The organism is Streptomyces sp. NPDC057302 (assembly GCF_042667685.1).
GTDB lineage: Bacteria > Actinomycetota > Actinomycetes > Streptomycetales > Streptomycetaceae > Streptomyces.
Window position 1 is genome coordinate 222,571 of record NZ_JBHUZJ010000003.1, and the last position, 56,042, is coordinate 278,612.

Sequence of the window (56,042 nt, forward strand, 5' to 3'; positions counted from 1 at the left end):
GGGCCGCGACCAGATGCGCGGCGCCGCGACGGCACGTAACACCTCCCTGCGTCCGTCACATCTGATGTACCGTCAGATTTATGCCAACTCCCCTCCCCCCAAGCCCCCCTGCGGCATCGGCCGGTACGGGCGCGGCGGTGACCCGTCCGCGCAAAGTGGCCGTCGTCGGCATATCCCTCTCCGACTGCGGCCGCGTCGACGAAGCCACCCCCTACGCCCTGCACGCCCAGGCCGCCCGCCGCGCCCTCGCCGACTCGGGCCTTCGCCGCGAGGTCATCGACGGCGTCGCGTCCGCAGGCCTGGGCACGCTCGCCCCGGTGGAGGTCGCCGAGTATCTGGGCCTGAAGCCGCGCTGGGTCGACTCCACCTCCGTCGGCGGCTCCACCTGGGAGGTCATGGCCGCCCACGCGGCGGACGCGATCGCCGCGGGCCGCGCCAACGCCGTACTCCTCGTCTACGGCTCGACGGCGAGGGCGGACATCAAGGCGAAACGACGCACGTCGAACCTGTCGTTCGGCGCGCGCGGCCCCCTCCAGTTCGAGGTCCCCTACGGGCACTCCCTGATCTCCAAGTACGCGATGGCGGCCCGCCGCCACATGCACGAGTACGGCACGACCCTCGAACAGCTCGCCTCGGTCGCGGTCCAGGCACGGGCGAACGCCGCGACCAACCCCGACGCGATGTACCGCACCCCGATCACGGTCGACGAGGTCCTCGAAGGACCGATGATCGCGGACCCCTTCACCAAACTGCACTGCTGCATACGGTCCGACGGCGGATGCGCGGTGCTCCTGGCGGCGGAGGAGTACGTGGCCGACTGCGCGTCGACCCCGGTCTGGGTGCTCGGCGCCGGCGAGCACGTCTCGCACACGACGATGTCCCAGTGGGAGGACTTCACGGTCTCCCCGGCCGCGGTGAGCGGCCGCCTGGCGTTCGAACGGGCGGGAGTGCGCCCCGAGGACGTCGACGTGGCGGAGATCTACGACGCCTTCACCTACATGACCCTGGTGACCCTTGAGGACCTCGGGTTCTGTGCGAAGGGCGAGGGCGGCGCGTTCGTGGAGAAGGGCCGCCTGCTGCGGGACGGCGAACTCCCGACGAACACGGACGGCGGCGGCCTCTCCGCCCAACACCCCGGAATGCGCGGCCTGTTCCTCCTCGTGGAGGCGGTACGGCAGCTGCGCGGCGAGGCGGGCGAGGGCCGCCAGGTACGGAAGGCGGGCGGAAGGCTCCCGGAGGTGGCGGTGGCGTCGGGGACGGGCGGATGGTTCTGCTCGTCGGGGACGGTGGTGCTGGGGCGAGGCTGAGCAGCCCCGCCCGCAGCCGATCAGGAGACGTACAGCTTGTAATAGCCGGTGCCGCCGGGGTTCGCGTCACACCTGTACTTGTTGAAGCCCTCGCGGACGTACTGCTGACCCGCGTCGATGCAGTAGCTGCGGCTGGCGTACGTGGCGATGTACTGCCAGGCCTCACCCTGAGCCTGCGCGCTGACGGTACCCAGACCGAGCAGCGAGACGGTCGCGGCCCCTGTCGTCAGAAGTGCTGCGATTTTGCGCATGTTGTTCTTCCTTCCCGTGCGGCCGAGGTGCGGAAGGGACGCAGGGGGATCATGTTGAAGTATTCACGAGTGCGCAACATCTTTGTCGAATTCGCGTACGAACATCCAAGTGGCTTGACCTGAACGGGAGTTACCCGCGGGGTCTCACCTGGCGGCGCACCGCTGAGCCGCACGCGAAGGCCGCTCCCGTAGATTCGCCGGATGGACGAATCCGACAGCCGGCCCGACGACACCACCCACGGCCGCGCCCTCCTGCGCTCACTCCGTGTCTGGGACACCGAACTGCCCCCCTTCGACCCGGCGGCCGCCCCCGCCGAACCGCTCCCCCTGTTCTGGCAGTGGTTCGTGGACGTGGCCGAGGCGGGCCAGGTGGAACCGCACACCATGAGCCTGGCCACGGCGGACGACTCGGGACGCCCCGACGTACGGACGCTGATGCTGCACGACGCGGACGCCGCGGGCTGGCACTTCGGCTCCCACGCGGGCAGCGCGAAGGGCCGCCAGCTCGCGGCGCGCCCCGAAGCCGCGCTCGGCTTCTACTGGCCGGTGCAGGGCCGCCAGGTCCGGGTGCGGGGCCAGGTCACCACGGCGAGCGCCGCCGAGAGCCGCGCCGATCTCGGACGCCGGTCGCCCGGGGCACTGGCTTCGGCGCTGGTCGGCAGGCAGAGCGAGGTGCTGCCGTCGTACGGGGACCTGGTGGCCGCCAGCCAGGCCGCCTGGGAGCACGCGCAGGCGGAGCCGGACGCCCCGGCGCCGAGCTGGACCCTGTACGTGCTCGACCCGACGGAGGTCGAGTTCTTCCAGGGCGACGCGCGCCGCAGGCACGTGCGGCTGCGGTACGTGCGGGGGACGGACGGCAGCTGGTCCAAGGAGCTGCTGTGGCCGTGAGGGTCTGAGAACAGGGGATCCAGCGGGACGGGGGATCCAGCGGGACGGAGGATCCAGCGGGACGGAGGATCCAGCGTGCCGGGGGATCCAGTGGGACGGGGGTCAGTCCGTGAAGCCGTACTGCGTGAAGTCCCGCACCGGGCGGAAACCGATCCGCTGGTAGAGCGCGTTGCTCGTGGGGTTGCCGACGTCGGTGAAGAGCAGCACCTCGTCCGCGCCCGCCGCCAGCGCGGCGCGGCTCACCGCGACGGTCGCCGCGCCCCCGTAGCCCCGACCGCGCAGGCCGGCGGGGGTGTAGACGGGGGCGACCCGGACCTGGCCCGCGACCTGGCGGGTGTTGCCCGCAAGGGCGACCGGGGTGCCGTCGGGCGTCTCCCAGAGGGTGGCGCCTCCATAGGCGATACGGGCGTCGGCCCACTCTCCGGCACCCGTCCCACCCCTCTCCCCGATGGCCTCGAGGTACTCCCCGTGCCAGCGCACGAGCAGCGCCCGGTCGGCGGCGGTGGCGACGCGCGCGCCGCCGGCCGGTGCGGGCTCGGGCGGGGTGAGGGTGCCCAGGCGGTACAGGCGCTGGGGGAAGCTGACGGTGGGGGTGGTGTTCGTCCGCCGCTGCCAGGCGGCGGAGAACGCGGCGGCGGTGGCGCTCTCGGCTCCGACCCCGGGCAGCTTCAGGCCCGCGTCGGCGAGGACTGCGGCGAGGTCGTCGGCGGCAGCGGTGTCGATGCCGTTGTCGGTGTCGATGTCGGTGCCGACGAGCGGGCTCAGCGCGAGGAAGTGCGGCGGGGTCCACAGAAAGGCGCCGCTCACCGGGCCTGCGCCGTGGGTGCCGTGGGTGCCGTGGGTGCCGTGAGTGCCGTGAGTGCCGTGGGCGCCATGACCGTCGTGATCCGGGTGGTCAACGCCTTCGGTGCGGATCCCGAAGAGGGGGTCTTCGTCCCCGTACACATGGAGCCCTCGCGTACGCAGCGTGTCGGTGACGCTGAGGAGCGCGGTGTGCAGGGCGGGGGCCGACCGCAGGAGGGCCGCCGCGCGGGAGTGGAACTCGTCGAGGTCGGAGGTCAACTGCCAGGCGGGACGCGGAGAGGAAGCCATGGCCGATGGTCCCCCGTGGCGCACCCTCAGCAGAAACGGTTTACGAAGCCGCCCGGAACACCGGCACCGCTACACCCTCGCCTTCCCCCGCCTCTCGGAACGCCACCTCCAGCGCCATCCCGATCCGCAGCACACCCGGCGCGTCCTCCTCGCAGTCGACGACCTCCGTCATCATGCGCGGCCCCTCGGCGAGGTCGACCACCGCGGCGACGTACGGGACGCGGGAGCCGAACGGCGGCAGGTCGTTCCGGTGGACCACCGACCAGGTGTAGAGCGTGGCCCGCCCACTCGCCCGCTCCCAACTGCCCTCCTCGCTCCAGCAGTACGGGCAGAACTCGCGCGGGTAGTGGTGCGCCTTGCCGCAGCTCCCGCAGCGGCGGATCAGGAGGTGGCCATCGGCCGCCGCGTCCCAGTAGGGGCGGGTGAAGGCGTCCGGCTCGGGGAGGTCGAAGCGCGGGCTCGCGGGGGTCGAAGTGCTCACAGGAACAGTCCCATCGTGTCGTCCACGGGCCACGCCTGCCTGGACATGGCGAGCAGGGGAGGCAGGGAAAGCGGGGGAAGCAGAGGAAGCGGGGGAAGCAGGGAAAGCCGGGGGAAGCAGGGCGAGTCAGATCGCGTCGCGTCCATGCCTGACGGTACGTCAGTTCAACGCATGCCCGACGCGTGCGCAAGAGGCGTACGCAAGAGGCCGTACGCCGCGTGGGCCCGGCGACGTGGCGCGAAGCCCACGGACGGAGGGTCCGGCGCGTACACCCGTGATCAATTCGCAACCGGTTTGGGGCTTGACCGTCCCCCATCAAGTGACCACGTGATTACTCTCAGATTCATGGCCGACACCACTCCCCCACATATGCCACACCAAGAACGCCCCGTGTACGTCGTCGGCGGCGGACCCGGCGGGCTTTCCGTGGCGGCAGCCCTGCGTGCGCGCGGCGTTCGCGCGGTCGTGCTCGAGAAGTCCGACCGGGTCGGCGCCTCCTGGCGCACGCACTACGACCGCCTGCGCCTGCATACGACGCGACGCCTCTCCGCCCTGCCCGGCCTCGCGATACCGCGCAGCTTCGGACGCTGGGTGTCACGTGACAACGTCCTGCGCTACCTGGAGAAGTACGCCGAGTTCCACCAGCTGGAGATCGTCACCGGCGTCGAGGTCTCCCGCATCGAGCGCACCGCCGACGGCGCGGGCTGGCTGCTGCACGCCAGCGGCGGCCGGGAGCTGACCGGCAGCGCGGTCGTGATCGCCACCGGGTACAACCACACGCCCCACCTGCCGAACTGGCCCGGCCGCGACACGTACACGGGCGAGCTCCTGCACGCGGGCTCCTACCGCGACCCGCGCCCCTACGAGGGCAAGGACGTCCTGGTCGTGGGCGTCGGCAACACCGGAGCCGAGATCGCCGTGGACCTCGTCGAGGGCGGCGCGGCCCGTGTCCGCCTCGCGGTGCGCACCGCGCCGCACATCGTCCGCCGCTCCACTGCGGGGTGGCCCGCGCAGCGCACCGGCATCCTCTGCCGCAGGCTGCCCGTCGCGCTCGTGGACCGGCTCGCGGGGCCGATCGCCAAGGTGAGCGTGCCCGACCTGTCCGCGCGGGGGCTGCCGCGCCCCACCAGCGGCCTGTACTCCCGGGTCAAGGAGGGCGCGATCCCGGTGCAGGACGTGGGCCTGATCGACGCGGTGCGCAAGGGCCGGGTCGAGCCGGTCGCGGCCGTCGACTCCTTCGAGGACGGCAAGGTCGTCCTCGCCGACGGCACGCTGATCGCCCCCGACACGGTCATCGCGGCCACGGGCTACCGCCGCGCCCTGGAGCCGCTCCTCGGCGACCTCGGCGTACTCGACCGGAAGGGCAGCCCGCTCGTCCGTGGCGCCCGCACCTCCAAGTCGGCCCCCGGTCTCTACTTCACCGGGTTCACCAACCCCATCAGCGGAATGCTCCGTGAGATGGCACTGGACGCCGAGAAGATCGCGAAGGCGGTGGCAGCCCGCCGGGCCCGCCCCTGAGAACCGCAGGCCCACGAATCGCCCCGTAAGGGGCGCGGGGAACCGCGCCACCAGCCAAGACGGCGCCGCAGTCGACCGACGCCCCTGCACGGAGAACCCCTGTGGCCGGTACTGCTCCCTCCCGGCGCCCGAGATCGCCGGAGAGGAGTAGCACCCCCAGAGCCATGGGTACTGCTGAAGGGCCGCCCCAATCTTTGTGCAGCACTGTTCCTGACACAGCGTCAGTTCAGTAATCTGACTATGCGTCAGTTGCATTGCTGTCACACAGGAGCGGGGCGGACCGATGCTTGGATCGACTTACGGCACCTTCACCACCGACCCCCGCCGCGCGCGTGTTGTGGCCTGCGGCGAAGCCCCGGCACCCGCCGTCCACGGACGGGCCGCCACGGCGGACGACCTGGACGTCAGCGGCCGCCCTCTGTACGCCGAAGTGCCGGATCTGGACCGGTTCTTCCGTCCCGAGTCCGTCGCCGTCATCGGCGCTTCGGACGCCGAGGGGCGGCCGAACACCGGCATCACGCGTCAGCTCATGGACTGGGCCGGGCGCTGCGGCGCCCGGCTGCATCCCGTGCACCCCACCCGCCAGTCCGTCTTCGGCACACCCTGCTTCCCCTCCGTCGCCGACCTGCCGGAACAGGTCGATCTGGCCGTACTCCTGGTCAGTGACCCCCTTCCCGTGATCGAGGAACTGGCCGAGTCCAAGGTCAAGTTCGCCGTTGCCTTCGCATCCGGCTTCGCCGAGACCGGCGAGGAGGGCGCGGCGGCCCAGGCCCGTCTCGCCGCCGCCGTGGAGCGCTCGGGCCTGCGTCTGCTCGGGCCCAACACCAACCTCAACGCCTTCGAGAAGTTCCGCGACGACCTCGAAGGACCGGCGATCGCGCTGATCACCCAGTCCGGCCACCAGGGCCGCCCCGTCTTCACGATGCAGGAGATCGGCGTACGCCTCTCGCACTGGGCGCCCACCGGCAACGAAGCCGACCTGGAGACCTCCGACTTCATCTCCTACTTCGCCGAGCGCCCCGAGGTCGGCGCCATCGCCTGCTACGTCGAGGGCCTCAAGGACGGCCGCTCCTTCCTGCTCGCCGCCGACCGCGCCGCCCAGCGCGGTGTGCCCGTCGTCGCGGTCAAGGTCGGCCGCACCGAGACCGGCGCCCGCATGGCCGCCTCACATACCGGCAAGCTCACCGGTGCCGACACGGTCGTCGACGCGGCGATGCGGCAGTTCGGCGTGATCCGCGTGGACGGTCTCGACGAACTCCAGGACACCTCCGCCCTGTTGGCGCGCGCCCGGCCTCCGCGGGCCGAGGGCGTCGTCGTGTATTCGATCTCGGGCGGCACGGGCGCGCACTTCTCGGACCTGGCGACCGAGGCGGGGCTGCGGCTGCCCACCCTCTCGGACGCCAAGCAGACGGAGCTGCACCAGTGGATACCGGACTATCTGAACGTCGCCAACCCCGTCGACAACGGCGGGCACCCGGTGGGCGACTGGCGCGGCCGGAAGATCATCGACGCGATCCTGGACGATCCGGAGGTGGGGGTGCTGATCTGTCCGATCACCGGTCCCTTCCCGCCGATGAGCGACAAGCTGGCGCAGGACCTGGTGGACGCGGCGGAACAGACGGACAAGCTGGTGTGCGTGGTGTGGGGCTCGCCCGTCGGCACGGAGGAGGCCTACCGCACGACGCTGCTCGGCTCCTCGCGCGTGGCCACCTTCCGTACGTTCTCCAACTGCATCACGGCGGTGCGCGCCTATCTGGACCACCACCGGTTCACGACCCGCTACCGCTCCCCCTTCGCCGAGGCCCCGCGCACCGCCTCGCCCTCCTTCCGCAAGGCGCAGGCCCTGATGCGGTCCGGTCAGCAGCTGAGCGAGCACGCGGCGAAGCAGCTGCTGCGCGCGTACGGGATTCGCGTACCGCGCGAGCAGTTGGTGACCAGTGCGGCGGCAGCCGTGCGGGCGGCGGGGCTCGTCGGCTACCCGGTGGTGATGAAGGCGTCCGGGGCGCGGCTCGCCCACAAGAGTGAACTGGGCCTGGTGAAGGTGGGGTTGACCTCGGCCAGTCAGGTCCGCGACGCCTATCGGGAGCTGACCGACATCGCCCGCTACGAGGGGATCGCGCTGGACGGCGTACTGGTCTGCCAGATGGTGGAGCGGGGCGTCGAGATGGTGGTGGGCGTGACGCAGGACGAGCTGTTCGGGCCGACGGTGACCGTCGGGCTCGGGGGTGTCCTGGTCGAGGTCCTGCGGGACGTGGCCGTACGGGTGCCGCCCTTCGGGGAGGGCCAGGCTCTCGCGATGCTCTCCGAACTGCGCGGGAGGCCGCTGCTGGACGGGGTCCGTGGTGCGCCGCCCGCGGACATCGACGCGCTCGTCGAGGTCGTGCTGCGGGTGCAGCGGATGGCTCTTGAGCTCGGCGATGAGCTGGCTGAGCTGGATATCAACCCCCTGATGGTGTTGCCGCGGGGACAGGGAGCGGTCGCGCTCGACGCCCTGGCCGTCTGCCGGTGAGCCGGACTGCGGATCACCGCTTCGCGGCGCGCTCTGCCCGCCCGCCCACCTGAACACCCCGCAGCGAAATGGAGTCCGTACCCCCATGTCACCCTCCCCCGCAGCCGGAACTGATCCCCTCGACTCATTGGTACTCCACGCCACTGACAACGCCGTCTCGTGGATCACCCTCAACCGGCCCGAAGCCATGAACGCCGTCACCTGGGACCAGCGCGAACGCGTCATCTCGCTGCTCGCCGAGGCCTCCGCCGACCCCGGCGTGCGGGCCGTCGTGATCACGGCGACCGGCAAGGGCTTCTGCGCGGGGGCCGACCTGCGCGGCGCCCCGAGCGTCGCCGAGCGCGTGCCCGGCGACGTGGCCCGCACGATCAGGCTCGGCGCCCAGCGCCTGATCGCCGCCGTCCTGGACTGCGAGAAGCCGGTGATCGCCGCCGTGAACGGAACCGCGGCCGGGATCGGCGCGCACCTCGCGTTCGCCTGTGACCTGGTGATCGCCGCCGAACAGGCCAAGTTCATCGAGGTGTTCGTACGCCGCGGCCTGGTGCCGGACGGCGGCGGGGCCTATCTGCTGCCCCGCCTGATCGGCCCGCAGCGGGCCAAGGAGCTGCTTTTCTTCGGGGATTCCGTGCCGGCGGCGGAGGCCGAACGGCTCGGTCTCGTCAACCGCGTCGTCCCCGCCGACGAACTGGAGAAGACGGCCCGCAGCTGGGCGGAACGCCTCGCAACAGGCCCGACCCGCGCCCTCGCCATGACCAAGCAACTGGTCAACGCGGCCCTCGATTCGGACCGCGCCACGGCTTTCGCGGCGGAGGCCGCGGCGCAGGAGATCAACATGACGACGCGGGACGCGAACGAGGGCGTGGCCAGCTTCGTGGAACGCCGCTCGCCTTCGTACGAGGGGCGATGACGCTCCGGAACGGCCCCGCCCCGGCCCTTCCAATCTGACGAACCGTCAGCTTCAATGGGCGATGTGATGGGACATGCAGGGATGGCGGCCACCGCCGTCCGATACCTCAGGTCGGTCGGTGCGCCGACTGCCACCGGGCGGGTCGAAGCACTCCCCCGCCCGAAGTTGCGGGCGGTCGGCGAGGACGAGCGGGCGCCGCTCGACGCGGGGGAGTTCCGGCGGGTCCTTGGGAACTTCGCGACCGGCGTGACCGTTGTCACCGCACCGGCATCCGAAGGTGAACCGGGCCCCGCCGGGTTCGCCTGTCAGTCCTTCTCCTCGCTCTCCCTCGACCCGCCCCTCGTCTCGTTCATGGTCGCGCGTACGTCGACGACCTGGCCGCGCATCGCGCGCGCCGGCGTCTTCTGCGTCAACGTCCTGGGCGCCGACCAGGGCGCACTGTGCCGCGGCTTCGCGGTGAGCGGCGCCGACAAGTTCGCAGGCGTCGTGTACGACCCCGCGCCCGTCACCGGCTCCCCCCGCCTGGCGGGCGTACCGGCCTGGATCGACTGCACGATCCAGGCCGTGCACACCGGCGGCGACCACCTGATCGTGGTCGGCCGGGTGGACGCCCTGGGCGCCACCGCCGACGGCGAACCGCTCCTGTTCCACCGGGGCACGTTCGGCACGCTCGCTACGTGACGGCGGGCCGCACCGCCTTCTCGTCCCCGACGCGCCGGATGACCAGGGCCATCAGCGCAGCCGCCGCGCACAGCGCCCCCGAGGCGATCCACATCACGTCGTACGACCCGAAGGTGTCCCGTACGACACCGCCGATGACGGCCACGAGCGCGGCGCCCACCTGGTGCGAGGCGAGCACCCAGCCGAAGACGATGGCACTGTCCTCGCCGTACTGCTCGCGGCAGAGGGCCAGGGTCGGCGGCACGGTCGCCACCCAGTCGAGGCCGTAGAAGACGATGAAGAAGATCATCGGCGGGTGCACGGTCGCGTGCAGCAGCAGCGGCAGGAAGAGCAGCGAGATGCCTCGCAGGGCGTAGTACACGGCGAGCAGCCGCCGCGCGTCGAAGCGGTCCGTGAACCAGCCGGAAGCGATCGTGCCCACGACGTCGAAGACGCCGATGACGGCGAGGAGCGACGCGGCCACCCTGACCGGCATGTGTTCGTCGTGCGCGGCGGGCACGAAGTGCGTCTGGATGAGCCCGTTCGTCGAGGCGCCGCAGATGGCGAAGGACCCGGCGAGCAGCCAGAACGGCCCGGTGCGGGCCGCCTTGAGCAGCACGGTGACCGCACGCCGTGCGGCCCCCGTGGCGGGCGGCGGCTTCGCCACGAACTCCTCGGAGCCGTACGGCTTCACGCCCACGTCCGCCGGATGGTCGCGCAGCAGCAGCCACACGAACGGCACGACGGCGAGCGCGGCCAGGGCGACGGTCACCGCGGCGGGACGCCACTCGTACGTGTCCACCATCCAGGAGAGCACCGGCAGGAAGATCAGCTGGCCGGAGGCGGAGGCCGCCGTCAGGATGCCGGTGACAAGTCCGCGCCGCGTGGTGAACCAGCGGTTGGTGACGGTGGCGGCGAAGGCCAGCGCCATGGACCCCGAGCCGAGCCCGACGAGCAGCCCCCAGCACAGCAGCAGCTGCCAGGCGGATTCCATCCACACGGTGAGGCCGGAGCCGAGCGCGATCACGATCAGGGCGACCGCCACCACCCTCCGGATGCCGAAGCGGTCCATCAGCGCGGCGGCGAACGGCGCGGTGAGCCCGTACAGCGCGAGGTTGATGGAGACGGCGAGGCCGATCGTGCCGCGCGACCAGTGGAACTCGGCGTGCAGCGGATCGATGAGCAGGCCCGGCAGGGAGCGGAACGCCGCGGCGCCGATGATCGTCACGAAGGTCACGGCGGCGACGAACCACGCACGGTGGATGCGGCGCCGCTGCCTCGGCGCCTCCACGGCGGGCTCGACCGGCTGATTCACGTCTGTCTGGGTCACGACAACAAGCATCCGGATACCGCCGCCCCCGAACGAGTGGCCCAAAGGACAGCATTAGCTAGGATCGGGCCATGGCCTCAGCGAACAGCAGTGGCGGTCGCAGCGGCAGTCGCAGTGGCAGCGGCAGCGGCAGCGGCAGCCGTCATCGAGTGGTGGTCCTGGCCCTGGACGGCGTCATCCCGTTCGAGCTCGGCATCCCCCAGCGGATCTTCGGCCGCGCCCGCACGGCCGACGGCGGGCCTCTGTACGAGGTCGTCACGGCCTCCGTCCGGCCCCCGGGCCCGGTGCGCACCGACGCCGACTTCGCGATCCTCGTGGAGAACGGCCCGGAGTGCCTGGCCGGCGCCGACACGGTCGTGGTCCCGGCGTCGTACGAACTGGGCCCGGTCCACGAGGAGGGCCGCCTGACCCCCGAACTGACGGCGGCCCTGGCCCACATCACGCCGGGCACGCGCCTGATCTCCATCTGCACGGGTGGCTACGTACTGGCCGCGGCGGGCTATCTCGACGGCCGCACCGCGACGACGCACTGGTCGTCGGCGGAGCACTTCCAGCACCTCTTCCCGCGGATCACGGTGGACCCGGACGTCCTCTTCATCGACGACGGCGATGTCCTGACGTCGGCGGGTGTGGCGGCGGGGCTCGACCTCTGCCTCCATGTCGTACGCGGCGACCATGGCTCCGCGGTCGCCAATGACGTCGCCCGCCGTACGGTGGTGCCCCCGCACCGGGACGGTGGCCAGGCCCAGTACATCCAACGCCCGGTTCCGGAGCCGCAGTTGGCGACGACGACCTCGGCGCGAGCGTGGGCGCTGGGCCGCCTCCACGAGCCGATTCAGCTCCGCGACATGGCGGAGCAGGAGTCCATGTCCGTACGCACCTTCACGCGCCGTTTCCGTGAGGAGGTGGGGGTCAGCCCCGGGCAGTGGCTCGCGCAGCAGCGGGTCGAGCGGGCCCGCCACCTGCTGGAGTCCAGCGACCTCTCCGTCGACCAGGTCGCCCGGGACGCGGGCTTCGGCACGCCCCAGTCCATGCGGCAGCACTTGCAGGCGGCCCTGGGCGTGACCCCCACGTCCTACCGCAGGACCTTCCGCGAAGGCGTGCCCGCCGGGCCTGTCCGGTGACCTCGGGGTACCCCTCATCGCCACCGCCCCGCAGGGACCTCAGAACGTCAGAACCCCCCGCGCCACCCGCCCCGCCTCCGCATCCCCCACCGCCTTGGCGAAGTCCTCCACCGGGTACGTTTCCGTCACCAACTCGTCCAGCAGCAGCCGCCCCTCCCGGTACAGCTCCGCGTACAGCGCGAAGTCCCGCTGCGGACGGGCCGAACCGTAGCGGCAGCCCAGGATCGACTTGTCCAGGAACAGGGACGACACCAGGAACGACGCCTCGGCCGTGGCCGGTGGTACGCCCAGCAGGATCGCCTGACCGTGCCGGTCGAGGAGGTCGACCGCCTGGCGGATCAGCTCGACCCGGCCCACGCACTCGAAGACGTGGTCCGCCCCGGACGGCAGCACCCCCCGCACCCCCTCCGCCGACAAGAAGAAGTCCGTGGCCCCGAACTGCCGCGCCACCCCCTCCTTCTCGGGATTCGCGTCGACCGCCACGATCCGCGTGGCCCCGGCGATCCTCGCCCCCTGGAGCACGTTCAGCCCGATGCCCCCGGTCCCGATCACCACCACGCTGTCCCCGCGATCCACCTTCGCGCGGTTCAGCGCGGCGCCGACCCCGGTCACCACCCCGCACCCGATCAACGCGGCGGACGTCAGCGGAATGTCCTGGGAGATCTTCACGGCCTGCACGGCCTTCACCACCGTGCGTTCGGCGAACGCGGAGTTCGCCGCGAACTGATAGATGGGCTCACCGCCCCGCGAGAACGGCTGCTCCGGCATCCCGATGGCCCGCCGGCACATGGTCGGCCGCCCCCGGTTGCACTCCCCGCAGACCCCGCAGCTGGCGATGGTCGAAAGGGCGACATGGTCACCGGCCTCCACATGCGTCACCCCCGCACCCACCGCCTCGACCACCCCCGCCCCTTCATGCCCGAGCACCACCGGCGAAGGGAAGGGAATGGTCCCGTCGATCACCGACAGGTCGCTGTGGCACAGCCCCGCCGCCTTGACCGCGACCAGCACCTCCCCCGGCCCCGGATCCCGTATCTCGAGGTCGTCGACGACCTCGACCCTGCTCCCCTCGGCCCTGCTCCTGTCGAAAACGACACCCCTCATCGCGCCTCCCTGGGCAGGCCGAGCACACGCTCGGCGATGATGTTCCGCTGAATCTCGTCCGAGCCGCCGTAGATGGTGTCGGCCCGCGTGAAGAGGAAGAGCCGCTGCAGGGCGTCGAGTTCGTACGGGGAGCCCTCGCTCCAGTCCACCGGACCGACGGCCCCGGCAGCCCCCCGCACCCCCATGGCCAGCTCCCCCAGCCGCTGATGCCACCCGCCCCACAGCAACTTGGCCACGCTGGGCGCCCCCGCGCCCGCCGCCGCGTCCCCGCCCGAACCGCCCAACGTACGCAGCGCGTTCCACCGCATGACCCGCAGCTCGGCCCACTGCCGCACCAGCCGGTCCCGCAACACCGGATCGCTCACCGCCCCCGAGGAGACCGCCTCCCGGACGACGGCGCCCAACTCCTCCTCGAAGCCGATCTGTTGTACGAGGGTGGAGACGCCCCGCTCGAACCCGAGCAGCCCCATGGCGACGCGCCAGCCGTTCCCCGCGCCCCCCACCACGTGCGAGGCACGCGCGATCGCCCCGTCGAAGAAGACCTCGTTGAACTCGCTCGTTCCCGTCAACTGCCTGATGGGCCGCACCTCGATGCGCCCCGGCTGGTCCATCGGCACCAGCAGGAACGAGATCCCCCGGTGTCCGGCGGACCCCGCCTCCGTCCGCGCGAGCACGAAGCACCAGTCCGCCTCGTGCGCGAGCGACGTCCACACCTTCTGCCCGGTGATGCGGTACGCGTCACCGTCCCGCACCGCCACCGTCCGCAGCCCCGCCAGGTCGGACCCGGCGCCCGGCTCGCTGTACCCCTGGCACCACAGCGCCTCCCCGCGCGCGATCGGCGGCAGGAACTCGTCCCGCTGCTCCCGCGTGCCGTGGGCGAGGAGCGTCGGGGCCAGCAGGTTCTCGCCGATGTGCCCGTAGCGCCCCGGAGCCCGTGCCCGCGCGTACTCCTCGGCCCAGACGACCTGCTGGGTCAGCGTCGCCCGCCGGTTGCCGTATTCGCCGAAGCCGCCACCGTCTCCAGGCACCCCACCGTCCCCCGGCCCCTCGCCACCCCCTGGCCCCTCGTGCGACCCCCACCCGAGCCCGATCCAGCCGCCCCGCCCCAACTCCCGTTCCCACGCCCGCCGTTCCCGGGCGTCCTCATGCTCACTGCCGGGCCCGCCCCGCCCCACCGCCCCGGCGAATACCCCCGCCAGGTGCTCGCCGAGCCACGCGCGGGCCTGCGCACGGAACTCCTCGTCGCGGGGCCCGAATCCGAACTCCACCGCCCGGCCCCGGCTTACGCGTTCGGCCGGTCTTTGGCGGCGGCGGCCTTCGCCATCGCCTCCAGCTGCGCCAGCATCGGCATCGGGTCGACCCCCACCGTCCCCGGCAGGAAGTCGGCGATCTTCTCCGGGGTCCAGCCGCCCTCCACATACCCGGACCGCAGCTCGCGCGGCTGCGCCCACACCGCGATCTTCGGGCCCGCGACGGTGTAGACCTGCCCGGTGATCTTCTCCTCGCGGGCCCGGTCGCTCAGCAGATACGTGACCATCGCGGCCACGTCCTCCGGCTCCCCGATCTCCTTCAGCTCCATGGGTACGTTGGCGGACATCCGGGTCCTCGCGACCGGCGCGACCGCGTTGGCGGTCACCCCGTACTTGTTCAGGCCCAGCGCCGCGCTCCGTACCAGCGAGATGATCCCGCCCTTGGCCGCGCTGTAGTTGGCCTGCGCGACCGAACCCTGGTGGTTGCCGCTGGTGAAGCCGATCAGCGTGCCCGTGCCCTGCTTGCGCATGACCGCCGAAGCGGCCCGGAAGACGGTGAACGTGCCCTTCAGGTGCGTGGCGACCACCGGGTCCCACTCCTGCTCGGACATGTTGAAGAGCATCCGCTCGCGCAGGATCCCGGCGACGCAGACCACGCCGTCGATGCGCCCGTACTCGGCGAGCGCGATGTCCACGATCCGCTGGCCGCCCGCCATGGTCGAGATGTCGTCGGCCACGGCGACGGCCTCGCCGCCCGCCGCCTGGATCTCCTTGACCACGCCGTCGGCTATCTCGCTGGTCGGCTCCCCGCCCTCCATGGAGACGCCGTAGTCGTTCACGACGACTTTCGCGCCCTCGGCTGCGGCGGCGAGCGCGACGGCCTTGCCGATGCCACGCCCGGCACCGGTCACGGCCACCACCTTGCCTGCCAAGAAGTTCCCCACGTCCGGCCCCTTCCCGCGGTTTCTGACGGACCGTTAGATTCTATGACCCGTCAGACACCAGAAGACAAGCCCCGGGGAGGACCCATGTCAGACTCGGTATCCACAAAGGCCGCACCCACGGCCGCCGCCCACTGCGCCCTGCCGCCCGAGTTCCACGACATCGCCAAACGCGTGAACAACTGGGGCCGTTGGGGATCCGACGACGAGATCGGCACGCTCAACCTCATCACCGACGAGGTCGTGCGCGAGGCCGCCGCCACCATCAGGACCGGCCGCCGCATCCCTCTCGCCCTGCCCCTCAAGGAGGACGGCGTCCAGACGGGCCTGATACCCGGCCGGATCAACCCCCTCCACACGATGGTGCAGATCAACCAGGAGCTCTTCGGACCCGGCACGGTCGCCACCAGCGACGACGCGGTCACGATGGGGCTCCAGGCGGCCACCCACTGGGACGCGCTGACCCATGCCGCACACTCGGGAAAGATCTACAACGGCCGCCCCGCCGACACCATCACCGCCCACACCGGCGCCCGGTTCAGCGGCATCGACAAGGTGCCGCACCTCGTGTCGCGCGGCGTCCTGCTCGACGTGGCCCGCGCCAAGGGCCTCGACCGGCTGCCCGGCGACCACGCCGTCACCCCCGAAGACCTCGCGGAGGCAGAGGAGTTCGCGGGGATCACCGTCCGCGCCGGCGACATCGTCCTCGTACGCACCGGGCAGATCCGGACCTACCTGGCGGGCGACAAGCACGCGTACGGCTACCCGTCCCCCGGCCTCTCGATCCACACCCCGGAGTGGTTCCACGCGCGCGATGTCGCGGCGGTCGCGAACGACACCCTGACCTTCGAGATCTTCCCGCCCGAGATCGAGAACCTCTGGCTGCCCGTGCACGCGCTCGACCTCGTCGAGATGGGGATGCTCCAGGGCCAGAACTGGGATCTGGAAAAGTTGTCCACAGCCTGTGCAGAAGTTTCCCGCTACAGCTTCCTGCTCTCCGCGATGCCCGAGCCGTTCATCGGCGGCACGGGGACACCGGTGGCCCCGGTCGCGGTGCTGTAGGGCGGGGCGCGCTCGGACCTCACGCGGCACGAGCCTTCGGATGGCGGCGCCCCGGCACCCGCCCCGAGCGCGCTGCCGCACGCACCGCCATCCGGCTCCGGCGCGCAAGCCCTGCCTTGTCGGCCACGAAGGGACAGGCGCCGAATGGCGACCCACATCTCGTCGAGGACCGGACCGGTCCGTGGACCACACATCACGGACCACGGACCACGGACCACCGTCCCTCGACGTCCCCTCGCGGCGAATCGCTGCACACAAGCGTGATCAATCGGACACGATACGTCAACACCCGTTCGGTGATTAATGAATTATGCCGCTTTTGTTCCGGACGCGCACGACCGCGCATCGCGGCATGGAGCGGCGCATACGGGCGCCCGGCGCGAACGCGCGGAGGACGGGAGCTGCGAGACGGGGACGTGCGGAGAGGTGCGGGGCGGCCGGGGCGGGGTTCAGACCGCCTCGTACGCCACGTCTTCGTACGTCGTCCCCTCGAACGCGACCGCCTCGACGCCCGCATCGCACCGGTCCACCTCGCACCAGATGCTCTTGCCCGCGCCCTCGGTCTGCCAGCCCCAGCGGTCGGCAAGACCCTCGACGAGTTCCAGGCCCCGGCCGTTGGTCGCGTCGCCGTCCGCGTGCCGCGGCACCGGCGGGTGCGCGCTGGTGTCGGCGACCTCGACACGGACCGTGCCGGGACCCGCACCCGTGGCGCCCGTGGCGCCTGCCGCACCCGCCGCCTCCTCGGCGACATCGGGCACGTCCGGGAGCCGCATGCGCAGTACGGCCGGACAGCCGGTATGCACCACCGCGTTGGTGACGAGCTCCGAGATCAACAGGATCAGCGTCTCGGCCAGTGACTCGTCGACCTCGATCCCGGAACCGGCGAGCCGCGAACGAGCCCATCTCCGGGCCCGACCCACCTCTGCGGGGTCGGGCCTGACCTCCAGCTGAACTTGAAGCACCTGCACCGCTCACACCATCCGAACCGGCGGACACATCGCCTCGCGACTCCACGGGGTCACGGAACGTGATCCCCTTGAGAGACAGCATGGTTGACGTTCAGTCACCCCAACAAGCGCTTCAGGCATATTCCAGCGCGAAGGAGTACGCGTGCGGCATACTGTGCGACGCACGCTGCGGGGGGTCGAACAGGCGGGCATACAGCCCCTTCCCGCACCGCGAATGGCACGCATTGCCGGGTCCGGCGCCGCCTCAGGGGCAACACCGGGATGGCCCAGCCTCAGAACCACTCGCATCTGACACAAGGTACCGGAGCGGAAGCCCGACTCCATGCCGTGACGAGTCACGCCTAGGACACAACCCGGTATCGACGCTCAGTAGCCTCCCCCCACTTCGGGGACTCCACAAGTCGATCACTCTCCGCGCATCAGCCACTCTCCGCACATCAGCCCCAACGGCCTCACAGCGCGGCCGCCAGCTCCTCCTCCGCCCGAGCGGCCGACCGGCCGAGTCCGGCCCGCACCCAGGCCCGCTTCAGATGCAGGTGCACATCGGCTTCCCAGGTGAACCCCATGCCGCCGTGCACCTGCAGACAGTCGCGCGCGCCCCGCGCCGCCGCATCGTCGGCGAGCAGCCTGGCGCCCGCGATCTCCTGTGCGTCACCGGTGACGGACGCGGCGTACACGGCCGCGCGGGCGACCTCGGTACGGACGAGCATCTGCGCGCAGAGGTGCTTGACGGCCTGGAAGGCGCCGATGGGCTGCCCGAATTGCGTACGTTCACGGGCATAACGGACGGCGGTCTCGCAGGTCTTCCCCGCACTGCCGAGCTGCTCGGCGGCGATCAACAGCTCAGCCTCAAGCGCCGCTGTCGAGGACGCCACCGCCCCGCCGCCGGGCACCCGGTGGAGCGGCGTCAACGGATCGACGGACCGCAGCGGAACGGCCCCGGCCGCCTCCCCCCGGACCACGTCCGCCTCGTCGAGCCAGGGCACGAGCCCGCCATCGGACACGGCGGTCACCACGGTCGCCCCCTGCGCCGCCCCCGTGACCTCCCCCGCCGCGAGGAACGTGGCCACCAGCGGTCCGGGAAGCAGCGCGCGCCCCGCCTCCTCGAAGGCCAACACGGCCTCCGGAAGACCCAGGCCGACCCCGCCCTCCTCCTCCGGCACCCGCAGCGCGAAGAACCCGGCGTCCCCGAGCTCCCGCCACAGCGCGCGGTCCAGCGAAGGAGCCCCGGCGCCCGCGGCCTCCCGCAGCACGGACCCGTCGAACCGCCCCTCCAGAAGCTCCCGCACGCCCGCCTTCAACGCCCGCTGATCTGCCGTGAGTTGGAAGTCCATACGAAGCCTCACCGCCCCTTCGGGAGGCCGAGTATCCGCTCGGCCACGATGTTCTGCTGGATCTGCGAGGTCCCGGCGGCGATCGTGTACGAGAGCGAGGAGAGCCGGTCCAGGGTCCACTCGTGACCCAGGTCGAGCGCGCCGCCGGCCCCGAGCACCTCGCCCGCCGCCTCGTACAGCTCCTGGCGCGCGTGCGAGTAGCGCAGCTTGAAGACGGACCCGCCGACGCCCGGCACCCCGCTCCCCGCCCGCTGCGACTCGCTCACGTTCCACTGCGTGAGCCGCCACAGCGCCCCGAACTCCGCGCTCAGCCTGCCGAGCCTGCGCCGCAGGACCGCGTCGTCCCAGCGGCCGTTCTTGCGGGCCTCGCGGGCAAGTTCGCCCAGGACGCGGCGGCAGGCGACGACCTCCCCCACGAAGGCCGTGCCCCGCTCGTACGACAGCGTCACCATGGTCACGCGCCAGCCGTCGTTCTCCGCGCCGACCCGGTTGGCGACCGGAACCCGCACCTCGTCGAGGAAGACCTCGGCGAACTCGGTCGAGCCCGCGAGCGTGCGCAGGGGGCGGACGGTGATCCCGGGGGCGTCCATCGGCATCGCGAGCCAGGAGATGCCCCGGTGCTTGGGGACGTCCTCGCTCACCGGGGTCGTACGCACGAGGAGTTCGCACCAGTCGGCGACCTCCGCGTGCGAGGTCCAGATCTTGGATCCGCTCACCACGTAGTCGTCGCCGTCCCGCCACGCGCGCGTGCGCAGCGACGCGAGGTCCGAGCCCGCGTCCGGCTCGCTGAATCCCTGGCACCACACCTCGTCGCCGCGCAGGACCGGCGGCAGCCACCGGGCGCGCTGCTCCGGCGTCCCTTCGGAGGCGATGGTCGGGCCCGCGTGCAGCAGGCCGACGAAGTTCGCCCCCACGTAGGGCGCACCGGCCTTCTCCGTCTCCTCCAGGAAGATCAGGTGCTGGGTCGGGGTGGCTCCCCCGCCGCCCGCGTCGACGGGCCAGTGCAGCCCCGCGTACCCGGCGTCGTACAGCCTGCGCTGCCACCCCATGTCGTACGTGCGACGCCCCGGCCAGTCCAACGGGTCGGGGCGCGGCGGGAGTTGGGGAAGCGTGCTGGCCAGCCACTCGCGCAGTCCGGCCCGGAAGGACTCCTCCTCCTGCGTGTACGTGAGGTCCACGTCAGGCCCGCTCGCCCAGGTCCAGCTCGGTCATGGTGTCTCCTCCGGTCGTCCCTCCGGACCCTGCGAGCCACCTGATGGCCCGTCAGATCACCCATCGGTTGGCAGGCTAGCCGCGCACCTCTGGACCGACAAGGCGGTGAGGCTTACGCTCTCGGCACGATCTGACTCCCCGTCAGTTCAGGGCCGTCCATGAGGGGATCGCATGAGGACCTCGGAGAACGAGACCGCGTACGAACTGGGAGCGTCCCGCACACTCTGGGAGCTCATCGAGCGCCGCGCCGCACTCACCCCGGACGCACCCGTCCTCATCCAGGCCGCGGCCGACCCCGCCGACGACCGGACACTGACCTTCGGCGAACTGCGCGCCCGGTGCCTGCGCGTGGCCGCCGGGCTCCACGAAATGGGCGTACGCCCCGGCACCGTCGTGGCCTGGCAGCTGCCCACCCGCATCGAGACCGCCCTGCTCTCCTTCGCGCTCGCCCATATCGGCGCGGTCCAGTCGCCGGTCATCCCCTTCTACCGCGACCGCGAAGTCGGCTTCGCGCTGCGGGAGTCGAAGGCCGAGTTCTTCGCCGTGCCGGGGGTGTGGCGCGGCTTCGACCACACGGAGATGGCGCGACGGCTCGGCGCGCGAGGCGTCTTCCAGGCGTACGCGTACGAGGATCTGCCGGACGCCGATCCTTCGGTGCTGCCGCCGCCGCCCTCCGACGGCACGTCCGTACGGTGGATCTACTGGACGTCGGGCACGACGTCCGACCCCAAGGGCGTGCTGCACACCGACCGTTCACTGATCGCGGGCGGCTCGTGCCTCGCGCACGCGCTGCACCTCTCGGCGGACGACGTCGGCTCGATGGCGTTCCCCTTCGCGCACATCGCGGGCCCCGACTACACGGTGATGCTGCTCCTGTACGGCTTCCCCGCGGTGATGTTCGAGCAGTTCGCGCTGCCGGACGCGCTTGACGGCTACCGGCGGCACGGCGTGACGGTGGCGGGCGGGTCGACCGCGTTCTACTCGATGTTCCTCGCCGAGCAGCGCAGACTCGCGCCGGACGAGAGGGTCATCCCCACCCTGCGCCTCCTCGCGGGCGGCGGGGCGCCGAAGCCGCCGGAGATCTATCACGCCGTCGTACGGGAGATGGGCTGCCAGCTCACCCACGGCTACGGCATGACCGAGGTGCCGATGATCACCATGGGCGCGCCGGACGACACCGCCGAGAACCTCGCGACGACGGAGGGGATGCCGCCGCCCGGCATGGAGATCCGGGTCACGGACGCCGAGGGCAAGGAGGTGCCGGCCGGTGTCGACGGTGAGGTGCGGCTGCGCGGGGAGGCGGTCTGCCAGGGGTACTTGGACCCGGAGCAGAGCGCCGGGGTCTTCGACGCGGACGGCTTCCTCATCACGGGCGACCTGGGTCACGTACGCGCCAGTGGCCACCTGGTCCTGACGGGGCGGGCCAAGGACATCATCATCCGCAAGGGGGAGAACATCTCCGCCAAGGAGATCGAGGATCTGCTCCACCGGCATCCGGCCGTGGGGGACGCTGCGGTGATCGGCCTCCCGGACCCCGAACGGGGCGAGCGGGTCTGCGCGGTGATCGAGCAGCGGCCGGGAACGCACGACGCGCTGACGCTCCCCTCCCTGACCGCGTATCTGCGCGGGGAAGGCCTCTCCACCTACAAGCTGCCGGAGCAACTGGAGCTGGTGGAGGCCCTTCCCCGCAACGAGACGCTGCGCAAGGTGCTCAAGTACAAGCTCCGGGAACGGTTCACGCGCGGCTGACCACCCGGGGGCTCACTCGGGGCCCGGTGGCTCACTCAGGAACGGTGAAGTACCCCGCGAACGCCGCGACGACCTCCTCCTCCGTGACCCGCCCGTCCTTGTCGGTGTCGAGCGAGCCGCCCGCGGCGCTCGCGATGTCCTCGGGGACGCCGAGGGCCTTCAGCACGCGCTCGACCTCCTGCGGGCTGACCGCGCCGTCGCCGTCGCCGTCCGCGACGGCGATCACGGCGTCGAGGAAGGGCCGCGCGATCTCGGCGAACCGGGCCGGGTTGTCGCGCAGGCGCTTGACCGCGCCGCCCACGAACTCCGGCTTGGTGATCATCTGGTCGCCGTCACGGTCGGCGATCCCGGCCATGCCCTGCCAGAAGGCCTCGGCGCCGATGTAGAGCGCCTGGCCCTTCTCGGAGCGTGCCGTCGCGCCGAACTCACTGAGCAGGGCGGCGGCCGCCGTGCTGAAGTCCTCACGGGAGATGTAGCCGTTGCCGTCCTGGTCGAAGGTGGCGAAACGGGCCGCGATCTTACGCTCGTACTCGGCACTGTCCATGGTGTTCGGGCCGCCTCACTTCTGCGGTTGGGTGCGTGTGCACAGGGGGTTCCCCGGGTGTCTCTGGCAGCGAGCGTACGTGTTCGGCGACCGCCCGGAGGCTGGATGCCGACGCTTGTGCCAAGACCGGAACAAGAGAGGTTGTACCAGGCGCGGGACCTTGGTGATCTTTCAGGTCTCGCCGCCGGTCACGGGGAGTTGTTCGGGGGCGGCATCAGGCGGAGAGCGGTACCGCCTCGTCGTCCACCGCCGCCGCCACGTCCGGGAAGACCTCGAAGAGCCTGCGTACGCCGAGGGCCGCGAGGACGCGGTTCACGTGGGAACCGTCCTCCGCGCCCTTCGCGGGCAGTATCAGGCGCAGCCGCCCCTGACAGGAGCGGAACAGACGACGCGTCGCGATGAGCACGCCGACGCCGCTGGAGTCGCAGAAGAGGACGTCGGAGAGGTCGAGGACGAGGCTGTGCCGGCCGTCGGCCACCGCGTCGTGCACGCGCTGGCGCACGACGGGAGAGGTCACCAGGTCCATCTCGCCGGACACCCGCAGCACGGCCCAGCCGCCCTGCTCGTCCACCGCCACCTGCAGCGTCACTCGCACGCCTCTCGCTCGCCGATACCGCTCGCCCGTAGCTCGCCCGTAGCTCGCCCCGGCTATGCGGAAGCTGTCCCTACGCTTCCTGCGTACGTCGCGGCTGCCCCACCTCTTCCCCATGAAACACCAGGAACGCTGTTCCCTATCATCCGAGGCCGGGCGGAGGCGCACTTTGCCTTAAAGGCAACGCGTTGTCGGTGGTGGCGACTACATTCGATGGAGGGGCAAGGAACGGCACGTGCAGAGGGGGCCGCATGGCGAAGGACGCGCCGCGTCGCTGGGACCGCCGCATGCAGCAGCGCCTCGCGCACGGGGAGGCAGCCGCGCTCGGGGAGCTGTACGACCGCTTCGCCTCGCTCGTGCACGGCCTGGCCCACCGCGTGCTCGGCGAGGAGGACGCGGCCGACCGGATCACCCGCGAGGTCTTCGCCCACATCTGGGAGAACCCCGACGCGTACGACCCCAAGCAGGGCCCCCTGCGCTCCTGGGTCGCCACGCTCACCCACCAGCAGGCCGTCCGGCGGCTGCGCCAGACCGAGTCCGCCGCCCTGGCCCGCGGCGGCGAGGGCACCATGGAGGACCTGGAGCGCAAGGTCCGCCGAGCATCGGCCGCCGCCCGCGCGGACTACATCGTCACGGCCATGCCCGCCCCGCTGCGTGCCGCCCTGGAGCTCGCCTACTTCCAGCGGCGCGACTACCGCCAGACGGCGGCCGATCTCGGCGTGACGGAGGACGAGGCGCGGCGCCGCCTGCGCCTGGGCCTGCAGCTGCTCTCCACCGCGAACGACGCGGCGGGACCGGCGGAGCCGCACCCCTCGGCGGGCCCGCCTCCCGGTTACGGGAGAGCGCTGTGACCGGGCCCGACCGGCAGGAACCGTTCGAGGAACCGCACCGCCCGCAGGACGGCTGGGGCGACCCGGACAACCAGGACAACCAGGGCGGACAGAGCGGTCGGTACGCGCGGGGCGACCATGGTGAGCAGAGGGACTCCCGGCGGCCGCCTCGCATACCGCTGCCCCGTACGTCCATAGAAGACACCGGCCGCCCCTTGCCCGACCCTCCCTTCGCCCTGGACCACCGCATCCTGAAATCACTGCTCGGCGCCTGGGCGCTCGCCGCCTGCTCGGTCGACGAGGCCATCGCGGTCGAGGAGCACCTGGGCCACTGCGGCCCCTGCGCGGAGGAGGCCCTGCGGCTGCGCGACGCGGTGGGCCTGCTGCACCAGGAGGAGAGCCTCGACCTCGGCCCCGGCCTGCGCAACCGCGTCATCGCGAGCTGTCTGGGGCGGCGCCCGCCGCGCATCCCGGTGCCCGAGTGGGCCGTTCCGTACGACGCGGAGACCGCGCGGCTCGACGCGCTGCTCCGGGACATCGGCGAGTCGGAGTGGCACGCTCCGGTGCGCCTGCGCTGGTTCGACGAGGACAGCCCGGTCAGCCGCAAGACGACGGTGGCCGGGGTGATCGCCCATCTCCTCGCCGTCGACGGCCTGGTCGCGCTCGCCCTCGGCCTCGACGACCCGCTGGGCAGAGAGGCGCCACCGCAGGCCGACCCGGGCCGCCGCACCGAGGCGTACTGGCGCGCTTCGTACTTCCCGCCCACGCGCGCGGTACGCGGCCCCTGGCGCGAGCAGAGCCACGAGCTGATCCGCACGGTGTCCTTCACGGCCGGCGGGGTGTACGGCTCCGGCTCGGGCGGACTCACCGTCCCGTACAGCGCCCCGGACGCCCAGGGCAACCGCGTCGAACTGCCGCTGCGGGACTCGATGCTGGACCGCGCCTTCGAGTGCTGGATCCACGCGGGCGACATCGCCGACGCGGTGGACTATCCGTACGAGCCGCCGTCCCCGCGCCATCTGCACCGCATGATCGACCTCGCCGCCCGGCTGCTCCCCGGCACCCTCGCCGAGCGCCGCCGCTCGGGCCTTGCCGCGCCCTCGCAGAGCCTGGTGGCGGCGGGCGCCCCGGGCCGGAGCCTGCGCCTGGAGGTCGAGGGAATGGGCGGCGGCGAGTGGTTCATCCCTCTGGACTCCCCCGGCGCCACCGCGTCGGCGGACCGTGAGGTGGCCCATGTGGCGCTGGACGGCGTCGAGTTCTGCCGTCTGGCCGCGGGCCATGTGTCACCGGAGGAGGCGGCGGCAGGACAGGTGGGAGACCGCCAGGCGATCAGGGACGTGCTGTTCGCGGCGGCGTCGCTGAGCAGGATGTGACCCGCACACCGGCCAGCCCCGCCTCACCCCACCTGGCCCCGCCTCACCCCGAGGTCAGGCGAAGACGACCGTACGCCGCCCGTTCAGCAGAACCCTGCGCTCCGCATGCCACTTCACGGCCCGCGCCAGCGCCTGGCACTCCACGTCGCGGCCGATCGCGACCAGCTGGTTCGGCGTGACGTCGTGGCCGACCCGCTCGACCTCCTGCTCGATGATCGGCCCCTCGTCGAGGTCCGCCGTCACATAGTGCGCGGTCGCGCCGATCAGCTTCACACCGCGCGCGTGCGCCTGGTGGTAGGGCTTCGCGCCCTTGAAGCTCGGCAGGAAGGAGTGGTGGATGTTGATGATCCGGCCGCTGAGCTGCTTGCAGAAGTCGTCCGAGAGCACCTGCATGTAGCGGGCCAGGACGACGAGCTCCACGTTCTCGGCGTGCACGAGCTCCAGGATCTGCGCCTCGGCCTGCGCCTTGTTCTCCTTGGTCACCGGGATGTGGTGGAAGGGGATGTCGTACGAGGCGACGAGCTCGGCGAACTCCGTGTGGTTGGAGACGACCGCCGCGATCTCGACCGGCAGCGCGCCGATCCGGGAGCGGAACAGCAGGTCGTTCAGGCAGTGCCCGAACTTCGACACCATCAGGACGACCCGCATCTTGTCGTCGGCGCGGTTCAGCTGCCAGTCCATGTGGAAGGAGTCGCCGATCGCCGCGAAGCTCGCCCGCAGCTTCTCCACCGTCACCGGCGCCTGAGCCGAGAAGTGGACGCGCATGAAGAAGAGCCCGGTGTCGTGGTCGCCGAACTGCTGGCTGTCCTCGATGTTGCAGCCGGTCATGAAGAGGTAGCTCGACACGGCGTGCACGATGCCCTGTTTGTCCGGGCAGGAGAGCGTGAGGACGTACTGCTCAGCGGGGTCGGCGGACGCGGCGACGGACGGCTCGTTCATGCGCTACAGGTTCCCACAACCGCGGCACCCGACGGGACCACGGGCGGGTGTGCTCAGCTCCCCGTCCGCGTCATGATCCGCAGGACCTCCAGCGTCCGCGGCGGCACATCGGGGTCGTCCGCGTCGGCGGCCGCCAGGCGGACGTGCGCGTCGCGCGCCGCCCTGACCGCCTCCGGCCACCCCGGGTGATCCAGATAGGCGGAGACCAGCGCGTCGGGCCCGACCTCGTGCATGATCCGCAGCACCCGGAGGACCGCGGCGTCGACCAGGGCCGCCTCCTCCTCGTCGCGGAAGATCGTCCCCACGTACTTCTCGGCGGACCAGTTGTCGAGCCACGTGTCCTCGACGAGCCGGTACACGGCGTCGGTCACGTCCCCGTACTCGTCGCGCCCGGCGAGCCAGCACTCACGCTGGAACCCCGGGTCGGAGAGCATGTGCAGCGCCGAGCGCACGTTGCTGCGCCAGCGCCACCACGGCATGTCGTTCGTTGGCATGCCGCCCATGGTGCTTGAGCGACGGCCACGACGGGAAGAGTTCTCCGAACCTTGCACGGTCATCGATCGTACGTTCCCCTTTCGCGGAGCCGAACCGCCCCCTGTCATTCACCTTCTTGTCACCATGCGTTGAGAACGCGTCACTCCATGGTTGGCACTGCGGCGGAATCGTGCATGACCATGCCCGTCTCGCGACGCACCCTGCTCCCCCGCCCCTCCAAGACCGCATCCCTCACGGCGGCCGCCCTGGTGGCGGTGTGTGCGTCCCTGACCACCGCGTGCGGGGTCATCCCCGGTTCCGCGGGGGGATCCGGGGAGGACCCCGTGACCGTGATGACCTGGGCCCCCGAGAAGACCAAGGCGACCAACAAGCCCGGCATCCCCGCGATGGCACAGGCCTACGCGCGCTGGGCCAACGCGAACGGCGGGCTCGACGGCCGCGAGCTCAAGGTCATCACCTGCAACGACCACAACGACCCGGTGGGCGCCGCCGACTGCGCGCGCGAGGCGGTCGACAAGAAGGTCGCGGCCGTCGTCGGCTCCTACAGCCAGCACGGCCAGTCGTTCCTCTCCCCCCTCGAAGTCGCCGGCATCCCCTACATAGGCGGGTACGGCGTCACCGACGAGGAGTTCAGCAGCCCCCTGTCGTACCCCGTCAACGGCGGCGAACCCTCGCTCATGGCGGGCAACGGCCGACAGCTCGCCGCCCGCTGCGAGCGCGTCTCCCTGGTACGGCCCGACACCATCGCCGGCGACGATCTCCCCAAGCTCCTGGACGCGGGCCTCACCGAGGGCCACCGGGCGCCCTCGTCCGACATCCGGGCGCCCGAGGACGGCACCGACTTCACCGCGCAGGCCGAGCAGGCCCTGGACCGCGCGGGCACCGGCGGCTGCGTCACGGCGGCCCTCGGCGAGCGCACGGACACGTTCTACGACTCCTACCGGCGCACCGAGGACGCGTACCCCACCGCGAAGATCTCCTCCGTGCTCGGCAGCGTCGACCAGTCCCTCGTCGACCGCACGGGCGGCGGCAAGGGACCGTACGAAGGCGCCTACCTGACCGGCTGGTACCCGGCGGCCAGCGATCCCCGCTGGGACGAGATGCGCGAGGTCATCCGCCGGCAGGCCTTCGGCGACAACCGGGTCGACCCGACGGACGCGGGCGTGCAGACGACATGGATCGCCTACACGGTCCTGAAGCAGACCGTCGAGTCGCTCGACGGCGGCGAGGTCTCGGCGCGGACGCTGCGGCGGGCGCTCGACGAGGGGCTCAAGGTCGGGACGGGCGGCCTCACGCCCACCCTGAGCTGGCGCTTCAAGGACATGCTCGCGGCGAGCGACTTCCCGCGCCTGGTCAACGCGGACGTCACGTTCCAGATGGTGCGCGAGGGCCGGCTCGTCCCCGCCCACAAGGGGTTCGTGAACGTGTCGAAGACCCTGGAGCGGGTGCGGTAACCCCGCTCCAGGCCGCGCTCCCGCCCTACAGCTGCGACTTGTCGCGCGTGGTGAGCCCGTGCGGCTCGGCGATGGCGTTCCACAGACCGGCCGCTTCCTGCTTGGCCGTGGTCGCCTCGCTGCTCGACTTGTTCCCGGCGACCGCCTGCGGCGTCCCGCGGGCGTGGCCCTTCTTGCAGCCCTTCTTGCCCGCGACCTGGCCCGCCCACGCGGCGTAGTGGTTGTCGGCCGCGGCCGACGCCTTCCAGGCCTTGGTGAGCGACGCGGTCAGTTGGGCGTTGGCCGGGAGCTTGTCCACGGAGAGCTGCGAAAGGCGCGTCACCAGGCCGTTGCGCTGCTTGGCCGCGTTGCGCAGGTCGGTGGCCGACTGGCTGAGGTTGGTGCACTTTCCGACGTTGCGTACGGCGGCGATCACCGAGTCGCGGCTGTTGTTGCTGTCGGCGAGGAGCTTGTCCAGGGCGACGGCCTGCTCCTTGACGGGGTCGACGGAGGGCGAGGGTTTCTCGTCGGACGGCGCCGAATCGGAGACGGTCTTGGGGCTGTCCTTCTCCTCGTCACCGCCGCCACCGCTGAGCATGGCTCCGGCTCCGACGCCGATCACGGCGATGGCGACACCGATCGCCGCGAAGAGCGGCACCTTCGACCCGGTGCGTCCCCCGCCGCGCGGCGCGGGAGCGGCTGCGGCGGCGCGGCGAGCGGCCCTGCCACCGCCGTCACCCTGGCCGTGGGCCGCGGGCTGCGGCGGCTCGAAGCGGGGCATCTGCTGGGTCGACGCGGGGCCTTCGGGCTCCGGCTCCTCGGTACGGAAGAGACTGTCGAACTCGGCGGGCGGCTGCCGGTCGCCCGGGGCGCCGGGCCGTATCCCGAAGGGTGCCTTGCCGGGCTCGGCGGGCACGGGGGCGATGAACTGGGTGGGCTCGTTGTCCGAACCGGCCGCCGGGGGCATGGGCGCGCCCGGCATGGGCGAGCGTCCCAGGAACTGCGTGGCCTCCCCGGCGGGCGCCTCGGGCGGCAGAGCACCGGGGGCGACGGGGGGTATGTACTGCGTGGCGCCTTCGTCGACGCCGGCTCCGGCACCCGGCATCGCGGGTATGTACTGCGTGGCGTCCGCGTCACCCGGGGCGGCGGGCGGCAGCGGCGCGAGGCCCCCCGCGACGGGCGGCAGCGGCGCACCCGCACCGGAGCCGCCCGGAGGAAGCTGGCCCGCCTGGGCCGCCGGGGGGAGCTGCCCCGCCTGCGCGACGGGCGGAAGCTGCCCGGCCTGAGGGAGCGGCTGCCCGGGGTAGGCGGAGTCGGCGGACTGTCCGGGGTAAGCGACTTCGGCGGACTGTCCGGGGTACGCGGCTTCGGCGGGCTGCCCGGCATGGGTTCCGCCCGCCTGCTGTCTCGCGTGCGCCCCGCCGGGCCCCGCGTGCGCCCCGCCCTGTCCGGCGTGCGCCCCGCCGGGCCCCGCGTAGGGCCCGTCGGCGGCAGGCTGCCCCGCGTGCTGGCCGCCCTGCGCCTGGCCCGCGTACGGCCCGCCCTGGGGCTGCTGCTGCCCCGCGTACGGAGCACCCGCGCCCTGCGTCCCGTAGGGGGCGCCCTGCGCCTGGCCGCCGTACCCGGCGCCGGAAGCCTGGCCGCCGTACGGGTCGCCCTGCGGATAGCCCTGCTGCTGTGGATAGCCCTGCTGCTGCGGGTACCCCCCCTGCTGGGGATAGCCCTGCTGCTGGGCGCCCTCGGCGGGCAGCGGCGTGCCCGCGCCGTACGACTGCTGCTGGTCCGCGGTGGAGTCCCACGCCTGGCCGGAGCCGGGCGCCGGGTCCGCCGGTGCCGGGCCCCACGGCTGGCCCCAGGGGCTGCCGCCCGCGGGGGCCACGTGGTCGCCGGTGGTGCCGGGCATCAAGGGCTCGCTTCCGTCGGCAGGCAGCACGATGCCTTCGTGCGCGTGCCGGTCCGCGGGGTGCGGATCGGAGGAAGCGGGGCCCTGCCCGCTCTGCTGCGTCACCGGGACTCCTACGAATGGGGGACCTACGGAACCGTCGGCTCACGCTACCGGGTCGCCACAGCCGTCTGCCACGCAGCTCAAACCTCCGCGGCCGCATCAATCGCGGAAGTAACAAAACCTCTCCCCGAAACGCTGATTACGCCACCGGGAAGGATCGATCGCGTACGGGAGTTGGCTGTTCACGGTAGGGAAAGGGCGGGGACGGGCTCCGTTCACCGGTGCGCGACGCACATCACAAACTCTTCACGCACCCGTGCCCGCTCCCGCGCCCCTTCACGCCGCCTGAACGTCCATCCGCGCCCCGAACTCCCTTACCACCGGCTCCTCCCGGTACGGTTCGAGCCGCTGCTGGAGGTCTTCCAGGTACTCGGCCCCGCGGTTCGACCGCAGCGTGCCGAGCAGTTCGACCGCCTTCAGGCCCGTGTGGCAGGCCTGCTCGACGTCCCGGCGCTGCACCTGCGCCGTGGCGAGCAGGACGAGACCGATCGCCCGCCGCCGCGCCCTGGTCTCCGGGTGCCCCGCGAGGGACTCCTCGGCACTGCGCGCCGCCGCGTCGGCCTGCCCCAAGTCACGGTGACAATGAGCCAGTTCATCGGCCAGATACGCATGGTCGAAGTGCTGGATCCACACCGGATCGTCGCCCGAGCCCTCTTCCCCGGCCGCCCGGTCCATCGCCTCGACCGCCCGGCCCGCGACGACCTGCGTCGACCGGCCGTCCCCGAGCAGCGCGTGCCCCCTCGCCTCCGCGGCGAAGAACATCGCCTCCGCACGCGGGGTGACCCGCCCGCGCGTCCCTTCCTGGGCCGCCCGCGCCAACTGCGCGATCTCCCGCGGGTTGCCGAGCTGGGCCGCGAGATGGCTCATGGACGCGGCGAGGACATAGCCGCCGTACCCCCGGTCGCCCGCCGCCTGCGCGAGGCGCAGCGCCTGGATGTAGTAGCGCTGGGCGAGGCCCGGCTGGCCCGTGTCCACCGCCATGTACCCGGCGAGCTCCGTCAACCGGGCGACGGCGGCGAACAGTTCGCGCCCCACCGCTTCCCGGTACGAACCCGCGAGCAGCCCGGAGACCACGCTGTTCAGGTAGTGCACGACGACCGGGCGCACATGCCCGCTGCCGTACTGGTGGTCGAGTTTCGTCAGCGCCTCCGTCATGGCCCGCACCGCCGCCACGTCACAGAGTCCGACCCGCGGCCCGGCCATCCGGCCGACCTGCGCGTCCGGGGACGAGATCAGCCAGTCGCGGCTCGGCTCGACGAGCGCGGACGCGGCGACGGACGAGCCGGACAGGAAGTCCCGCCGCCCCACGTCACTGCGCCACAGCTCGCAGACCTGCTCGATGGCGCCGAGCACGGTGGGCGAGAACTGCAGGCCGACACCTGAGGCGAGGTTCTTGCCGTTCGCCATCCCGATCTCGTCGATCGTGACCGTCCGGCCCAGCTTGCGGCCGAGCGACTCCGCGATGATGCCGGGCGCCCTGCCGCGCGGCTGCTGACCGCGCAGCCACCGGGCGACCGACGTCTTGTCGTAGCGCAGATCGAGACCGTGCTCCGCGCCGCACATGTTGACCCGGCGGGCCAGGCCCGCGTTCGAGCAACCCGCTTCCTGAATGAGTGCCTGCAGCCTTTCATTGGGCTGCCGCGCGACGAGCGGCCTTGCGGCCATGGCGTACCCCCTGATGTGCACCGTGGTTCATCTGGACGGAGGGGCCGGAATCGGCCACCCCAGATGATCAATGCCCTTGGAACAAACGGAAGATGCACCACAAACGGACGATAAGTCGTTAACTGGGCTTCTTCGGAGTGCCCCAGTCTTGGCTACCCGCACATGGAACCCATTCCCCATGCGCGCCCCCGCCCGTGCACCCATGCGCCCCACATGCAGGATCGATGCTCCGCCCCCGCGCACGCGACGGCCGTAACCGTAGGTGTCGGGCGGAGTTGAGATGTCCGTGGAAGAGACCATGGGAGTCACGTCAGCCGCGCACATCCCGAAGCAGCGCGGAGAATCCTTGCTGGACACGGCCGTGCGATACGCGGAAGAGCGCCACTGGGACGTGTTCCCGGGGACGTGGCTCGAGTCCGTCGAGGGGGCCGAAATCTGCTCGTGCGGTGACACCGCGTGCACGGCGCCCGGTTCGCACCCGGCGCGCGAGGACTGGGCCACGCAGGCGACGGGGAGCGCGACCGCCGCGAGGCGGCTGTGGACCAAGCAGCCGAAGTCGTCGATCCTGCTGCCCACGGGCCGCACGTTCGACGCGATCGACGTGCCGGAGACCGCCGGGTTCCTCGCGCTCGCCCGCATGGAGCGGATGGAGCTGACGCTCGGTCCCGTGACCTGTACGCCCGACCGCCGGATGCAGTTCTTCGTCCTGCCCGGAGCCACCGCCAAGGTGCCGGACCTCGTCCGCAAGTTGGGCTGGCCGCCGGCCGCGATCGACCTGATCGCGCTGGGTGAGGGCGCGTACGTCGCGGCGCCCCCGACCCGCTTCGGCGCGACCGGCGCGGTGCAGTGGGCGTGCCGCCCCACGGCCGCGAACCGCTGGCTGCCCGACGCCGAGGAGATCATCTCTCCCCTGGCGTACGCGTGCGGGCGCGAGGCCCGGCGCTAGGCCTCACCAGAGGCACGGGACATCCTTGATCATCGGCTTCGACGATTTCGTCCTCACCGCCGGACAGGCTGGATATACAGCCTGTCCGGCGTTCGTGCATCCCCCCGACGTATCGTGCGGAAACAGCGACGAAAGGCGGACCCCCGTGACCGAGGCAGCACCGCCCGCAGCGGTACGAGTGCAAGGGCTGTGGAAGGCCTTCGGCCAGCAACTCGCCGTCGCCGGGATCGACCTCACCCTCCCCGCGGGCAAGTTCATCGGCCTCGTCGGCCCGAACGGCGCGGGCAAGACGACCACCCTCTCGATGGTGACCGGCCTCCTGCGCCCCGACCGGGGCACGGTGGAGGTCGTCGGCCACGACGTATGGGCCGACCCCGTCCAGGTCAAGGCCCGCATCGGCGTCCTGCCCGAAGGACTGCGCCTCTTCGAGCGCCTCTCGGGGCGCGAACTCCTGGCCTACACCGGACGGCTGCGCGGGCTCCCCGGCGACGAGGTCGACAAGAGAGCGACCCAGCTCCTGGACGTACTCGACCTCGCCGGCGCCCAGCACAAACTGGTCGTCGACTACTCCACCGGCATGCGCAAGAAGATCGGCCTCGCCGCGGCCCTGCTCCACAACCCCGAAGTCCTCTTCCTGGACGAGCCCTTCGAAGGCGTCGACCCCGTGTCCGCGCAGACCATCCGCGGCGTCCTGGAGCGCTACACCGCCTCAGGCGCGACCGTCGTCTTCTCGTCCCACGTCATGGAACTCGTCGAATCGCTCTGCGACTGGGTCGCCGTGATGGCGGCGGGACGCATCCGCGCCCAGGGCACCCTCGCCGAGGTGCGCGGCACCGCCCCCTCGCTCCAGCAGGCGTTCCTCGAACTGGTCGGCGCGGGTGGCCGCGACACCGGCTCGCACCTCGACTGGCTGGGCGGCGGCTCCCGATGAGCGCCCCGACGGCGACGTCCGCGCCCTCCATCACCCCCGTCTTCGTACGCCTCAAGCTCTCGCTCCTGCGCAACGGCCTGCACCAGTCGACCGGGCGCCGCGCCGCCTACATCGCGTCCGTCGTCGCGACGCTCCTCGTCGCCGCCCTCCAGCTCCTCGGCCTGATCGCGCTGCGCGGCAACGAACACGCCGCCACCGTCTCCGTCCTGCTCACCGCGGTGCTCGCGCTCGGCTGGGCGGTGATGCCGCTGTTCTTCCCCAGCGGCGACGAGACCCTCGACCCCACCCGCCTGGTGATGCTCCCGCTGCGCCCCCGGCCACTGGTGCGCGCGCTGCTCGTGGCGTCCCTGGTCGGCATCGGGCCGCTCTTCACCCTCTGCCTCGCGCTCGGCTCGGTCATCTCCCTCGCGCACGGCGCGGCGGCGGCCGTCACCGGGGTCCTCGCGATCGCCCTGACGCTGCTGGTCTGCGTGGCCCTGGCGCGCGCCGTCGCCGCCGCCAACATCCGCCTCCTGACCAGCCGCAAGGGACGCGACCTCGCCGTCCTGAGCGGCCTGGTCATCGCGGTCGGCGCGCAGGTCGTCAACTTCGGGGCGCAGCGGCTCGGTTCGTCGGGGCTCTCGCAGCTCGACCCGGCGGCGGACGTCGTCCGCTGGATCCCGCCCGCGTCGGCCATCGGGGCGGTCGACTCGGTGAGCGAGGGTTCGTACGTCACCGGGGCCGCGCAACTCGCCCTGAGCGCGGCGGCCCTCGTCGCCCTCCTCGCCTTCTGGCAGCGCAGCCTCACCCACCTCATGACGACCCCCGACGGCTCGACGCTCGCGGCGGCGGAACCCGCCAAGGCCCGCTCGGCGCGCGGCCTGGGCGCCCTGCTGCCCGGCGGGCGCACCGGCACGGTCATGGAGCGCAGCCTGCGCTACGTGTGGCGCGACCCGAAGACGAAGGCGGCCTGGGTGACGTCCCTGGCCATCGGCCTCATCGTGCCGCTCTTCAACGCCCTTCAGGGCACGGGCTCGATCTACTTCGCGTGTTTCGCGGCCGGGATGCTCGGCGTCCTCATGTACAACCAGTTCGGCCAGGACACGTCGGCGTTCTGGATGGTCGCGATGGCGATCTCCTCCACGTACGACGCGTACACCGAACTGCGGGCCCGCGCGCTGGCTCTCCTGGTGATCACGCTGCCGTACGCGACGCTGGTGACGGCCATCACGGCAGCCGTGCTCGGCGACTGGAGCGCGCTCCCGGAGGCGCTCGGCCTCTCCTTCGCCCTGCTCGGCGCGATGCTGGCCACCGGGGCCTGGTCGTCGGCCCGCTTCCCCTACTCGATCCCGCAGGAGGGCTACAAGAACGTGGCCCCCGGGCAGGCGGGCCTGGCCTGGATCTCGATCTTCGGCGGAATGGTCGCGGCGGCCCTGCTCTGCGCCCCGGTGCTCGCCTTCACCATCTGGCTGCACGTCTCGGGCGCGGACAACTGGTCCTGGCTCCTGCTGCCGCTGGGCGGCGCCTACGGAGCGGTGATCACCTATCTCGGCCTGCGGCTCGCGGCGCCGAGGGTGGCGCGGCGGCTCCCGGAGATCCTGACGGCGGTGAGCAGGGGCTGAGCCGGGGACGCCCCTGGAGCCGGCACGCAGACGACCCGCGAGCCGTGGTCCCCGCCGTACGAGACGGCGGGAAGCCGGCCGGACTCACCGGCGGCTCGCGGGTCGGGTGACTGCTTGGGATTGGGCCGGCTGCACGCACATCACACGTGCTGGTCCGGCGCCGAAATCGAGTTGCGACGACGGGCCACTAGCCCGCAGTCACCTCACGCGTCCGGTTTCCATACATCTGCCGAACCACCTCCTCTCCGTGATGACTCACACCATAGAAACCCTGCCGACGCGGCTCAACCGCTTTTTTCAGAAGGCGGCGAGACGGACTCCTGCCGGGTGTCGTAGGCGTATCCGTCGCCGCGCTGGACGAGCCGCAGATTTCTGTGCGAGACATTGATCCGCCCTGTCGACGTGGTGATGCTGTGCTGGCCCCTGGCTCGCACCGAGACACGCCCGCGCCAGACGCCCGCCCATTTGCCGGTGGGCACTGTCGCGTGCACGAGATCCCCCGTGACGTATCCGAAGTGCTGTTTGATCCGCGCCCTGTGGAGTCGGGGAAAGCCGAAGCGGTCGGGGGTGGTGCGGGCGTAGGAGCCTCGTCCGGTGGCTTTCACGACCAGAACATGCGTGGGCACCCGGACGATCTTGCCGCCGTTCTCACGATCCAGGTCGCCGACGGCGAGGGCATCGATGGTGTGCGTCTTGTCGAGCCCCATCGCCGTGCGGTTCCGGTGAGTACGGCCGCCCGGCCAGGCGTGCGCTGACGGGCCGAGAGCGCCCAGTGCCTTGACGAGTCGTAGACGGGTCGAATTCATTACGGCGGCATCGCACAGAGGCGTCCGGGTCTGCGCCAGGATCTCTGCGAGCAGCCCCGGCCGATCGGCAAGGAACTGGCTGACGGGTGTGCTGCTCTTGGCCTGGTTGCAGGGGGCACAGGCGAGTACGAGGTTCGAGAGTCTGCTGGAACCGCCTCGGCTGACGGGGTGGATATGGTCGATGTTCAGAGGAACGCCGGTCGCTCCGCAGTAGGCACAGACTCTGCCCCGTGCGGAGAGCAAGTGTGCGCGGGCGTCAGTTCCGGCGAGTGTGCCATTTGGGTACTCGGCGCCTCCCAGCTGCTTGCCGACACTCAAGGAGTGGGAGTCGAACGAGACGCTCTCCAGGTGGACTTCTGTGACCGGCGCGTACCGACGGAAGCGGTTCACCAGGGAGACGGTGGTGTCGACACGGTGACGCACTGATGGGGCGAGCCATCCCTCAGGGCGGATGCGGTTGTCGCTTCTCGGCGCTCGATAGCGGAGGTTCGCCGATCGTCGCCTGTGCCGGTATCCGGCGCGCTGCTTCATACAGTGGCTGATCTGAGCCCCCCCGGTGGCGGAGTTCGGCCGTCATGAGACCCCGACGTACGAGGACGAGGTCCCCTCGATGGCCGGATTCCTTCTTCTCGTCCGTGAGGGCGAGGCCGGTCGTCTTGGATCCGGGATCGATGCGCAGTTGCACTCCGTCGACTGTCGAGTCGACGTGTGCGCGGTCCTTGAGCCTGATAGTGAAGGGGACTTGTCGGTGAACGACAGCGCGCCCCTTGTCCAGCAGTTCACGGGCCCGTGCAGGGTGGCACGGCATCAACGGCTGTCGGTCTCTGGCCAGCACGAAGATTCTGCTCGCGCCGGCGCCTCCGCCGTATTCGGAGGGAGCGTCACCGCTCCCGATCTCTGCCGAATCCACCGCCGCGGCGGTGGATTCGGCGTGACGCCGACGGGGTGTGACGCGATGCCCGCCGGTCTCCCCTCGCCCATGTTCCCCGCCGGTGCCCCGCGCGGTGGCGGGGAGTCCGTGAGCCGTTTCGGCCTCGCTCCTGAGGGTGTCTGCTCTCACGGATTCCAGTGCGGGCTGCTGAGGAAGTACAGCCCGGTGGGTCTGCTCGCCTGCGGAAAACGTAGTCATCGAAGGGCGCCTTCCTTTGACCTGGTGGTCTTGATGACTCGGGCTGGTCACTCGTCCTGCCCGTGCGACGGGACAGGCTCCGGTCATCTGCCGAGGAGCGAGTGATCTCCCTTCGTGTGTGTCCGTCGCCGACGCTAGCGATCACACTGCTCGTGGGGTGCTGGATCACTTGGCGCCAGCCATTTGTGCGAATCTTTGAATGTGCGTCTGATTCTGGGTACCTCGACCTCCCCCTCCATTTCGCGGGCAACGATTTCGTCCAACTTCTGGGAAGTACCTGTGGGCTGCGTCACGTTCGAGTTCAATGATCTGACGTGCGGTATACGCGGAACTCGCAGAACATGCAGCTCATGAGGACACGGCCTGCAGGGGGTGCCAGGTGAGTGCTTCCCGGCGTAGCGGGACCACCGACGAGCTCGGGCCTGAAGAACCCGAGCCCGGTGGAGCCGAATTGCTCGCGGCACTGCTGGACGGGATGGACGCCGCCCTGTGCGCGTTCGACGCCGACGGAGTGGTGACGCACTGGAATCGTGAGGCCGAGCGGATCCTCGGGTGGTCGGCGGCGGAGGCCGTCGGGCGGCAGGGGTTCGCGGGGTGGGCGGTGCGGACCGCCGACGCCGAGGAGGTCGAGGCGCGGCTCCTGTCGGCCATGGAGGCGCACGGGCGTCAGGTGCACGAGTTCGCGCTCCTGACCAAGGACGGCGGGCGGGTGCTCGTGCGGACCCAGTCCGCCGCGGTGCGGGGCGGGGACGGCAAGCCCGCCGGTGTGTACTGCGCGTTCAGCGAGGTCCATGCGCAGATCGACCTGGAGCGGTCCATCGCCCTGAGCGAGGCCCTGTTCGAGAACGCGTCGTGGGGTGTGGTGCTCGTCGACGCCGATCTGCGTCCCGCCGTGGCGAACGAACATGCCGCGCGGGCCCTGGGCATGGGGCGTACGGCTCTGCTGGGGCGGCCCCTCGGGGAGTTGCTCGGGCAGGGCGTGGAGGAGCTGGAGAGCGCGCTGAGCCATGTGCTCGCGGAGGGTGCGCCGCCCGCGCCCGCGGAGATGTGGGTGTCCGTGCGGGCCACGGAGAGCGGTGAGCCGGAGCGGCGCTGCTTGCGCAGTGGTTTCCTGCGGCTCGCGTCGCCGCTGGCGGAGGAGCCGGTGCCGCTGGGGGTCGGCTGGCTCTTCACGGACGTGACGGAGGCGAAGCAGACGGAGCAGGAGGCGGCGCAACTGCGCTTCCGCTCGCAGCAGTTGCACCGGGCGGCGCGGGCCGCGGGTGAGTGCGAGGATCCGACGGAGGCGGCCACGGTCCAGCTGGACTTCGCCCTTGCCGGGTTCGCCGACCATGCGCTGATCGATCTGGTCACGGGTGACGGGGAGCCGGTGCGGCTGGTGCGGGTCGCGGCGACCCCCGCGGGTGCGCCGGGGCCGTGCCTGCCGGTGGCCAAGGCGGGCCTGCCCGTCCGCTATCTGGAGGGCCACCCGGCCCCGCAGTGCGTGGACCGGGTGGGTTCCGTACGGGCCAGTGCCGGCACCGCGCCGCCCGAGCGGGCCCGGGAGTGGGCGGCGGCCAGGCAGTGGCCGGAGGATGCCGTCCACGCGTTGTGCGCGGTGCTGCGCAGCAGGGGGCGGACGCTGGGGGTGGTGACGTTCCTGCGCAGCGCGAGCCGTACGCAGTTCGAGCGGGCGGATGCGACGTATGCGGAGAGCGTGACGGCGAGGGTCGCGGCCTCGCTCGACCTGGCGGGTGTGCTCGGCTCCGGGTGAGGCCCCTGCCGGGGGCGGGCGCTTTCAAGGCCGCCGTTTCGCGGTGGATCTTTCCGCCCGCCCCCGCTCCCGCCCCCGCCCCCTAAGCCGCGTGCAGCGCCAACGTCGGGGACAGCCGCGCCGCCCGCACCGCCGGGTACAGGCCCGCCACCGTTCCGATGACCAGCGTCGCTCCGAAGCCGCCGCTCACCGCCCATAGCGGGACCACCCAGGGGAGTCCGCCGGAGACCGCGTACGCGCCCGTCGCCGCCGCGCCCAGGGCGATTCCCGCGAGGCCGCCGAGGCCCGACAGCATCAGGGACTCCGTCACGAACTGGATCCGGATCTGCCCCTTCGTGGCGCCCATGGAGCGGCGCAGGCCGATCTCGTAGCGCCGCTCCAGGACCGAGATGATCATGGTGTTGGCCACCCCTACGCCTCCCACGAGCAACGCGATTCCGCCGAGGCCGAGCAGCAGCGTGGAGAACGCTCCCTCCGTCGCCGCCTTCGCCTTGAGGGCGGACGAGGGGTCCGTCACCTGGACGTTGCGCGGGTTCTCCGGGTCGATCGAGGGGGCGAGCAGGTCGCGGACCTCGTGGACCGAGTCGTCGGTGGACCGTTCGTACACCGAGGTGGGACGGCCGTCGAAGCCGAGTTCGCTCTTGGCCGCGTCCCAGCCCACCAGGGCCGAGCGCTCCACGTCGGGCGAGAGCGGCAGCGGGTCGAGGATGCCGACGACCGTGAAGTACCGGTCGTCCACCCAGACCTGCTGGCCGGGCTCGGTGATGCCGAGGCGGTCCGCCGCGACATGGCCCAGGACGATCGAGGGGTAGCGGCTGTTGGCCGCGTTGAACCACGTGCCGTGGCCCATCTGGCCGCGAAGGACCTTCAGGAGCCCCTCGGTGGCCGCCCTGACCGCGATGCCGCTGGTCTCGTCCTTCGGGATCTTCTCGCTGCGCCGCACGCTGCGGTCCAGGTCGCCGGTCGCGCCGACGTCCTTCACGCCCTTCACCCGCGAGACCCGCCCCACCGCGTCACGCGGCAGCACCACCTTCTCGCCGGAGAACAGGGGCTCCCCGGGCGAGGCCACCAGCATGTTCGTGCCCAAGTCGTCCAGTTCGCGCATGAGTTGCGCCTTGCTGGAGGACGAGATGCCGACCACCGCGATCATCGTGGCGATGCCGATGGCGATGCCCAGCGCGGAGAGCACGACGCGCACGGGGCGGCTGCGCAGGCCCGCCGAGCCGACGTGCAGGACGTCCCTCGGTCCCAGCCGCGCCGCCTTGAGGCGCGGGTTCCTGATCTTCCTCGTACGGATCATCCGGCGAGCACCCCCTCGCCCATCGCGGCACGGGTGTCCGCCACGATCTGCCCGTCCCGGATCCGCACCTGCCGCGGCAGCCGTTCCGCGATCTCCGTGTCGTGCGTGATGACGGCGATCGTCGCGCCCTCCGCGTTGAGGTCGTGGAGCAGCTCCATCACCGCCTCACCGGACGCCGAGTCCAGCGCCCCGGTCGGCTCGTCGGCCAGGAGCAGGTCCGGCGAACCGACCACCGCGCGCGCGATGGCGACGCGCTGCTTCTGGCCGCCGGAGAGTTCGTGCGGGCGGTGCTTCATGCGGTCGGCGAGGCCGACCCGGTCCAGCGCCTCCGCGGCCCGCGCGCGGCGCTCGGAGCGCGAGAGGCCGGAGTACAGCAGCCCCTCCGCCACGTTGTCGCGCGCGCTGATCCCCGGCACCAGGTGGAACGCCTGGAAGACGAAGCCGATGTGCCGTGCCCGCAGCGCGGAGAGGCTGCGGTCGGCGAGCGTCGCGACGTCGTGCCCCGCGATGGCCACCGAGCCCTCCGAAGGGCGGTCGAGGGTGCCGATGATGTGCAGCAGCGTCGACTTGCCCGAGCCGGAGGGGCCGACGATGGCGAGGAGTTCGCCCTCCTGGACCCGCAGGTCCACACCGCGCAGGGCGGCGACCCCGCCCGGGTACTCCTTGGTGACCCCGCCCAACTCCACGACGGCGCTCATATCTTGGGCACCCCGACCTTCAGGCCGTCCTTCAGGCCGCCGCCCGTCACCTCGACGCGCCCCTGGCCGAACATGCCGAGTTCGACCTTCACCTGGCGGGCGCGGCCGTGCTCGACGACCTGGACGCCGTAGCCGCCGCCGGGCAGGGCGAGCAGGGCGTTGACGGGGACGGACAGGACGTCCTCACGGGTCTGGCCGGTGAGGTTGACCGTCACCGGGGACTGGTCGAAGCCGTCGACCTTGCCGGGGTCGTCGAAGGAGACCGTCACCGGAATCTTGGGGGTCTTGTCGGCCGGGTCGTCGCCGGGCTTGGCCGTCTTGCCGACGGAGGCGACCTTCCCCTTGGCCGTCGAGCCGTCCGGCAGGTCCACGGTGACCTTGGTGCCCACCTTGGCGAGCTTCCCCTCGGCGACGTCGAGCTGGAAACGTACGACGCGCTCGGAGCCCGTGGTGCTGAGCACCGGCTTGCCCGGAGCGACCTGGTCGCCGACGGCGGACTCGGTGGACTTCACGCGGACACCGCCGGGCGAGAAGGCGATCTGGCCGGGGTCGACGCGGCCCGTCCGCTTCTCGTCATGGGCCTTCTGCCACTGCTTGACGGCGGCGGCCGTACCCGCCGTGTACGCGTCGTCGACGGTGAGCCAGGCCCCGTACCCGAGCGCCTGGAGGTTCTCCTCCAGCTGGCGTACGTCGTTGCCCTCGTCGCCGGTCTTCAGCGTGCGGTACATGGGCTCGGTGCCGTACATGAGGCGCACCGGGACGCCGTTGACCTCGTACAGGCGCCCGTCGCGCTCGATGGTCGAGCCGGTGGACGCGGACCAGGTGAGGGTGCCGGTGGTGCCCGCGTTGACCTTGCGCTCCTTGGCGTAGCCCAGGGTGCCGTCGGTCTGGGTGCCGCTGCTGAGGTCGCCGCGTTCGACGGGGGCGGTGGCGGGCGGGAGTCCGGCGTCCTGGCTGACGGACTCATCCTTGCCGTTGTCGGCGAGGGCGGTGACGGCGACGCCGCCGCCGGTGATCGCCAGCAGGGCCACGACGGTGGCGACCACGGCGGTGCGGCGCCTCACGCGACGATGTCCTTGCACGCCTTGGCGGCCTTCTCCATCTTCTTCGCCTCGGCGCCCTTGGGGATCTTCTGGGCTTCCATCGCGCCGCCGTCGAACTTCGGGTCGGGCATGTTGAAGCCGTTCTTGCGCATGCACTGGGCGTACTTCAGCATCTTGTCCTTGTCGGCCTGCGAGGGCGCCCCGCCGCCCGCGCTGCCGCCCTTGCCGGTGCAGGCCTTCATGGCGGCCTCCATCTTCTCCTTGCTCAGGTCGCCGCCGATGGTGATGCCCCGGGTGTCCTCGCCGGCCTTGGGCTCGGACACCTTCAGGCCGTGCTTGCGCATGCACTCGCGCTCCTTGAACGCGGCGTCGGCCTGCTTGCCCTTGCCGCCGTCGGCCTTGTCCTGGCCGCTGCTCCCGCCGTCGCCGGAGGAGCAGGCTCCGGCGAACAGGGCGAATGCGGCGAAGCCCGATGCGATGGCCGCCCCGCGCGTACGAGTCCTCATGGTTTCCCCTTCATCGGTCACGTCGGCGCGACAGCGCGCCGACGCGCTCAGGCTGACGGGAAGGGAGGTTTCGTTTCTCTCAACGGAGACGCTTACACCGACGAAAGGTGCACTTCAGGTACACAGGGCCGCATGCGCGTACTGCTGGTGGAGGACGAGGAATTCCTGGCCGAGATGATCGCCGACGGGCTGCGCCGCGACGCGCTCGCGGTCGACGTCGCGGCCGACGGCCTGACGGCGCTGCGCAAGCTCCAGCTCGGTGAGTACGACGTCGTCATCCTGGACCGGGACCTGCCCGGCCTGCACGGCGACGAGGTGTGCCGCAGGGTGGTGTCGCAGCGGCTGCTCACCCGGGTCCTGATGCTGACGGCGTCGGGCACGATCCGGGACCGGGTCGCGGGCCTGGGTCTGGGCGCCGACGACTACCTGACCAAGCCCTTCGCGTACGACGAGCTCCTCGCCCGCGTCCTGGCCCTCGGCCGCCGCACGCGCCCCGCGCTGCCGCCCGTGATCGAACGCGCGGGCCTGGTCCTGGACACCGCCCGCCGCCAGGCCAGCCGCGACGGCCGCCATCTCGCCCTCTCCCGCAAGGAATTCGCGGTCCTTGAGGCGCTGCTGCGGGCGGAGGGCGCGGTGGTCAGCGGCGACGACCTGATCGAACAGGTCTGGGAGGAGGACACCAGCTACCGCACGAACGCGGTCCGCGTCACCCTCTCCAAACTCCGTACGAAGCTGGGCGAGCCACCGGTGGTGGAGACGGTCCCGGGGGCGGGCTACCGGATCACGGGCTGGTCGGCGTGAGGGGCTTCGGCAGCGAACGCGGGCGCCTCACCGCTCTGTACGGCGGCATGCTCGTCCTCGCGGGGGCGCTGCTCACCGGGCTGGTCTACTTCCTGGTGCGGCAGGGGCTCTACTCCTCCATCAGCACCGCCGTCACCACCGCCGTGCCCGCCCGCAGGATGAGTCCGCCGTGGGTGATGCCCAGCCCGGCCGCGTCGACGTCCATGCCGTACGCCAGGGCGACGCCCCCCGACGGCGTCACGGCCACCGACATCACCCAGGGGCTCGCGGTCACGAAGATCAGCGACATCGCCGAGCAGGCGGCCCTGAGCCGGCTGCTCACGGTCTCCGTGATCGTGCTGTTCGCGTACGCGGCGCTCTCCATCCTGCTGGCCTGGTGGATGGCGGGCCGCGTCCTGCACCCGGTGGCCGTGATCACCGGCACCGCGCGGCGCCTGTCCGGCGAGAACCTGCACGAGCGGATCGCGCTCGACGCGCCGCCCGGCGAGCTGAAGGAGCTGGCCGACACCTTCGACGCGATGCTCGGGCGGATAGAGCAACTGGTCAGCGCGCAACAGCGGTTCGCCGCGAACGCCGCGCACGAGCTGCGTACCCCGCTCGCCGTCCAGCGGGCCGCCGCCGAGATCGGCCTCGCCGGTGAGCCCGACGCGCGGCAGGTGGCCCGCATCCGTACGAAGCTCATCTCCGTCGCCGAGAGCAGCGAGCAGCTGATCGAGGGGCTGCTGCTGCTCGCCACGTCGGAGCGGGGGCTGGAGCGGCGTGAGCCCATCGCGCTCGACGTCATCGCCGACGCGGTGGCGGAAGGGCTCGCGGGGCAGGCCGCCGAGCGTGACGTCACCCTCTCCCTGCACGCCGAGCCGCTCACCGTGTACGGCGACGGGGTCCTCCTGGACCGCCTCGTGCACAACCTGGTGGCGAACGCCGTGCACTACAACGTCAAGGGCGGCCGGGTCGAGGTGCGCACGGGACCCGACGGCGTCGAGGTCGTCAACACCGGTCCCGCCGTCCCGCCGGAAACGGTCCCGCACCTCTTCGAGCCCTTCCGGCGCCTGCGGGAGCGTACGCACGCGCGCGGGGAAGGCGCGGGCCTCGGCCTGTCCATCGTCGACGCGATCGCCCGCGCACACGGCGCACGGGCGACCGCGGAGGCCAACGGCGAGGGAGGAGGGCTCAGCGTGCGGGTGCGCTTCCCCACGGGCCCGCAGGAGCCTCAGCGGCGGTAGAAGATGCGGTCGCCGTACTCGGCGAAGACGCGGCCGTTCCAGTCGTGGCCGCCGTCCACGTTCCCCGACCGGAGCAGCGGCGGCTCGATGCCACGGGCGGCGAGCAGCTCGACGGCCGTCGCCATCATCGCCTGCATGATCGCGTTGGCGACCACGCTGGAGGCGGGCCCGAACGGCGCGTCGACCGAGTCCAGGCTGAGCTCCGCGTCACCGAGGCTGATCTTGGAGTCGATCACGACGTCGCAGTGGTCCTTCAGGAAGGTGTCCGACCGGTGCCGCGACTTCGTCTCCGTCGCGTACGCCACCGACGTCACGCCGATGACCTTCAGGCCCAGCGCGCGGGCGTTCATGGCCATCTCCACGGGCAGCGAGTTGCGCCCGGAGAGCGAGATGATCACGAGTACGTCGCCGGGGCGGGCCGGCGAGGAGTCCAGGACGGCGCCCGCGAGCCCGTCCACCCGCTCCAGGGCCGAGCCGAGCGTGGCGGGCATGACGTCGACGCCGACGACCCCGGGGACGGCCAGCAGGTTCATCAGGGCGAGGCCGCCCGCGCGGTAGACGACGTCCTGGGCGGCAAGCGAGGAGTGCCCGGAGCCGAAGGCGAAGAGCCTGCCGTCCGCCTCGACCGCGTCGGCGAGCAGCGTGGCCGCCGCGTCGACGTTCCCGCCCTCCTCGTCGCGCACCCGGCCGAGCAGGCCGATCGCGGCGTCGATGTACTGACCGGCCAGCTTGCTCTCGCTCTTCGAGCCCATGCGCCGAGGAACCTTTCCGGGTACGTATGTGTTGTGTACGTATGTCCTGCACGCCCGGCCCGCACGGTCTTCCCGTGCTTCCCGTGTGCCGCGGATCACGTTGCGGTCTGGACCAGTGCCCTGTCAATACGGCCCGAGCACGCCGTCAGGCCCGCCTGGACCGGGTTTTCACCCGGCGCGATCCGGTTGTCAGTGGTATGCGTCAGAATTGAGGGCAGGGCCGGCCGCACGAGAGAAATCTGAGGGGCACCCATGTCGGGGCTTATTGACACCACTGAGATGTATTTGCGCACCATCCTCGAGCTGGAGGAGGAAGGTGTCGTCCCCATGCGCGCCCGGATCGCCGAGCGGCTTGACCAGAGCGGGCCGACGGTGAGCCAGACGGTCGCGCGCATGGAGCGCGACGGCCTGGTGTCCGTCGCCAGCGACCGCCACCTGGAGCTGACCGAGGAGGGCCGCAGGCTCGCCACCCGCGTGATGCGCAAGCACCGCCTGGCGGAGTGCCTGCTCGTCGACGTGATCGGCCTGGAGTGGGAGCAGGTCCACGCGGAGGCGTGTCGCTGGGAACACGTGATGAGCGAGGCGGTGGAGCGCCGCGTCCTGGAGCTCCTGCGCCACCCCACCGAGTCTCCGTACGGCAACCCGATCCCGGGCCTGGAGGAGCTGGGGGAGAAGGACGGCGCCGACCCGTTCCTGGACGAGGGCATGGTCTCCCTGGTGGACCTCGACCCGGGCGCCGAGGGCAAGACCGTCGTGGTGCGCCGCATCGGCGAGCCCATCCAGACGGACGCGCAGCTGATGTACACGCTGCGGCGCGCGGGCGTGCAGCCCGGCTCCGTGGTGAGCGTGACGGAGTCCGCGGGCGGCGTGCTCGTGGGCAGCAGCGGTGAGGCCGCGGAGCTGGACGCGGAGGTCGCTTCGCACGTCTTCGTCGCCAAGCGCTGAGACCCCTGGGGTCGGCGATGACGTCCGTATCCCCGGGTGACGGCGGAATCCGGCTCCCGTTACCGGGAGTACGTGTCAACTGGCGGTAACGGTCGGGCAGTTGTGAAGACTCCAGGATCGTACGGGGTCCAAGATTCAGTGTGCCGAATCGCAGCGGCCGGACGTTTTGCGTGCGAGGCTGTCGCGAGAGGCATATGACCTGAGGGCTCTTGACCGTGTCGGCGCCGGGTCTGGCCGCCACGGCCGTGGGAGGGGGCAGGAGGATGTGCCCATCTGGTGAGCGGGAGCGCGTACGCGAGCGGCGCGCATCTGCACGTCCCGCGCGTACACCCGTACACGCACCCGTACACGCACCTGTACAGGCACCAGCGCATGCACCCGTGCGTAAGGAGGGCCCCGGCGCCCTTGAGCGCCGGGGCCTGTCCTCCCCTGTTTCGACCCGGAGCCCCGAGCTCCCAGGGTCGTCCCCCTCGGACCGATTTCCCCGAGCGGCCCGCCTCCCGATGAAGATCTCCCCTCGGCAGCGGCGGCCAATCCTTGAGCGTGGTCACTCGAACGAGGGGTGTTGCCGGCGATCTGGCCGCTTTCGAAAAGGGGTTCGATAGCGTGCGGGGGTGCGTGACAGAACCAGGCGTTCAGCCCGAGAGGATTCAAGGGGGGTGCCAGGAATCATGGTGCGGCGCATTGACGTGACGGGCGCGGGTGGCTTACGCCTTGCCGCCTGGGAGTTCGCCGATCCTCCCAAGTCCAGGGAGACCGAGGGATCGCCCGGAGGCGTCCTGTTACTGCACGGTCTGATGGGCCGCGCATCCCACTGGGCGGGCACCGCCCGCTGGCTCGCCGAGCGACATCGCGCGGTCGCACTCGACCAGCGTGCGCACGGGCAGAGCGACAAGCCCCCCGAGGGCCCCTTCACCCGCGATGCCTACGTGGACGACGCCGAGGCCGCGCTCGTCCAGCTGGGCCTCGCCCCCGCCGTTCTCATCGGCCACTCCATGGGCGCGCTCACCGCCTGGCAGCTCGCCGCGAAGCGCCCCGACCTCGTCCGCGCCCTGATCATCTGCGACATGCGGGCCTCCGCGCTCGGCGCCGCCTCGCAGCGCGAATGGGAGGACTGGTTCAGGGCCTGGCCGGTGCCCTTCGCCACGCTGGCCGACGTACGCAAGTGGTTCGGCGAGGACGATCCGTGGGTCGAGCGGCCCAACCCCTCGCGCGGCGAGTTCTTCGCCGAGGTGATGACCGAGGGCCCGGACGGCTGGCGCCCCGTCTTCGACCGCGACCAGATGCTGAAGTCCCGCGAGACGTGGGTGTACGACGCCCACTGGGAGGACCTGACGCAGGTCCAGTGCCCCGCCCTGGTCGTCCGCGGCCTGGACGGCGAGCTGGGCCGTGCCGAGTCCCAGGAGATGGTCCGCGTGCTGCCCCGCGGGGCGTACGCGGAGGTGGCCGACGCGGGCCACCTGGTGCACTACGACCAGCCGGAGGCCTGGCGCGAGGCGATCCAGCCGTTTCTGGACGGGGTCCTGACGGGGTAGCGGGTAAGCCGGTAGCGGATGGCAGGTGGCGGATGGCAGGTGGCGGGGCGGCCCCGGCCCTCAGGGGCTGAGGCGCTCCACCGTCCAGGCGGGACCAGCCGCGTCGGCGCCCTGTCCGGCCCCCACGTAACGCAGCCGGTCGTGCAGGCGATTGGCCCTGCCCTGCCAGAACTCGACGCTCCGCGGCTCGACGCGGAAGCCGCCCCAGTGCGGAGGCGCGGGCACCTGCTCGCCCTCCGGGTAGCGCGCCTCCAAGTCGGCGTACGCGCGATCCAGTTCGTCGCGCGTGGCGATGACCGAGGACTGGGCGCTGGCCCAGGCGCCGAGCTGGGAGCCGTGCGGGCGGGTGCGGAAGTACGCCACCGTCTCCTCGCGGGCGACGCGCCGCGCCGTGCCCGTGACGATGACCTGGCGGGCCATCGGGTGCCAGGGGAAGAGCAGCGCGATGTTCGGGTTGGCGGCCAGTTCGCGGGCCTTGCGGGAGTCGTAGTTGGTGAAGAAGACGAAGCCGCGCTCGTCGTAGCCCTTCAGCAGGACCGTGCGCGAGCTGGGGCGGCCCTCGGCGTCCGCCGTCGAGACGACCATGGCGTTCGGCTCGTGGAGCACGCCCGCCTCGGCCGCGGCGAGCGCCTGCGTGAACCACAGCGCGAAGAGCTCGACGGGCGTGGCGGGCAGCTCCGTCTCGGCGAGCCCGTCCAGGCCGTAGTGCGCCCGTATGGCGGCGGGATCGGACACGGAGGAGGCAGCTGACGGGGACTCTGCTGCGGAGGCGGCGGCTCGATCGGTCACGCGGTCATCTTGCCGTATACGAAGAGCCGGCCGGGAGGCCCGTATGCACCACGGGGAGGTGACGTGTGGCACTGAGTGCCGCGCACCATCGCCAAGGGTGGCACCAAGGGATATCGTGCGGCTTCCGTACCGGTTGGGTGACCACCAGCCGCACGGGGCATGACCGGGGTGACCGACCCGGACCGCGAGTCGCACACCGGAAGCCACCGACGCACCGGCAGACCGCGGAACCGGACTGGAAATGCCCACTTCTGACACATGGTCATGAGCTTTCTGTCACCACCATCTGTCGTACACATCACGAGGAGCCGCCTGATGTCCGACTTCGTACCCGGACTTGAGGGAGTCATCGCGTTCGAGACGGAGATCGCCGAACCGGATAAGGAAGGCGGCGCGCTTCGCTATCGCGGCGTCGACATCGAGGATCTGGTCGGCCACGTCTCCTTCGGCAACGTCTGGGGTCTGCTGGTCGACGGCGCCTTCAACCCGGGCCTGCCGCCCGCCGAGCCGTTCCCGATCCCGGTGCACTCGGGTGACATCCGCGTCGACGTCCAGTCCGCGCTCGCGATGCTCGCCCCCGTGTGGGGCCTCAAACCACTCCTGGACATCAGCGAGCGGGAAGCCCGCGACGACCTCGCGCGGGCCGCCGTCATGGCCCTTTCGTACGTCGCCCAGTCCGCGCGCGGCCAGGGCCTGCCGATGGTGCCGCAGCGCGAGATCGACAAGGCCGACACGGTCGTCGAGCGGTTCATGAAGCGCTGGCGCGGCGAGCCCGACCCCAAGCACGTCCAGGCCGTCGACGCGTACTGGACGTCGGCCGCCGAGCACGGCATGAACGCGTCCACGTTCACGGCCCGCGTCATCGCGTCGACGGGCGCGGATGTGGCGGCGGCGCTTTCCGGTGCCGTGGGCGCGATGTCCGGGCCGCTGCACGGCGGCGCCCCGTCCCGGGTCCTCGGCATGATCGAGGAGATCGAGCGGACGGGGGACGCGACCGCGTACGTGAGGCAGGCGCTGGACAAGGGTGAGCGGCTGATGGGCTTCGGCCACCGGGTGTACCGGGCCGAGGACCCCCGCGCGCGGGTCCTGCGGCGGACGGCGCGCGAGCTGGGCGCTCCTCGCTACGAGGTGGCCGAGGCGCTGGAGAAGGCGGCCCTCGACGAGCTGCACGCCCGCCGGCCCGACCGCGTCCTGGCCACCAACGTGGAGTTCTGGGCGGCGATCGTCCTCGACTTCGCCGAGGTGCCCGCGCACATGTTCACGTCGATGTTCACCTGTGCGAGGACTGCCGGGTGGTCGGCGCACATCCTTGAGCAGAAGCGGACGGGGCGGCTGGTCCGCCCCTCGGCTCGGTACATCGGGCCGGGGACGCGGAATCCTCGGGAGGTCGAGGGGTTCGGGGACATCGCGCGGTAGCTGTCGTCACCGGCTCCGCCGAGTTCGTCCTCAAACGCCGGACGGCTGAATCTTTCAGCCGTCCGGCGCTTTCAGCGCAGCGCCCCCTCCACCAGCACCGTCCACTGCGCCACCACCCGCTCCCGCCGCGCCCCGTCATCCGTCAGGAGATTGGCGAGGCCCAGGCCTCGGGCCATGTCCAGGAGGCCCTGGATGGTCTCCCGCACCCCGGGGCGGGACTCGTCGGCCCCGAGCAGCTGTACCGCTATCCGATGCGTCTCGCGCCCCACCCGGGCCTCCAACTCCGTCACCCGCGACCCGAGTTGCGGCTCATTGGACGCCGCCACCCACAGGTGAAGCGCCGCCCGGAACAAGGGCCCCGTGTAGAGATCGACCAGCGCGGCCACCACCGAGGCCGGGTCCTGCGCGGGAAGCTCCCGCAGCGCGGTGGACCGCTGCTCGGCCACGTACTCCACTGCCGCGGTGAAGAGGTCCTCCCGCGTCGGGAAGTGATGCTGGGCCGCACCCCGCGAGACACCGGCCCGCTCGGCGACCACGGACACCGTGGACCCCGCCCAGCCGCTCTCGGCGAGGCACGCCACCGCCGCCTCCAGGAGCCGCTGGCGTGTCGCACGGCTGCGGTCCTGCTTGGGCGAGCGATCGGCGCGATCGGCTGCGGTCACAGCACCCATGGGCACTCCCGTCGTTCGAGGAACGCCCCCATCCCCTCCCGCGCCTCCGCAGAGGCGAAGAGGCGCGCGGACAGGGCGACGAGGGAGTCCGTGTGGTGGTCGAATGCGTCGAGCACCTTAGCCGTGAGCAGCTTCTTCGTCTCGGCCAGGGCCTGCGGAGCCGCCTTCCGCAACCCTTCGAGCAGGGGCGAGAGCTCCGCGTCCACGTCCTGCCCCGCCACCGTCACCAGACCGATCCGCGCCGCCTCCGCCCCGCCGAACCGCTCCCCGGTGAGGAAGTAGCGCGACGCCCCGCCCGGGTCGACCTTGGCGAGCAGCGGCATGGAGATCACCGCGGGCGCCACCCCGATCCGTACCTCCGTCAGCGCGAACGACGCCCCCGGCCCCGCGACCGCCAGGTCGCACACCCCGAGCAGCCCGAGCCCGCCCGCCCGCACGTGCCCGTCCACCCGCGCCACCACCGGCTTGGGCAGCTCCACGATCTGCCGGAGCAGCGCCACGAGGACGGCCGGGTCCGGCGGCTCCCGCAGATCGGCGCCGGAGCAGAACGTCGAGCCGGTGTGCGTGAGGACGACCGCGCGTACGTCCGGGTCCTTGCCGCAGTCGTCCAGCGCCTGCGCGAACCCGCTCAGGAGCCCTGCCGAGAGCGCGTTGCGGTTGGCGGGGTTGTCCAGGGTGAGCGTGGCGATGCCGCGCTCCGGGGGCGCGTACACAAGTCCCATGAGATCTCCAGCGGTTCAGGGAAGGGGCGGGGCTCAGTACGACTTGGGCAGGCCCAGCGTCTGGTGGGAGACGTAGTTGAGGATCATCTCCCGGCTCACGGGAGCGATCCGCGCCACCCGTGACGCCACGATCAGCGAGGCGAGCCCGAACTCCTTCGTCAGGCCGTTGCCGCCCAGCGTGTGCACCGACTGGTCGACGGCCTTCACGCAGGCGTCGGCCGCCGCGAGCTTGGCCATGTTGGCGGCCTCGCCCGCGCCCATGTCGTCGCCCTCGTCGTAGAGCCTGGCGGCCTTCTGCATCATCAGACGGGCCAGTTCGATCTCGATGTGGGACTGCGCCAGGGGGTGCGCGATCGCCTGGTGGGCGCCGATCGGGCTCTTCCACACGCTGCGTTCCTTGGCGTATCCGACCGCCCGGGAGAGGGCGTAGCGCGCCATGCCGAGCGAGAACGCCGCCGTCATGATCCGCTCCGGGTTGAGCCCGGCGAAGAGCTGGAGCAGCCCGGCGTCCTCGTCGCCCACCAGGGCCTGCGGGGGCAGCCGTACGTCGTCCAGGGTCAGCTCGAACTGCTTCTCCGGCGCCTGGAGTTCCATCTCGATCTGCCGCCGCTGGAAGCCCTCCGTCTCGCGCGGGACGATGAAGAGGCAGGGCTTGAGGCTGCCGGTGCGGGCATCCTCCGTACGGCCCACGATCAGCGTCGCGTCGGCGATGTCGACGCCGGAGATGAACACCTTGCGGCCGGTCAGGAGCCAGTCGCCGCTCGCCTCGTCCTTGCGCGCGGTCGTCGTGATCCGGTGGGAGTTGGAGCCCGCGTCGGGCTCGGTGATGCCGAACGCCATGGTGCGGGTGCCGTCGGCGAGGCCCGGCAGCCAGGCCTGCTTCTGCTCGTCGGTGCCGAAGCGGGCGATGACGGTGCCGCAGATCGCGGGCGAGACGACCATCATGAGGAGCGGGGATCCGGCCGCCCCCAACTCCTCCAGGACGATGGAGAGTTCGGCTATGCCGCCGCCCCCTCCGCCGTACTCCTCGGGCAGGTTCACGCCCAGGTAGCCGAGCTTGGCGGCATCGGCCCACAGCTCGTCGGGGTGGGCCTCGTCCCGCACGACGCGGGTCATGTAGTCGCGGCCGTAGCGCTTGCCGAGTGCGGCGACGGCCGCGCGCAGGGCCTGGTGCTCTTCGGTTTCGAGGACGGTGCTCATACGGATTGCTCCTCCTGTACGGCGTCAACGACATCAACGGCATCAACTACGTCTGCGGCGTCCGCCACCACGTCCACCACGTCCACCACGTCCACGACGGCGAGCAGCGCCCCGACCTCGACCTGGCGGCCCGGCGCGGCGTGCAGGGCGGTGAGGGTGCCGGAGGCGGGAGCGCAGATGCGGTGCTCCATCTTCATGGCCTCCAGCCAGATGAGGGGCTGCCCGGCGCTCACCCGCGCCCCCTCCGCGAGCCCTTCGGCCAGGCGCACGACGGTGCCGGGCATCGGGGCGAGCAGGGATCCCGGCTCCTGCCGGGTGGTGGGCTCGGGGAGCAGCGGCAGCGAGGTGAGGGCGGTGTTGCCGACGTACACGCGACCGTCGTCGCCGTAGCGACTGACGACGAACTGCCGCCGTACACCCGCCACTTCGAGTACGACGAGCTCGCGGGACACGGAGAGCACCCGCACCCCTTCCGCACCGAGACCCTCGCGCGTGTGCCGGTAGCGGACCTCGTGCTCGACCCCGTCAGCCTCGCTCCGGAAGAGCTTGACCTGCGGCTGCGACGCCAGGTTGCGCCAGCCGCCGAACCGCGAGCGCCCGTGCGCGTCGGCCAGCGCGGCGGCCAGCGGTGCGTGCGGATCGGGGGCGGCAGCGGCGAGTTCGCCGACGTACCGGTCGTAGAAACCCGTGTCCATGCGCGCCTCGGTGAACTCCGGGTGCCGAAGTGACCGGACGAGCAACTCCCTGTTGGTGACGGGCCCGTGGACGATCGCCCGCTCCAGCGCCCCCGCCAGTGCGCGCACGGCCGCCGCGCGCGTGGGGGCGTACGAGATGGCCTTGGCCAGCATCGGGTCGTAGTGCACGCCGATCGCGTCGCCGTCCACGTACCCCGTGTCCAGCCGCACGCCCGGCACCGAGAGCCGGTGCAGGACGCCGGTCTGCGGGGCCCACTGTGCCGCCGGGTCCTCGGCGTAGAGACGGGCCTCGACGGCGTGCCCGCGTGCGGCGGGCGGCTCTTCCGCGAGCCGCTCGCCCTCCGCCACCTGGATCTGCAGCGCCACGAGATCGACGCCGAACACGGCCTCGGTGACAGGGTGTTCGACCTGGAGCCGGGTGTTCATCTCCAGGAAGTGCGCGCGGTCGCCCGCGACGAGGAACTCCACCGTGCCCGCGCCGCGATATCCCGTCACGCGGGCCGCGCGCACGGCCTGCGCGTGCAGCTCCTCGACAAGCCCGGCGGCGAGACCGGGCGCGGGGGACTCCTCGATGACCTTCTGGTGCCTGCGCTGGAGCGTGCAGTCCCGTGTGCCGAGCGCCCAGACGGTGTCGTACGCGTCGGCCATGATCTGCACCTCGACGTGCCGCCCGCCCTCCAGATAGGGCTCGACGAAGACTTCCCCGTCCCCGAAGGCACTGGCGGCCTCCGCACGCGCGGCCACCAACTCGCCGTTCAGCGCTCCGAGTTCGCGTACGACGCGCATGCCGCGCCCGCCGCCACCGGCCGCCGCTTTCACCAGGACCGGCAGATCGCTCTCGGTGACGTCGTCCACGGCCATCGGCGCGATGCCCATGAGCTCCTTGGCGCGCGTCTTGGAGGCCATGGATTCGATCGCCTCGGGCGGCGGGCCGATCCACACGAGCCCGGCGTCCAGGACGGCGCGCGCGAAGTCCGCGTTCTCGGAGAGGAAGCCGTAGCCGGGATGGACGGCGTCCGCGCCGGCCGCCTGCGCGGCCTTCACGACGAGGTCGCCGCGCAGATACGTGTCGGCGGGCGCCGCGCCCGGCAGGCGTACGGCGGAGTCGGCCGCACGGACGTGCAGGGCGTCCGCGTCGGCGTCGGAGTACACCGCCACGGTGGCGATGCCCAGCTCGCGGCAGGTGCGAAAGACGCGGCAGGCGATCTCGCCGCGGTTGGCGACGAGGACGGTGCTGATCTCAGTGGTTTTCGTCATGGGGGTCCTCACATCCGAAAGACGCCGAAGCCACCGCGCGCACCCTCGTAGGGGGCGGTGTGGATCGCGGACAGGCACAGGCCGAGGACCGTGCGGGTGTCGCGTGGGTCGATGACGCCGTCGTCGTAGAGCCGGCCCGAGAGGAACATCGGCAGCGACTCCGCCTCGATCTGCTGCTCCACCATGGCGCGCAGCCCGGCGTCCGCCTCGTCGTCGTAGGGCTGCCCCTTGGCGGCGGCGGAGGCCCTGGCCACGATCGACAGGACTCCGGCGAGCTGCTGCGGCCCCATGACGGCGGACTTGGAGCTCGGCCAGGCGAAGAGGAAGCGCGGGTCGAAGGCGCGCCCGCACATGCCGTAGTGCCCGGCTCCGTACGAGGCGCCCATCAGGACGCTGAGATGCGGGACGCGCGAGTTCGACACGGCGTTGATCATCATCGCGCCGTGCTTGATGATGCCGCCCTGCTCGTACTCCTTGCCGACCATGTAGCCGGTGGTGTTGTGCAGGAAGAGCAGCGGAATGTCGCGCTGATTGGCCAACTGGATGAACTGGGCGGCCTTTTGGGACTCCTCGCTGAAGAGCACGCCCTGCGCGTTGGCGAGGATCCCGATGGGATAGCCGTGCAGCGAGGCCCAGCCCGTCGTGAGACTCGGCCCGTAGAGCGGCTTGAACTCGTCGAAGTCGGAGCCGTCGACGATGCGGGCGATGACCTCGCGCGGGTCGAAGGGCACCTTGAGGTCGCCGGGCACGATGCCGAGCAGTTCGTCCTCGTCGTACTTGGGCGGCTCGACGACGGCCGCCGGATCGGCGTACGCCTTGCGCCAGTTGAGCCGCTTCACGACCCGCCGGGCCTGCCTGAGCGCGTCCCGCTCGTCCTCGGCGAGGTAGTCGGCGAGGCCGGAGGTGCGCGCGTGCATCTCGGCGCCGCCGAGCGACTCGTCGTCGCTCTCCTCGCCGGTGGCCATCTTCACCAGCGGCGGCCCGCCGAGGAAGACCTTGGCGCGCTCCTTGACCATGATCACGTGGTCGCTCATGCCGGGGACGTAGGCGCCGCCCGCCGTCGAGTTGCCGAAGACGACGGCGATGGTCGGGATTCCGGCGGCCGACGACTGGGTGAGGTGCTTGAAGAGCGCACCGCCCGGGATGAAGATCTCCTTCTGGGAGGGGAGATCGGCGCCCCCCGACTCCACGAGGTGGAGGGACGGCAGCCGGTTGGCGTGCCCGATCTCGTGCGCGCGAAAGGCCTTCTTCAGGGTCCACGGATTACTGGCCCCACCGCGTACGGTCGGGTCGTTGGCGGTGATCAGACACTCCACGCCCTCGACGACACCGATGCCGGTGACCATCGAGGCGCCGACGGGATAATCGCTCCCCCAGGCGGCCAGCGGCGACAGCTCCAGGAACGGTGTGTCGGGGTCGATGAGCAGCTCGATCCGCTCCCGGGCGAGCAGCTTGCCGCGCCCCCGGTGCCGGGCCACGTACTTCTCGCCGCCGCCCTCCAGGGCCTTGGCCTGCTCGGCGTCCAGTTCGGCGAGCTTGGCGAGCATGACCTCGCGGTGCTCGGCGTACTCGGCGCTCGCGGGGTCCAGCGCGGACGCGAGGACGGTCACGGGTGTACCTCCGTCGGTTCATTCGCATCGATGGCTTCTGGGGGTGCGGCCGGTGGGGCCGGTGCGTCGAGGAGCGCGGCCGGTACGTCGAGGTGGCGGGCGCGCAGCCACTCGCCGAGCCCCTTGGCCTGCGGATCGAAGCGGGCCTGG

51 protein-coding genes (1 of these 51 running past the window's edge) are annotated in these 56,042 nt (G+C 71.6%); 21 read left to right on the forward strand and 30 right to left on the reverse strand.

Annotation, left to right across the window (positions count from 1 at the left end):
* Window positions 1-80: 80 nt before the first annotated feature.
* The gene (locus tag ACFUPX_RS04120; RefSeq protein ID WP_383315544.1) at window positions 81-1,307 is read left to right on the forward strand and encodes an acetyl-CoA acetyltransferase; all 1,227 of its coding nucleotides are present in this window, start codon (window positions 81-83) and stop codon (window positions 1,305-1,307) included.
* Window positions 1,308-1,327: 20 nt separating this feature from the next.
* Here the strand turns inward: ACFUPX_RS04120 and ACFUPX_RS04125 are convergent, their stop codons facing one another.
* Entirely contained in the window at window positions 1,328-1,558 is a 231-nt protein-coding gene (locus tag ACFUPX_RS04125) for a hypothetical protein (RefSeq protein WP_383315547.1), read from the reverse strand.
* A gap of 201 nt (window positions 1,559-1,759) precedes the next feature.
* Between ACFUPX_RS04125 and ACFUPX_RS04130 the strand changes: the two genes are divergently transcribed.
* Window positions 1,760-2,446, forward strand: a complete 687-nt coding sequence (locus ACFUPX_RS04130) for a pyridoxal 5'-phosphate synthase (protein ID WP_383315551.1) — start codon at window positions 1,760-1,762, stop codon at window positions 2,444-2,446.
* 102 nt (window positions 2,447-2,548) lie between these two features.
* Here the strand turns inward: ACFUPX_RS04130 and ACFUPX_RS04135 are convergent, their stop codons facing one another.
* The gene (locus tag ACFUPX_RS04135) at window positions 2,549-3,538 is read right to left on the reverse strand and encodes a GNAT family N-acetyltransferase (RefSeq protein WP_383315554.1); all 990 of its coding nucleotides are present in this window, start codon (window positions 3,536-3,538) and stop codon (window positions 2,549-2,551) included.
* Window positions 3,539-3,578: 40 nt separating this feature from the next.
* Window positions 3,579-4,019 carry a Zn-ribbon domain-containing OB-fold protein gene (locus tag ACFUPX_RS04140; RefSeq protein WP_383315557.1) on the reverse strand — a complete coding sequence of 147 codons (441 nt, stop codon included), beginning with the start codon at window positions 4,017-4,019 and terminating at the stop codon, window positions 3,579-3,581.
* A gap of 345 nt (window positions 4,020-4,364) precedes the next feature.
* On the opposite strand from ACFUPX_RS04140, the gene ACFUPX_RS04145 reads away from it, so the two are divergent.
* From ACFUPX_RS04145 to ACFUPX_RS04160, 4 genes are all read left to right on the forward strand, one after another.
* Entirely contained in the window at window positions 4,365-5,537 is a 1,173-nt protein-coding gene (locus tag ACFUPX_RS04145; protein WP_383315560.1) for a flavin-containing monooxygenase, read from the forward strand.
* A gap of 283 nt (window positions 5,538-5,820) precedes the next feature.
* Entirely contained in the window at window positions 5,821-8,046 is a 2,226-nt protein-coding gene (locus tag ACFUPX_RS04150) for an acetate--CoA ligase family protein (RefSeq protein ID WP_383315563.1), read from the forward strand.
* 85 nt (window positions 8,047-8,131) lie between these two features.
* Complete coding sequence (locus tag ACFUPX_RS04155; protein ID WP_383315566.1) at window positions 8,132-8,953, forward strand: enoyl-CoA hydratase/isomerase family protein; 822 nt, start codon at window positions 8,132-8,134, stop codon at window positions 8,951-8,953.
* A gap of 66 nt (window positions 8,954-9,019) precedes the next feature.
* Complete coding sequence (locus ACFUPX_RS04160) at window positions 9,020-9,634, forward strand: flavin reductase family protein (protein WP_383315569.1); 615 nt, start codon at window positions 9,020-9,022, stop codon at window positions 9,632-9,634.
* Here the strand turns inward: ACFUPX_RS04160 and ACFUPX_RS04165 are convergent.
* Complete coding sequence (locus ACFUPX_RS04165) at window positions 9,627-10,955, reverse strand: MFS transporter (protein ID WP_383315572.1); 1,329 nt, start codon at window positions 10,953-10,955, stop codon at window positions 9,627-9,629. The genes ACFUPX_RS04160 and ACFUPX_RS04165 overlap by 8 nt on opposite strands.
* 59 nt (window positions 10,956-11,014) lie before the next feature.
* Between ACFUPX_RS04165 and ACFUPX_RS04170 the strand changes: the two genes are divergently transcribed.
* Window positions 11,015-12,067, forward strand: a complete 1,053-nt coding sequence (locus tag ACFUPX_RS04170; RefSeq protein ID WP_383315575.1) for a GlxA family transcriptional regulator — start codon at window positions 11,015-11,017, stop codon at window positions 12,065-12,067.
* A gap of 39 nt (window positions 12,068-12,106) precedes the next feature.
* Here the strand turns inward: ACFUPX_RS04170 and ACFUPX_RS04175 are convergent, their stop codons facing one another.
* The 3 genes from ACFUPX_RS04175 to ACFUPX_RS04185 are packed head-to-tail and all read right to left on the reverse strand — an operon-like array spanning window position 12,107 to window position 15,365.
* Window positions 12,107-13,171 carry a Zn-dependent alcohol dehydrogenase gene (locus tag ACFUPX_RS04175; RefSeq protein ID WP_383315578.1) on the reverse strand — a complete coding sequence of 355 codons (1,065 nt, stop codon included), beginning with the start codon at window positions 13,169-13,171 and terminating at the stop codon, window positions 12,107-12,109.
* A complete protein-coding gene (locus tag ACFUPX_RS04180; protein ID WP_383315581.1) occupies window positions 13,168-14,439 on the reverse strand; it encodes an acyl-CoA dehydrogenase family protein in 1,272 nt (423 codons plus the stop codon). The genes ACFUPX_RS04175 and ACFUPX_RS04180 overlap by 4 nt, the downstream gene beginning before the upstream one ends.
* Window positions 14,440-14,453: 14 nt before the next feature.
* The gene (locus ACFUPX_RS04185; protein ID WP_383315584.1) at window positions 14,454-15,365 is read right to left on the reverse strand and encodes an SDR family oxidoreductase; all 912 of its coding nucleotides are present in this window, start codon (window positions 15,363-15,365) and stop codon (window positions 14,454-14,456) included.
* An 84-nt stretch (window positions 15,366-15,449) separates the two neighbouring features.
* On the opposite strand from ACFUPX_RS04185, the gene ACFUPX_RS04190 reads away from it, so the two are divergent.
* A complete protein-coding gene (locus ACFUPX_RS04190) occupies window positions 15,450-16,424 on the forward strand; it encodes a cyclase family protein (protein WP_383315587.1) in 975 nt (324 codons plus the stop codon).
* A 449-nt stretch (window positions 16,425-16,873) separates the two neighbouring features.
* On the opposite strand, the gene ACFUPX_RS04195 is transcribed toward ACFUPX_RS04190, so the two are convergent.
* The 3 genes from ACFUPX_RS04195 to ACFUPX_RS04205 form a co-directional block, all read right to left on the reverse strand.
* Window positions 16,874-17,392, reverse strand: coding sequence for an ATP-binding protein (locus ACFUPX_RS04195; RefSeq protein WP_383315590.1), 519 nt, complete (start codon window positions 17,390-17,392; stop codon window positions 16,874-16,876).
* Window positions 17,393-17,844: 452 nt separating this feature from the next.
* Entirely contained in the window at window positions 17,845-18,726 is an 882-nt protein-coding gene (locus ACFUPX_RS04200) for an acyl-CoA dehydrogenase family protein (RefSeq protein ID WP_383315592.1), read from the reverse strand.
* Window positions 18,727-18,734: 8 nt separating this feature from the next.
* The gene (locus ACFUPX_RS04205; protein ID WP_383315595.1) at window positions 18,735-19,904 is read right to left on the reverse strand and encodes an acyl-CoA dehydrogenase family protein; all 1,170 of its coding nucleotides are present in this window, start codon (window positions 19,902-19,904) and stop codon (window positions 18,735-18,737) included.
* 205 nt (window positions 19,905-20,109) lie between these two features.
* On the opposite strand from ACFUPX_RS04205, the gene ACFUPX_RS04210 reads away from it, so the two are divergent.
* A complete protein-coding gene (locus tag ACFUPX_RS04210) occupies window positions 20,110-21,687 on the forward strand; it encodes a class I adenylate-forming enzyme family protein (RefSeq protein WP_383315598.1) in 1,578 nt (525 codons plus the stop codon).
* A 31-nt stretch (window positions 21,688-21,718) separates the two neighbouring features.
* On the opposite strand, the gene ACFUPX_RS04215 is transcribed toward ACFUPX_RS04210, so the two are convergent.
* Together ACFUPX_RS04215 and ACFUPX_RS04220 are read right to left on the reverse strand one after the other, a co-directional pair.
* Complete coding sequence (locus ACFUPX_RS04215) at window positions 21,719-22,231, reverse strand: EF-hand domain-containing protein (protein WP_383315601.1); 513 nt, start codon at window positions 22,229-22,231, stop codon at window positions 21,719-21,721.
* Window positions 22,232-22,445: 214 nt separating this feature from the next.
* A complete protein-coding gene (locus ACFUPX_RS04220; RefSeq protein ID WP_383315604.1) occupies window positions 22,446-22,820 on the reverse strand; it encodes an STAS domain-containing protein in 375 nt (124 codons plus the stop codon).
* Between the two features lie 254 nt (window positions 22,821-23,074).
* Here ACFUPX_RS04220 and ACFUPX_RS04225 point away from each other — a divergent pair, with 254 nt between their 5' ends.
* Both ACFUPX_RS04225 and ACFUPX_RS04230 read left to right on the forward strand, forming a co-directional pair.
* Window positions 23,075-23,674: a sigma-70 family RNA polymerase sigma factor gene (locus ACFUPX_RS04225; protein WP_383315608.1), complete on the forward strand. Its 600-nt coding sequence runs from the start codon at window positions 23,075-23,077 to the stop codon at window positions 23,672-23,674.
* Window positions 23,671-25,026, forward strand: coding sequence for an MDMPI N domain containing protein (locus ACFUPX_RS04230; RefSeq protein WP_383315611.1), 1,356 nt, complete (start codon window positions 23,671-23,673; stop codon window positions 25,024-25,026). The genes ACFUPX_RS04225 and ACFUPX_RS04230 overlap by 4 nt, the downstream gene beginning before the upstream one ends.
* Before the next feature lie 54 nt (window positions 25,027-25,080).
* Here ACFUPX_RS04230 and purU read toward each other — a convergent pair whose 3' ends face one another.
* The gene (gene purU, locus ACFUPX_RS04235) at window positions 25,081-25,965 is read right to left on the reverse strand and encodes a formyltetrahydrofolate deformylase (RefSeq protein WP_383315614.1); all 885 of its coding nucleotides are present in this window, start codon (window positions 25,963-25,965) and stop codon (window positions 25,081-25,083) included.
* Window positions 25,966-26,018: 53 nt separating this feature from the next.
* Window positions 26,019-26,522: a hypothetical protein gene (locus tag ACFUPX_RS04240; protein ID WP_383315617.1), complete on the reverse strand. Its 504-nt coding sequence runs from the start codon at window positions 26,520-26,522 to the stop codon at window positions 26,019-26,021.
* 117 nt (window positions 26,523-26,639) lie between these two features.
* Between ACFUPX_RS04240 and ACFUPX_RS04245 the strand changes: the two genes are divergently transcribed.
* Complete coding sequence (locus tag ACFUPX_RS04245) at window positions 26,640-27,914, forward strand: ABC transporter substrate-binding protein (RefSeq protein ID WP_383315732.1); 1,275 nt, start codon at window positions 26,640-26,642, stop codon at window positions 27,912-27,914.
* 25 nt (window positions 27,915-27,939) lie between these two features.
* On the opposite strand, the gene ACFUPX_RS04250 is transcribed toward ACFUPX_RS04245, so the two are convergent.
* Together ACFUPX_RS04250 and ACFUPX_RS04255 are read right to left on the reverse strand one after the other, a co-directional pair.
* Window positions 27,940-29,901 (reverse strand): hypothetical protein, encoded by a 1,962-nt coding sequence (locus ACFUPX_RS04250; protein ID WP_383315620.1) that lies wholly within the window; start codon window positions 29,899-29,901, stop codon window positions 27,940-27,942.
* A gap of 273 nt (window positions 29,902-30,174) precedes the next feature.
* Complete coding sequence (locus ACFUPX_RS04255) at window positions 30,175-31,563, reverse strand: transcriptional regulator (RefSeq protein WP_383315623.1); 1,389 nt, start codon at window positions 31,561-31,563, stop codon at window positions 30,175-30,177.
* 280 nt (window positions 31,564-31,843) lie between these two features.
* Here ACFUPX_RS04255 and ACFUPX_RS04260 point away from each other — a divergent pair, with 280 nt between their 5' ends.
* The 3 genes from ACFUPX_RS04260 (at window position 31,844) to ACFUPX_RS04270 (ending at window position 35,041) form a co-directional block, all read left to right on the forward strand.
* Window positions 31,844-32,509: a bifunctional DNA primase/polymerase gene (locus tag ACFUPX_RS04260; RefSeq protein ID WP_383315628.1), complete on the forward strand. Its 666-nt coding sequence runs from the start codon at window positions 31,844-31,846 to the stop codon at window positions 32,507-32,509.
* A gap of 145 nt (window positions 32,510-32,654) precedes the next feature.
* Complete coding sequence (locus tag ACFUPX_RS04265) at window positions 32,655-33,440, forward strand: ABC transporter ATP-binding protein (protein WP_383315631.1); 786 nt, start codon at window positions 32,655-32,657, stop codon at window positions 33,438-33,440.
* Entirely contained in the window at window positions 33,437-35,041 is a 1,605-nt protein-coding gene (locus ACFUPX_RS04270; protein WP_383315634.1) for a transporter, read from the forward strand. Before ACFUPX_RS04265 ends, ACFUPX_RS04270 begins: the two co-directional genes overlap by 4 nt.
* Before the next feature lie 284 nt (window positions 35,042-35,325).
* Here ACFUPX_RS04270 and iscB read toward each other — a convergent pair whose 3' ends face one another.
* Both iscB and ACFUPX_RS04280 read right to left on the reverse strand, forming a co-directional pair.
* Window positions 35,326-36,378, reverse strand: coding sequence for an RNA-guided endonuclease IscB (iscB, locus tag ACFUPX_RS04275; RefSeq protein WP_383315637.1), 1,053 nt, complete (start codon window positions 36,376-36,378; stop codon window positions 35,326-35,328).
* Window positions 36,290-37,063, reverse strand: a complete 774-nt coding sequence (locus ACFUPX_RS04280; protein ID WP_383315640.1) for an RRXRR domain-containing protein — start codon at window positions 37,061-37,063, stop codon at window positions 36,290-36,292. Before ACFUPX_RS04280 ends, iscB begins: the two co-directional genes overlap by 89 nt.
* A gap of 292 nt (window positions 37,064-37,355) precedes the next feature.
* Here ACFUPX_RS04280 and ACFUPX_RS04285 point away from each other — a divergent pair, with 292 nt between their 5' ends.
* A complete protein-coding gene (locus ACFUPX_RS04285) occupies window positions 37,356-38,729 on the forward strand; it encodes a PAS domain-containing protein (protein ID WP_383315643.1) in 1,374 nt (457 codons plus the stop codon).
* A gap of 82 nt (window positions 38,730-38,811) precedes the next feature.
* Here ACFUPX_RS04285 and ACFUPX_RS04290 read toward each other — a convergent pair whose 3' ends face one another.
* From ACFUPX_RS04290 to ACFUPX_RS04305, 4 genes are read right to left on the reverse strand one after another with little or no spacing between them, the layout of a single operon-like run.
* Entirely contained in the window at window positions 38,812-40,029 is a 1,218-nt protein-coding gene (locus tag ACFUPX_RS04290; protein WP_383315646.1) for an ABC transporter permease, read from the reverse strand.
* Window positions 40,026-40,727, reverse strand: a complete 702-nt coding sequence (locus ACFUPX_RS04295; protein WP_383315652.1) for an ABC transporter ATP-binding protein — start codon at window positions 40,725-40,727, stop codon at window positions 40,026-40,028. The genes ACFUPX_RS04290 and ACFUPX_RS04295 overlap by 4 nt, the downstream gene beginning before the upstream one ends.
* Entirely contained in the window at window positions 40,724-41,791 is a 1,068-nt protein-coding gene (locus tag ACFUPX_RS04300; RefSeq protein ID WP_383315655.1) for a peptidoglycan-binding protein, read from the reverse strand. The genes ACFUPX_RS04295 and ACFUPX_RS04300 overlap by 4 nt, the downstream gene beginning before the upstream one ends.
* On the reverse strand, window positions 41,788-42,276 hold the full coding sequence (locus ACFUPX_RS04305) for a hypothetical protein (protein ID WP_383315658.1): 489 nt from the start codon (window positions 42,274-42,276) through the stop codon (window positions 41,788-41,790). The genes ACFUPX_RS04300 and ACFUPX_RS04305 overlap by 4 nt, the downstream gene beginning before the upstream one ends.
* Before the next feature lie 132 nt (window positions 42,277-42,408).
* Between ACFUPX_RS04305 and ACFUPX_RS04310 the strand changes: the two genes are divergently transcribed.
* Together ACFUPX_RS04310 and ACFUPX_RS04315 are read left to right on the forward strand one after the other, a co-directional pair.
* On the forward strand, window positions 42,409-43,077 hold the full coding sequence (locus ACFUPX_RS04310) for a response regulator transcription factor (protein ID WP_383315661.1): 669 nt from the start codon (window positions 42,409-42,411) through the stop codon (window positions 43,075-43,077).
* Window positions 43,078-43,124: 47 nt separating this feature from the next.
* Window positions 43,125-44,300: a sensor histidine kinase gene (locus tag ACFUPX_RS04315; protein WP_383315735.1), complete on the forward strand. Its 1,176-nt coding sequence runs from the start codon at window positions 43,125-43,127 to the stop codon at window positions 44,298-44,300.
* On the opposite strand, the gene ACFUPX_RS04320 is transcribed toward ACFUPX_RS04315, so the two are convergent.
* On the reverse strand, window positions 44,288-45,052 hold the full coding sequence (locus ACFUPX_RS04320; protein WP_383315664.1) for an SIS domain-containing protein: 765 nt from the start codon (window positions 45,050-45,052) through the stop codon (window positions 44,288-44,290). The genes ACFUPX_RS04315 and ACFUPX_RS04320 overlap by 13 nt on opposite strands.
* 252 nt (window positions 45,053-45,304) lie before the next feature.
* On the opposite strand from ACFUPX_RS04320, the gene ACFUPX_RS04325 reads away from it, so the two are divergent.
* Together ACFUPX_RS04325 and ACFUPX_RS04330 are read left to right on the forward strand one after the other, a co-directional pair.
* The gene (locus ACFUPX_RS04325) at window positions 45,305-45,997 is read left to right on the forward strand and encodes a metal-dependent transcriptional regulator (protein WP_383315667.1); all 693 of its coding nucleotides are present in this window, start codon (window positions 45,305-45,307) and stop codon (window positions 45,995-45,997) included.
* A 671-nt stretch (window positions 45,998-46,668) separates the two neighbouring features.
* Entirely contained in the window at window positions 46,669-47,532 is an 864-nt protein-coding gene (locus ACFUPX_RS04330; protein ID WP_383315670.1) for an alpha/beta fold hydrolase, read from the forward strand.
* A 60-nt stretch (window positions 47,533-47,592) separates the two neighbouring features.
* On the opposite strand, the gene pdxH is transcribed toward ACFUPX_RS04330, so the two are convergent.
* Window positions 47,593-48,321, reverse strand: coding sequence for a pyridoxamine 5'-phosphate oxidase (gene pdxH / locus ACFUPX_RS04335; RefSeq protein ID WP_383315673.1), 729 nt, complete (start codon window positions 48,319-48,321; stop codon window positions 47,593-47,595).
* A gap of 315 nt (window positions 48,322-48,636) precedes the next feature.
* On the opposite strand from pdxH, the gene ACFUPX_RS04340 reads away from it, so the two are divergent.
* On the forward strand, window positions 48,637-49,737 hold the full coding sequence (locus tag ACFUPX_RS04340; protein WP_383315676.1) for a citrate synthase 2: 1,101 nt from the start codon (window positions 48,637-48,639) through the stop codon (window positions 49,735-49,737).
* A 71-nt stretch (window positions 49,738-49,808) separates the two neighbouring features.
* On the opposite strand, the gene ACFUPX_RS04345 is transcribed toward ACFUPX_RS04340, so the two are convergent.
* The 6 genes in view from ACFUPX_RS04345 to ACFUPX_RS04370 are tightly spaced (at most 33 nt apart) and all read right to left on the reverse strand, a layout consistent with a single transcriptional unit that may run on beyond the window.
* Window positions 49,809-50,408, reverse strand: coding sequence for a TetR/AcrR family transcriptional regulator (locus tag ACFUPX_RS04345; RefSeq protein WP_383315679.1), 600 nt, complete (start codon window positions 50,406-50,408; stop codon window positions 49,809-49,811).
* Entirely contained in the window at window positions 50,396-51,130 is a 735-nt protein-coding gene (locus ACFUPX_RS04350; protein WP_383315682.1) for an enoyl-CoA hydratase family protein, read from the reverse strand. Before ACFUPX_RS04350 ends, ACFUPX_RS04345 begins: the two co-directional genes overlap by 13 nt.
* Window positions 51,131-51,163: 33 nt before the next feature.
* Window positions 51,164-52,330: an acyl-CoA dehydrogenase family protein gene (locus tag ACFUPX_RS04355; protein WP_383315686.1), complete on the reverse strand. Its 1,167-nt coding sequence runs from the start codon at window positions 52,328-52,330 to the stop codon at window positions 51,164-51,166.
* Window positions 52,327-54,282 carry a biotin carboxylase N-terminal domain-containing protein gene (locus ACFUPX_RS04360; protein WP_383315689.1) on the reverse strand — a complete coding sequence of 652 codons (1,956 nt, stop codon included), beginning with the start codon at window positions 54,280-54,282 and terminating at the stop codon, window positions 52,327-52,329. Before ACFUPX_RS04360 ends, ACFUPX_RS04355 begins: the two co-directional genes overlap by 4 nt.
* A gap of 8 nt (window positions 54,283-54,290) precedes the next feature.
* Complete coding sequence (locus tag ACFUPX_RS04365; protein WP_383315693.1) at window positions 54,291-55,892, reverse strand: acyl-CoA carboxylase subunit beta; 1,602 nt, start codon at window positions 55,890-55,892, stop codon at window positions 54,291-54,293.
* A protein-coding gene (locus ACFUPX_RS04370; RefSeq protein ID WP_383315738.1) for an acyclic terpene utilization AtuA family protein crosses the window boundary here: on the reverse strand, window positions 55,889-56,042 show its end. Its footprint extends 1,634 nt past the window's final position; only the last 154 of its 1,788 coding nucleotides appear in the window; the start codon falls outside the window, past its right edge — the gene reads right to left on this strand; the stop codon is at window positions 55,889-55,891. Before ACFUPX_RS04370 ends, ACFUPX_RS04365 begins: the two co-directional genes overlap by 4 nt.

Bases quoted from the DNA above. Each gene is read 5' to 3' on its own strand.
- ACFUPX_RS04120 (WP_383315544.1), top strand. From the start codon at position 81: ATGCCAACTCCCCTCCCCCCAAGCCCCCCTGCGGCATCGGCCGGTACG.
- ACFUPX_RS04125 (WP_383315547.1), bottom strand. From the start codon at position 1,558: ATGCGCAAAATCGCAGCACTTCTGACGACAGGGGCCGCGACCGTCTCG.
- ACFUPX_RS04130 (WP_383315551.1), top strand. From the start codon at position 1,760: ATGGACGAATCCGACAGCCGGCCCGACGACACCACCCACGGCCGCGCC.
- ACFUPX_RS04135 (WP_383315554.1), bottom strand. From the start codon at position 3,538: ATGGCTTCCTCTCCGCGTCCCGCCTGGCAGTTGACCTCCGACCTCGAC.
- ACFUPX_RS04145 (WP_383315560.1), top strand. From the start codon at position 4,365: ATGGCCGACACCACTCCCCCACATATGCCACACCAAGAACGCCCCGTG.
- ACFUPX_RS04150 (WP_383315563.1), top strand. From the start codon at position 5,821: ATGCTTGGATCGACTTACGGCACCTTCACCACCGACCCCCGCCGCGCG.
- ACFUPX_RS04155 (WP_383315566.1), top strand. From the start codon at position 8,132: ATGTCACCCTCCCCCGCAGCCGGAACTGATCCCCTCGACTCATTGGTA.
- ACFUPX_RS04160 (WP_383315569.1), top strand. From the start codon at position 9,020: ATGGGACATGCAGGGATGGCGGCCACCGCCGTCCGATACCTCAGGTCG.
- ACFUPX_RS04165 (WP_383315572.1), bottom strand. From the start codon at position 10,955: ATGCTTGTTGTCGTGACCCAGACAGACGTGAATCAGCCGGTCGAGCCC.
- ACFUPX_RS04170 (WP_383315575.1), top strand. From the start codon at position 11,015: ATGGCCTCAGCGAACAGCAGTGGCGGTCGCAGCGGCAGTCGCAGTGGC.
- ACFUPX_RS04175 (WP_383315578.1), bottom strand. From the start codon at position 13,171: ATGAGGGGTGTCGTTTTCGACAGGAGCAGGGCCGAGGGGAGCAGGGTC.
- ACFUPX_RS04190 (WP_383315587.1), top strand. From the start codon at position 15,450: ATGTCAGACTCGGTATCCACAAAGGCCGCACCCACGGCCGCCGCCCAC.
- ACFUPX_RS04200 (WP_383315592.1), bottom strand. From the start codon at position 18,726: ATGGACTTCCAACTCACGGCAGATCAGCGGGCGTTGAAGGCGGGCGTG.
- ACFUPX_RS04210 (WP_383315598.1), top strand. From the start codon at position 20,110: ATGAGGACCTCGGAGAACGAGACCGCGTACGAACTGGGAGCGTCCCGC.
- ACFUPX_RS04215 (WP_383315601.1), bottom strand. From the start codon at position 22,231: ATGGACAGTGCCGAGTACGAGCGTAAGATCGCGGCCCGTTTCGCCACC.
- ACFUPX_RS04225 (WP_383315608.1), top strand. From the start codon at position 23,075: ATGGCGAAGGACGCGCCGCGTCGCTGGGACCGCCGCATGCAGCAGCGC.
- purU (WP_383315614.1), bottom strand. From the start codon at position 25,965: ATGAACGAGCCGTCCGTCGCCGCGTCCGCCGACCCCGCTGAGCAGTAC.
- ACFUPX_RS04240 (WP_383315617.1), bottom strand. From the start codon at position 26,522: ATGACCGTGCAAGGTTCGGAGAACTCTTCCCGTCGTGGCCGTCGCTCA.
- ACFUPX_RS04245 (WP_383315732.1), top strand. From the start codon at position 26,640: ATGCCCGTCTCGCGACGCACCCTGCTCCCCCGCCCCTCCAAGACCGCA.
- ACFUPX_RS04255 (WP_383315623.1), bottom strand. From the start codon at position 31,563: ATGGCCGCAAGGCCGCTCGTCGCGCGGCAGCCCAATGAAAGGCTGCAG.
- ACFUPX_RS04260 (WP_383315628.1), top strand. From the start codon at position 31,844: ATGTCCGTGGAAGAGACCATGGGAGTCACGTCAGCCGCGCACATCCCG.
- ACFUPX_RS04270 (WP_383315634.1), top strand. From the start codon at position 33,437: ATGAGCGCCCCGACGGCGACGTCCGCGCCCTCCATCACCCCCGTCTTC.
- iscB (WP_383315637.1), bottom strand. From the start codon at position 36,378: ATGAAGCAGCGCGCCGGATACCGGCACAGGCGACGATCGGCGAACCTC.
- ACFUPX_RS04280 (WP_383315640.1), bottom strand. From the start codon at position 37,063: ATGACCGGAGCCTGTCCCGTCGCACGGGCAGGACGAGTGACCAGCCCG.
- ACFUPX_RS04290 (WP_383315646.1), bottom strand. From the start codon at position 40,029: ATGATCCGTACGAGGAAGATCAGGAACCCGCGCCTCAAGGCGGCGCGG.
- ACFUPX_RS04295 (WP_383315652.1), bottom strand. From the start codon at position 40,727: ATGAGCGCCGTCGTGGAGTTGGGCGGGGTCACCAAGGAGTACCCGGGC.
- ACFUPX_RS04305 (WP_383315658.1), bottom strand. From the start codon at position 42,276: ATGAGGACTCGTACGCGCGGGGCGGCCATCGCATCGGGCTTCGCCGCA.
- ACFUPX_RS04310 (WP_383315661.1), top strand. From the start codon at position 42,409: ATGCGCGTACTGCTGGTGGAGGACGAGGAATTCCTGGCCGAGATGATC.
- ACFUPX_RS04315 (WP_383315735.1), top strand. From the start codon at position 43,125: ATGCTCGTCCTCGCGGGGGCGCTGCTCACCGGGCTGGTCTACTTCCTG.
- ACFUPX_RS04320 (WP_383315664.1), bottom strand. From the start codon at position 45,052: ATGGGCTCGAAGAGCGAGAGCAAGCTGGCCGGTCAGTACATCGACGCC.
- ACFUPX_RS04325 (WP_383315667.1), top strand. From the start codon at position 45,305: ATGTCGGGGCTTATTGACACCACTGAGATGTATTTGCGCACCATCCTC.
- ACFUPX_RS04330 (WP_383315670.1), top strand. From the start codon at position 46,669: ATGGTGCGGCGCATTGACGTGACGGGCGCGGGTGGCTTACGCCTTGCC.
- ACFUPX_RS04340 (WP_383315676.1), top strand. From the start codon at position 48,637: ATGTCCGACTTCGTACCCGGACTTGAGGGAGTCATCGCGTTCGAGACG.
- ACFUPX_RS04345 (WP_383315679.1), bottom strand. From the start codon at position 50,408: ATGGGTGCTGTGACCGCAGCCGATCGCGCCGATCGCTCGCCCAAGCAG.
- ACFUPX_RS04350 (WP_383315682.1), bottom strand. From the start codon at position 51,130: ATGGGACTTGTGTACGCGCCCCCGGAGCGCGGCATCGCCACGCTCACC.
- ACFUPX_RS04355 (WP_383315686.1), bottom strand. From the start codon at position 52,330: ATGAGCACCGTCCTCGAAACCGAAGAGCACCAGGCCCTGCGCGCGGCC.
- ACFUPX_RS04360 (WP_383315689.1), bottom strand. From the start codon at position 54,282: ATGACGAAAACCACTGAGATCAGCACCGTCCTCGTCGCCAACCGCGGC.